The following is a 56,021-nucleotide window of genomic DNA, read 5'->3' as shown; positions in this document are numbered from 1 at the left end:
TTCATGGACATGATGGCCGTCCTGGTGCGGCAAAACGACGACCTGGCGCGTGCGCCCAGCACGCTGGCCGCGCGCCGCGCCGCAGCCGACTGAGGCGGCCTTGACCCATGGACTGGGACCACCTGAGATTCTTTGGCGAGCTGGCGCGCAGCGGCAGCATGGCCGCCGCCGCGCGGCAACTGGGCGTGGAGCACACCACGGTGTCGCGCCGCATCCAGGCCCTGGAAAAACAGCTGGGGGCCGTGCTCTTCGAACGCGAAGCGGGCCAATGGCGGCCCACGGAGGCCGGCCGACAGCTGCTCGGCGTGGCAGACGCCATGCAGCGCGCCGCCGCCGGGCTGGAGCGCATGCCGCTGGCGGCCGAATCCACCAGCCAGGGACCGTCCGGCCTGGTGCGCGTGGGCGCCACCGAGGGCTTCGGCACCCAGCTGCTGGCCCCGCAGCTGGCCGCGCTGACGCAGCGCCATCCGCTGCTGAGCATCGACCTGCTGGCCCTGCCGCGCCTGCTGCACCTGTCGCGGCGCGAGGCCGACATCGTCATCTCGCTGGAGCGCCCCACGCGCGGCTCGGCCGTGGTCACCAAGCTCACGGACTACCGGCTCTTCCTCTACGGCCAGCGCGAATACCTTGCGCGCCGCCCGCTGGTGGCGCGCACCGAGGACCTGCGCCACCACAGCTTCATCCACTATGTGGACGACCTGCTGTTCACGCGCGAGCTGCAACTGCTGTCCACCCTGTTCCAGCCCGAGCGCTTTGCCTTTCGCAGCACCAGCATCACCGCCCAGTACGAGGCCGTGCGCGCCGGCGCCGGCCTGGCCGTGCTGCCCGCCTTCATCGCCGACCGCGACCCCGTGCTCAGCCGCGTGCTGCCCGCCGAGGCCTGCTTCACCCGCACCTTCTGGATGAGCATGCCCTCGGATGCCCGGCAGGTTCAGCGCATCGAGGCGGTCTGGGGGTTTTTGCGGGAGGCTGTGCAGGGCATGGGCGGCTTGCTGAAGCCCAGAGCCTGAGGGCCTGCGGCGGTCAGGCCCCTGCCGCTATACTGCCCGCCCCGAATCTCGTCATCCGACAGCAGGATCCCTGGCATGCGCCTGAAAGCCCTTTTGCGTCCACTGGTGTACCTGAGCCTGGCGGGGCTGGCCGCTTGCGGCAGCAACCCGCCCAGCCCCTCGGCGGCCACGCCCGAGTCCACGCCCACCGCGCCGGGCACACCCGTGGCGCCCATCAGGATCGGTCTGGCCCTGGGCGGCGGGGCCGTGAAGGGCTTTGCCCATATCGGCGTCATCAAGATGCTGGAAGCCAATGGCCTTGCGCCTGCGGTGGTGTCCGGCACCAGCGCGGGCAGCGTGGTGGGGGCGCTGTATGCGAGCGGCATGAACGCCTTCGAGCTGCAGGAAAAGGCCGTTGCGCTGGATGAGACCAGGATCCGCGACCTCCAGCTGTCCTCGGGCGGCCTGCTGGTGGGCCAGAAGCTGGAAGACTATGTGAACGAACAGGTGGGCCGCAAGCCGCTGGAGCAGCTGGCCAAGCCCTTCGTGGCCGTGTCCACGCGGCTGGAAGACGGCGAGCGCACCGTGTTCGCGCGCGGCAATACGGGACAGGCGGTGCGTGCCTCCAGCAGCATTCCGGGTGTGTTCCAGCCCGTGGCCATCGGCAAGTTCCACTTCGTCGATGGCGGCATCACCAGCCCCGTGCCCGTGGACGCCGCGCGCCAGCTGGGCGCCGATCTGGTGATTGCCGTGGACATCTCCAACAAGGCCCGTGGCAAGGCGCCCGAGAACATGCTGGGCGCCCTGGGCCAGTCCATTGCCATCATGGGCCAGAAGCTGGGCCAAGCCGAGCTGGCCCGCGCCGACATCACCATCCGCCCCAAGGTGCTGGACATCGGCCCGGCCGACTTCACCCAGCGCGCCAGCGCCATTCTTGAAGGCGAAAAGGCCGCCGTGGCCGCCATGCCCCAGATCCGCGAGCGCATCGCCCAGCTGCAGGCCGAGCGCGCCAAGGCCGCGAAGCTGGCGCAGCAAAAGGCGGCCGAAGCCCAGCACCAGGCCTGCCTGGACCAGCGCTCGCGCATGCAGAAGCTGGCGGAGATGGCGGGGATGGACGGCGCCTGCGCCAACCCCAACCCCTGATCCACCACGACTGCGCGCGGGCTATCCGTACACCGGATAGCGGGCGCAAAGCCCCGTCACCTGCTCCCTGACCTGCGCCGCCACCTTGGCAAAGCGGGCGCCTTCCTGCGCGTCCAGCGCATCGAGCACATCGCATAGCCAGCCGGCCAGCTGTTCGCACTGCGCCTGGCCGAAGCCGCGCGTGGTGACGGCGGGCGTGCCTATGCGCAGGCCCGAGGTCACGAAGGGCGAGCGCGGGTCGTTGGGCACGGTGTTCTTGTTGGTGGTGATGTGCGCCTCGCTGAGCGCGGCGTCGGCATCCTTGCCGGTGTAGCTGCGGTCGGACAGGTCGATCAGCATCAGGTGGTTGTCCGTGCCGCCCGAGACGATGCGGTAGCCGCGCTGCTGGATCACGGCGGCCATGGCGCGGGCGTTGGCCAGCACCTGGCGCTGGTAGGCCTTGAACCCGGGCTGCAGCGCCTCCTTGAAGGCTACGGCCTTGGCGGCGATCACATGCATGAGCGGCCCGCCCTGCACGCCGGGGAACACGGCCGAGCTCAGGCGGCGGTTGAAGGTTTCGTCCTGTCCCTTGGACAGGATCAGGCCGCCGCGCGGGCCGCGCAGCGTCTTGTGCGTGGTGCTGGTGACCACATGCGCGTGGGGCAGGGGGCTGGGGTATTCGCCCGCGGCCACCAGGCCTGCCACATGGGCCATGTCCACCCAGAACACGGCGCCCACCTTGTCGGCAATGGCGCGCATGCGGGCCCAGTCCTTGTGGCGCGAGTAGGCAGAGAAGCCGCCGATGAGCATGCGGGGTCGGTGCTCCAGGGCGATGCGCTCCATCTCGTCGTAGTCGATCAGGCCCGTGGCGGGGTCCAGGCCGTAGGGGACGATGCGGTAGTGGCGGCCCGAGAAGTTGGACGGGTTGCCATGCGTCAGGTGGCCGCCCTGGGCCAGGTTCATGCCCATGACGGTGTCGCCGGGCTGGGCCAGCGCCAGGAACACGGCGGCATTGGCCTGGGCGCCGGCATGGGGCTGCACGTTGGCATAGTCGCAGTCGAACAGCGCCATGGCACGTTCCACGGCCAGGCGCTCGGCCACGTCCACGTTCTCGCAGCCGCTGTAGTAGCGCTTGTCGGGGTAGCCCTCGGCGTACTTGTTGGTGAAGACCGAGTTCTGCACCGCCATCACCAGCGGGCTGGCGTAGTTTTCGGAGGCGATGAGTTCCACATGGTCTTCCTGGCGGCGTTTCTCGTTCTGGATGGCCTTGGCCAGCTGCAGGTCGAAGTCGGCCAGGGTCAGGGATGCGTCGTACATGGGTGAATGGCTCCTGTGTCGGGGCAAGGGCTGGGGGAGTCGATGGTCATGCAGCTGCCAGCTGGCCTGCCGCGGGCGCGCCTGCCTGCGCGGCGCTGGCCGGCTCCAGCAGGCAGGCCAGGCGGGTGACGATGTCGTCGATCTGGCGCTCGTCGCAGATCAGCGGCGGCAGCAGGCGGATGGTGGATTCGCGCGTCACCGTGATCAGCAGGCGCTGCTGGGCCAGCGCGCGGCCCACCAGGTCCTGGCAGTTGCGGTTCAGCTCGATGCCCACCATCAGGCCCTGGCCGCGCACGGCCAGCACGTCGGGGTGGCCGTGCAGCGCCTGCTGCAGGCCGTTGAGCAGGCGCCGGCCCAGTTGCCTGGCGCGGCCGGGGATGTCCTCGCTCTCCATGATGTCCAGCACCGTGCAGCCCACGCGGCAGGCCAGCGGGTTGCCGCCGAAGGTGGAGCCATGCTGGCCGGGCGAGATCAGGTCGGCCGCAGGCCCGCGCGCCAGGCAGGCGCCGATAGGAATGCCGTTGCCCAGGGCCTTGGCCAGGGTCATCACATCGGGGGCGATGCCCGCATGCTGGTGGCCGAACCAGGCGCCGGTGCGTCCCAGGCCGGTCTGGATCTCGTCCAGCATCAGCAGCCAGCCGTGCCGGTCGCACAGGCTGCGCAGCTGGCGCAGGTAGTCGGGGCTTGCCAGGCGGATGCCGCCTTCGCCCTGCACGGGCTCGATCAGCACGGCCACGATGTCGCCATGCTGGGCGGCGGCGTGGTGCACGGCCGCGATGTCGTCATAGGGCACGCGCACGAAGCCCGGCATCAGCGGCTCGAAGCCGCGCTGCTTGGCCGGGTTGCCCGTGGCCGACAGCGTGGCCAGCGTGCGGCCGTGAAAGCCGTTGTCCATCACCAGGATCTGCGGCCGCGCCACCTGCCTGCGGTGGCCGTGCAGGCGCGCCAGCTTGAGCGCGGCCTCGTTGGCCTCGGCGCCGGAGTTGCAGAAAAAGGCCGTCTCCATGCCGGCCAGGGCGCACAGGCGCTGGCCCAGGCGTTCCTGCCAGTCGATGCGGAACACGTTGGAGGTGTGCAGCAGCAGGCCGGCCTGCTCGGCGATCACGGCGGCGATCTCCGGATGGGCGTGGCCCAGGGCGGTCACGGCCACGCCGGCAATGGCGTCCAGGTATTCGGTGCCGTGCTCGTCCCACAGCCGGGCCCCACGGCCACGGACGAAGGACACGGGCTGGCGGGCATAGGCCTTCATCAGGCGGGAATCAAGGGGTTGCATGGCTTTTTGCATGTCAAGGTCCTCAAGCGGGGTCAGGGTTGAATCGAAAAGGGTGGCGAGGGGGCGCGTTCAGGGCATTGCCAGGGCTGCGGGATCGGGGCCGCCTGCGGGCCAGTAGAAGCTGTCCGGCTGGGCGCGGGCGCCGAAGATGGCCTGGCCCACGCGCACCACGGTGGCGCCTTCCTCGATGGCGATCTCGAAGTCGCCGGACATGCCCATGGACAGCTCGTCCAGCGAGATGCCCGCCGGCGCGCTCTGGCGCAGCTGGTCGCGCAGGCTGCGCAGCAGCACGAAGCACTGGCGCACGCGCTCGGCCTCGCTGGAGAAGAGGGCCAGCGTCATCAGGCCGCGCACGCGCAGCGCACTGAAGGCGGGCAGGGCCTGGACAAATCCCTGCACCTCGTCGGGCGGCAGGCCGTACTTGCTGGCCTCGCCCGAGGTGTTGACCTGCACGAACACGTCCAGCGCCCGGCCTTCGGCCTGCAGGCGGCGGTCCAGCGCCTCGGCCACGCGCAGGTTGTCCAGCGCCTGGAACTCGCTGGCAAAGCGTGCCACCAGCCTGGCCTTGTTGGTCTGCAGGTGGCCGATGACGGACCACTGCAGATCGGTCAGGTCCTGCATGGCCTCCCATTTGCCGAAGGCTTCCTGCACCTTGTTCTCGCCCAGCATGCGGCAGCCCGCCGCGTGGGCCAGGCGCAGGCTGGATTCGGGCTTGGTCTTGCTCACGGGCAGAAGGCGCACGCTGGCCGGGTCGCGCCCCGCGCGGCGGCAGGCAGCGGCCGTGCGCGCCTGCACGGTGGCCAGGTTGTGCCGGAAATCGTCCACCGTCTCGGCCTGGGGGTAGCGGCCGTGCTGGTCGTGGCGGGTCAGGGTGTCGGCGGCTTGGGCGGTGCCGCCGGTGGTGTCGTGTGTCGCAAACATGGTTTCAGCTCCTTTTGATGGCGGCATCGGCGGCGGGCACGTTGCCGGTGCCCGCCTCGCTGCGGGCGGCCCGGCGCGGCCACTGGCCGTTGAGCACGGCATGGGCCACCAGGCCGATGACCAGGCCCCAGAAGGCGCCGCCTATGCCCAGCATGGAAATGTTGGCGGCGGCGGCCAGGAAGGTGATCAGCGATGCCTCGCGGGTTTTGGCGTCGGCCAGCGCATTGGCCAAGCTGCCGCCGATGGTGCCCAGCAGCGCCAGGCCCGCCAGCGTGGTGATGAAGGTGGCCGGGAACGCCATGAACACGGCCGCCAGCGTGACGCCGAACACGCCCACCAGGATGTAGAACACGCCCGCAGCGATGCCCGCGATCCAGCGCCTGGACGGCTCTTCATGCGCCTCCTTGCCCGTGCAGATGGCGGCCGTGATGGCGGCGATGTTGAAGGCGTGCGAGCCGAACGGCGCCATCAGCAGTGAGCCCAGGCCCGTCAGCGTGACGATGGGGTTGGCGCTGGTCCTGAAGCCATCGTTGCGCAGCACCAGCATGCCGGGCATGTACTGGCCGGTCAGCGTGATCAGGAACAGCGGCAGGGCCACGCTGAGCAGGGCGTTGAGCGTGAATTCCGGCCGCGTGAACACGGGCGCGGCAAAGCGCAGCTGCAGCCCGGACAGGTCCACACGGTCCTGCGTCAGCAGGAACGCCAGGCCCAGCGCCAGGATGCCGACCACCGCATAGCGCGCCGTGAGCCGCTTGAGCAGAACGTAGGCCACGATCAGCAGGCCGGCCAGCAGCGGGTCCACGCTCATGCCGCCAAAGGCCTTGATTCCGAACTGCAGCAGGATGCCCGCCAGCAGGCCCGAGGCCACGCCGGGCGGAATCAGCCGGATCACGCGCTCGAACCAGCCCGACAGTCCCAGCACCACGAAGGCCGCGGCCGACACCACATAGGCGCCCACGGCCTCGGCATACGGCGTGGTGGCCAGGGCCGTCACCAGGAAGGCGGCGGCCGGCGTGGACCAGGCCGTGATGATGGGCTCGCGCGAGAGCCAGCTCAGCACCAGCCCGGTGACGCCCACGCCAATCGAAATCGACCACACCCACGAAGCCGTGAGCTCCGGGCTCAGGCCGGCCACCTTGGCTGCCTGGAACACCAGGATGAAGGTGCCGCCGTAGTTGACGATGACCGAGATCAGCCCGGCCACCACGGGGTGGATGAGGTCGCTGAAGCGAAGGGGTGAGTGTGTGTCTGATGAAGGCATGGTCTTCTCGTTTTCCTTGGGGGTTGGATTCCTGGCTGTCTTGGGAAAGGGGTATTTGAGCGCCGAAGTGGACTGAATGATCCATACACTTCGCTCTCTTGTTTCAGACCACTTTGCAATGGATGCGCAGCATTTGCGTCAGTACAATGGCCTGCCCAAGAGGTGCAATGAGATGAAAGGCGGCAGACCGCATGAGCAAGACCTTCGAGCTTGAGACTCTGAAGATCCGCATGGGAGATGCCGACCTGCGACAGCTGGACCTGCACCAGCGGGTGCAGCGCGCCATGCGTGCGCTGATCCTGGATGGGGCGCTGCTGCCGGGCCTGAAGCTGCCGGCCACGCGATCCCTGGCCGACTCGCTGGGCATTGCCCGCGACACGGTGGAGAACGCCTACACCCAGCTGCACCGCGACGGCTTCATCGTGCGGCGCCAGGGATCGGGCAGCTATGTCTCCGAGACCATCGGCACCGAGCTGCGGGGCCGGGCGGCGCGGCGCGGCCGCTCGCCCGAGCACGAGCGCAGCGCCCAGGTGGCCGCGGCGGGCAGGGCCGGTGCCGGCCTGAGCCGGCGCGGCCAGGCCATTGTTGACGGCGGCGGCATCGCCGACCAGCAGACCATTCGGGCCTTTGCCACCGGCCTGCCCGAGACGCGAACCTTTCCCACCGATGTCTGGGAGCGGCTGCAGCGCCAGGCGCTCAAGGACTACCGGGCCAGCGTCCTGCTGCACGGCGACCCGCAGGGCGCCGAGCCGCTGCGCAAGGCCATAGCCACCTACCTCAACCTGGAGCGTGGCGCCAAGGTGGACGCCGGGCAGATCGTGGTGCTCAGCAGCACGCGGCAGGCGCTGTTCCTGTGCGCGCAGCTGCTGGTGGATGCAGGCCGGCCCATCCTGCTGGAGAACCCCGGCTACTTCGGCGCCCGCAAGGCCTTCGAGTCGGCCGAGGCCAAGGTCCTTCCCATCGATGTGGACGCGCAAGGCATACGCACGGACCTGCTGCATGCCGACCGCAGCGGCGCCACCTGCGTCTATGTCACGCCGTCGCACCAGTACCCCACGGGCGTCACCATGCAGCTGGAGCGGCGGCTGGACCTGATCCGCTGGGCCTTCGAGAGCGGGCGCTGGATCATCGAGGACGACTACGACAGCGAATTCCACTACGACGGCATGCCCACCGCCTGCGTGCAAGGCCTGGACAAGCACGCGCGCACCATCTACATCGGCACCTTCGGCAAGACCCTGTACCCGGGCCTGCGCATGGGCTACATGGCCTTGCCGCAGGAGCTGGTGCGCGCCTTTGTCCAGGCGCGCAGCATCATGGACGGGCACACGCCCCAGATCCAGCAGCTGACGCTGGCGCGCTTCATGGAAGACGGCCACTACAACTCCCACGTGCGGGCCATGCGCAAGCTGTACGCGGGGCGGCGCGAGGTCATCCTCGAATCCATAGGCAGGCACCTGGCCGGCATCGTCACCGCGCCACGGCCCCAGGGCGGCATGCAGGTGCCCTGTCTGCTGGAGCCCGGCTGGTCCGAGGAAGACACCATCCGCCGCGCCGCCGCGGCCGGCGTGCTGCTGCAGGGGCTCAGCCGCCTGTACGCGGGCGAGCAGCGGCAGCCGGGCTGGCTGCTGGGCTATGCCTCGCTCACGGCCTACGAGATCGAGGCCGCCGTGCTGCGCCTGGCCAACGCGCTGCGAAAACCCTGACAGGTTGGGAGAAGCCGGACGCTGCATGCCTCAATAGGGCAGGGGAAAGCGCCCGGTCAGGTCGGACACGCCTTCGTGGATGGACTTGAGCGTGCGCGCGTTCATGGTGCCGCTGCGTATGCCGCCCAGCGTGGCAAGAATCATGTCGCCGATCTCGCGGAACTCGTCGGCGCCCATGCCGCGCGTGGTGCAGGCCGCGCTGCCCACGCGGATGCCCGAGGTCACCAGTGGCCGCGCGCCATCGCCGGGCACGGCGTTCTTGTTGACCGTGATGCCGATCTGCTCCAGCGCCGTTTCGGCGGCCTTGCCTGTCAGCTCCCAGGGGCGCAGGTCGATCACGCCCAGATGGCAGTCCGTGCCTGCGGAGACCACGGACAGTCCGCCCTGCGAAAGCCGGTCGCACAGCACGCGGGCGTTGTCCACCACGGCCCGCGCATAGGTGCGAAAGGCGGGCTTGAGCGCCTCGCCCAGCGCCACCGCTTTGGCCGCCACCACATGCATCAGCGGCCCGGACTGCAGGCCGGGAAACACGGCGGCGTCTATGCGCCTGGCGATCTCGGCGTCGGCCGAGAGGATCATGCCGCCGCGCGGCCCGCGCAGCGTCTTGTGCGTGGTGGTCGTGGTCACATGGGCGTGCTCCACGGGCGAGGGGAACACTCCCGCGGCCACCAGCCCAGCCACGTGCGCGATGTCGGCCATGAAGATGGCGCCCACCCGGTCGGCAATGCGCCGGAACTCGGCCCAGTCCATCTGCCGTGAATAGGCCGAGCCACCGGCAATGATGAGCCTGGGCCGCTCCTTCAGCGCAATGCGCCGCACCTGGTCCATGTCGATGAGTTGGGAGCGGGCGTCCACCTCGTAGCTGATGGACTGGAACCATTTGCCCGACACGCTCACGCTGGAGCCATGCGTCAGGTGCCCGCCCGAGCGCAGGTCCAGCCCCATGATCTTGTCGCCGGGCTCCAGGAACGCCAGGTACACGCCCTGGTTGGCCTGGCTGCCCGAGTGCGGCTGCACGTTGGCGTGCGCGCAGCCGAACAGCGCCTTGGCACGCGCAATGGCAAGGTTCTCCACGGCATCGGCATTGGCGCAGCCGCCGTAGTAGCGCACGCCCGGGTAGCCCTCGGCGTATTTGTTGGTCAGCACCGAGCCCTGCGCCTCCATCACCGCGCGGCTCACGAAGTTTTCAGAGGCAATCAATTCAATCGAGCGCGACTGGCGAATCCGCTCGGCCGCGATGGCATCCCAGGCCTCGCTGTCTGCCTGTTGAAGATCCAGTGAATTGATTTTGGGGAGCGATAAATCGTCCATGTCGCATTGGCTGTCTTGGAGGCGCTGAAGCACGGGAATCGGCAGCGTCCGGTTTATGGAAGGATTTGGAAACCAGGGCGCATCGGTAATGGGCAGTCTACAAAGTGCAGCGGCCTTGATTCCGACCATGTTTCAGCGGGTGAGCAGACCAATTAAGGTGGCATGCCAATGTAAACCGTGGAAAAAAGCGGTCTGGTTCATTGTCGAAAATAGGTCTGTTTGAATCCATGCTCTCTCCATAGAATTCGCCGCCAGACGTTGAAAGTCATGAGATCCAATACCGCCACGAATCATCCGCAATCTGCAGTCGGGCAGATTGATTCAAGGTGGAATATGACAGAGTGAAGAAATCCATGACAACGTATCTGCCATCTGCAGCGACATTTGAAGCGCTATTTGCGGCGCCATTGGTGATTGCGGCAGATGGAGAAAGCGGGGGAGGGAATAGGCGATTTGACTCAGATCAATCAAGTTCAATCACACGGAGTTGAAAAATGAATCTCGATATCTCTCGGACAGATGACGCCGTGCGCGATGCGCTCAAAAAGCTGTCCCTGCTGTGGAAGTCAAGAGCGGCCGTGAATCAGGACCTGCCTGATTACTGCGGCTTGGCGTTCGACCCCGCCCGGCAGGACTTCACCGCCTCGCTGCTGCCGTTTCGCGACCACCAGGCATGGGTGGAGGCGCCACAGCACCTGCGCGACCAATGCCTGTCCTACGCCTGGGGCATCTACAACCTCAAGACCATCTACATCGAGTGCAACGTGGTCACGCCGGCCTGCGAGGACATCATCAAGACCCCGCCGCCCAGCGCCAACCGGGCGCTGCTGCAGGACGTCATGTCCCAGGCCCTGCTGGACGAGGCCCTGCACACCCGCATGTCCATCATGGCCTGCAACTACATCTACGAGATGCGCGGCCTGGCGCCGCTGGACTACGCGGACTTCAACCTCGTCGGCTGGCGCAACGGCGTGCTGGCGCAGTGCGGCGCGGAATGGGAGCGCCGCCTGGCCCGCTTCGCCATTGCCTGCGCCAGCGAGACCCTGATCACCGACTACCTCAAGACCATGGCTGAGGACCGCTCCATCCAGCCCATCTGCCATGAAGTCACCCGCACCCACGCCGTGGACGAATGGAGCCACTCCAGCGTCTTCAGCTCGGTGGCCACCGACATCGTCCAGGGCCTGAGCAACCGCGAGCGCAGCTACCTGCGCTCCATCATCCTCAAGACCGTGCAGATGTTCGCCAACAACGAACTGGGCGCCTGGTCCACCGTCTTCACCATGGTTGGCATGCCGCATGCGCGCGACATCCTGCACGACGTGGGCGACAGCAACGAGATCGGCGTCTACACCGACTCGGTGCAAAGCCTGATCGACCGCATCGGCCTGGCGGGCCGCAACTTGGGCGGCAGCGTGGCGCTGGTGTCCTCGGTCCTCGAGGAGATGCAGGCATGAGCGCCGCCCTCCAGGCAGGCAGCACGCTGGCGCGCTGCGCGGCGGCACGGGCAGAGGCGGGCGGCGTCATGGTCTACACCCTGCGCGTGCAGGGCGCCTCGGCGCAATTCCTCGGCGGCCTGCGGCCCGGCCGGCATGTGGCCGTCGAGCATGCCGACGCCAGTGGCGCCGTGCAGCAGCGGCTGTACTCCATCACCCGCTACGAGCCCTGCAGCGAGCACGACGGCGCCGGCCAGTTCGACATTGCCGTCAAAAGCTCGGGCCGGGGCAGCGTCTCCGACCACATGCATGCAGTGCTGCGCGCAGGCTCCACGCTGCCGCTCGGCCACGTGGCCGGTGACATCACGGCCGACCTGGTGCTGGGCCTGGACTCCCTGGTCATGCTGGCCGGCGGCATCGGCCTGACCCTGCCGCTGGCGCTGCTGCGCGAACTGGACCGGCTGCAACAGCAGGGCCAGCGCGTGCCGCGCACCACGCTGCTGCTGTGCTTTGCACGCATGGCCGACATTCCGTTCCTGCAGGAGCTGCAGCAGCTGTGCGAAACGGCCCCCTGGTTCGACCTGCGTATCCACATCACGCGCGAAGACATCGCCGCCCACGGGCCCTTCGTGCCGGGCCGCCCCTCGCAGCAGTCCCTGCTGGCGCTGGACCAGCCCCAGGCGGTGGTCATCTGCGGCGGCCACGCCTTTGCGCAGACCTTTCGCGAGCATGCGCGGGCCTGCTTTCCCGGTGCCATACAGCACATCGAGGCCTTCACGCCGCCTGCCGCATCCACTGCCCAGCCAGGCGAGACCGCGCAGGCATGCCAGCTGCAGATCGCGCACAGCGGGCAGATTGTCGAAGCCGCGTCCGGCAAAAGCCTGCTGGAAATCCTGGAAGGCGTGGGCATTGCCATCCGCAGCCAGTGCCGGGCCGGCATCTGCGGCAGTTGCCGCATCCGCATCACGGGAGGCAGTTCACGGCTGGAGGCGGACTTTTGCCTCAGCGACAGGGAAAAGGAAGCCGGCTATGCCTTGGCCTGTTGCACCTTCCCCTCGGCAGGCCATATCCACGTCGATCTCAAGCCCGGCGCCTGACGGGCTCCGCACGTTCCAAGCCACCCTCCTGTATCCACCTGAGTTCCTCCCATGAAAAAAGCCATCGCGCTGCGCCACATCCACTTCGAAGACCTGGGCACCCTGCATGCCGAGTTCGCCAGCCGCGGCTACGAAGTGCAGTACGTCGATCCCAGCATCGGCGAGCTTGACACCCTGGACCTGGGCCGTGCCGACCTGCTCGTCGTGCTGGGCGGCCCCATAGGTGCCTATGACGAGGCGCTTTATCCCTTCGTCGCCCAGGAGCTGGCGGCCGTGCGCCGCTGGCTGGACAGCGGCAAGCCGCTGCTGGGCATCTGCTTGGGCGCCCAGCTCATTGCGCGCGCGCTGGGCGCCAGGGTCTATCCGCTGGGCGTCAAGGAAATCGGCTTTTCGCCGCTCACGCTTACCGACGCGGGCCTGGCCTCGCCCCTGGCCAAACTGGACGGCGTGCCCGTGCTCCATTGGCATGGCGACCAGTTCGATATTCCCGAAGGCGCCGTGCACCTGGCCGGCACCGCCATCGGCGCCAACCAGGCCTTTGCCGTGGGCCCGCAGGTGCTGGGCCTGCAATTCCATCTGGAGGCCGATGCGGCCCGGCTGGAGCGCTGGCTGGTCGGCCATGCCTGCGAACTGGGCGTCGCCCAGGTGGACCCGCGCACCCTGCGCGCCGATGCCCAGAAATACGGCGGCCTGCTGGCGCTGGCCGCTCGCGATGTGCTGGCCGCCTGGCTGGCCAACCTGGAGCGCAGCCGCTGAACCTGCGGCGCCGCCCATTCACCCATTTCCCCCCACGCCGGAGCCGCCGCTGTGCGGCGCCGGAATCTCTGTTCCCGAAAAAAAGGAGAGTTGAAGATGGTTGTCGTACTGTTCGAACTGCAGGCCTTGCCCGGCCAGAACCAGACCTATGTGGACCTGGTCAACAAGCTCACCCCCATGCTCAAGCCCATGGAGGGGTTCATCTCCGTGGAGTGCTTCCAGAGCACGCTCAACCCCGAGAAAGTCATGTCCGTCACCACCTGGCGCGACGAGGAAGCCGTCGTCCAGTGGCGCAACGTGGAAGCCCACCTCAGCGCCCAGCGCGCCGGCCGCGACAAGATCTTCAAGGACTACCGCGTGCGCGTCACCCAGGTACTGCGCGACTACGGCCTGAATGACCGCGCGCAGGCGCCTGCGGACAGCATCATGGGCAAGGCAGGCAGCTGCCCCATCAGCCACGCCTGAGGGCTGGCGGTGCCGCAAAGGCCCGGCTGATCCCCCTGCCGGAGCGCGATGCACGCCCTCGAAGGATGCTGGCAGTGACTACGCTGCCGGCGCCAGGCCGGAAAAAAAGCCCGCTGAATGCTCAGAGGGCTTTCTTTCGGAAGGCACAGATTCCTTCGCATCGGAACCCCACCGCACCGCACGGCATCCTGCGCGCCGCCTTGTGCAGCGCTTTCAGTTGCGAGCTGCCGCTGCCGCCATTTCGGCGAGAAACGGGCCTTGGGCCGCTTCGGGTTTGCTTTCGATGAGGAAGTCGTCGCGATCCTGGTCCTTGATCCAGTTCGGAGGCTTGCCTCGACCTGTCCACGTCGCTCCCGTGGCCGGATCGCGATACTTCGCCGGCGCACTGGTTTTTTCAGGGATGTAGGGGAACACTTGCTGCTGGGTGAATCCGAAATCGGTCACCAGCTTCTGGACCTTGGACAGGGCAGCGTCGGCCGCCGAGGTGCGGGCCTTGGCAATTTCCATGTCCAGCGCGGCCTTGGCCGCAAGGAGTTCTTTGAGGGACTGTGTCATAGGGGTGCGAAATTTTTGAAGCCAGATTATGGGGCTGTTCGGGCAGCCGCGTGGTGTCCGGATCATGCAGGCCGATGAAAGGAAGGCCGCCCGCCTGAGCCTGCTGCCGAGCCGGGTGACCACAGGCCCGGGCAGGAAAGCCGGTCTTGCCCTCATCCGTGATCGCGCGCACTACCCCGCATGGCCGCAGCGATCACGTCAGGCGGAACGTCCCGCGTCACCACACGGCCCGATCCGATGATGAATTCTTTTGATGTCAGGGCACATCATGAGAAATGGCGGGATTGTAGGATTTCTTGAAATCTTCTTCGAACTCTACGTTCCTCCAAAGGCATGATTACATCCAGATCATCTTCCTCTTCGCCTTTTTTGAGACGATCAATGCTCCAATCCACGTAGCTGGTCCAGGACGACGCCCCTCAGCGCAACAGAAAACTTAGCTTCTGTAAGGCCTTAAATCCATTCATGAGTCAATCTATTTTGAATATGGAGTGACTTTGAATTCGATTGCAATTGCGCGGCCGCTGTCCAATTTCACATCGGATCACTCGTCATCGGGTGAGTCGGGTTGGAGGTTGGTAGTTAGAGGCGACTGATTTATATATTTTGATTCCGCAGATTTCGACGTGTGAACCATGTGAGGTGCTTGCAAAATCGAAGCAGAAACCCAAGCGATGCCATCAGTATTGCTGCCATAAATACAGGCAGGGCCATGAGACTGAGTCCACTGTGCCCGCTGCCATCTTCAAAAAATAGCTTTAGCGCAAGTAGAAAAAGGGTTCCTGCGATCCAAAAGAGCAAGCGGTAGAAAAACCGCAGGATCTTAAGCCTTTTCATGTATTCCCCTTGCTCGTCTGCTTGTGGCTGGCAACGGCATTGTGGTCAGAGGCCAGAAAAGCGGCTCCGTGCATCGCCCCGTTGCGGTTCATCCCGAACCGGCGACTGCCTAACGCGACCTTCCAATAGTTCTCCCGGGCTTCGGCCTCCGACTTTTCTATGCCAAGAGGCAGCGCCTCCAGCAAGGTGAACCGGAATTCGCTGTCACAACCCGGTGCTTCATGCAGTCGCCGGCTCAACTCCAGGTTGTCGCCATGCCCGGTGTTGGCATAGTCGCGCCAACGCTGCCAAACGCCACAAGCGCCGCTGGCAGAGCCGACATATTGGTGGCCTGTGAATTCATCCGTTATCAGATAGATGCCGCAGACATTGCCAAGTGCCTGCTGCCAAGCCACATCCTGCATTGCAAGCCTCAGTTCCGCCATGATCAGGCTGGTGCTGCTCAGGGCCCTGAAGGGCACCGGAGGCACGGGGGATAGCGCAATGGGATAGTTGTTTTCCTGGCGAAGGACCCGGCGCCAACTCACGGCGGGCTCGCCCCAACGGATCTCCAGTTTGAGCCGCAGATCCGACATCACATCGATTTCGTCCAGCTCGTGATACCAGTGGCCTGCTCGCTCGTCATGCAGATCGAAACTTCCCTGCAAGCGTCCTGCATCAATGGCTTGCATTGCAGGCATGACCTCCTTCACCCGCCAGATACCGAGCAGCAACGCATGGCCTGGCCGGTGCCCAAAGAAGCCAATCACCAACGAGCCGACTGGATGCTTGTGGTCTTGCCGAGACTGATAGAGCGTCAAAGCACGTGTCCCCACATAGCGTTGTACCGGATAGTCTCCTGCCGTGTGGCGCATGAGCGTGACCTGTTGGGCGGCGGGGTCAAGCGAATGAAAAGCAAGCAGTTGGTAAAGCTGAGTGGCTGGGAGGTTCATGGGGGGAATTGATCTGCAGCGATGCCGAGCAAAATAGCACGGCTGGCCTCTCAGGGCGAAGCCATGTGGACGGGCTGAAGCACGTTCTTTGGGCTGTGGCGGAAAGCGAGGACCTTTGGAAGTTGGTGGGCACGGTATTTGCAGGCGTTGCCACTGAAAGCTGCGGGTGGCGCGCAGTGCGGAGGGTCGCATTCATAGCTTCACATCTGGCGCGATGGGATCGCCGTTGGGCGCAAGAGCTTATCGTGTCGCGAAGGCCAATTCGGTTCCGGCTTGCCGCAGAAAAATGATCAACGCAGAGCCGCGTGCCTGATCAAAGACCGATACATGCTTGGCTCACAAAGCGTGTCCTGTTCTTCTCCGTGATCGCGCGCGCTGCTCGGCATGGATATCCCGTGTTGCATCGGCCTGGCGAAGCAGTCCTAAGCTTCCAAGTTGCGAACGAATTCGCTCCCCACTTCGACTCCTAGAAGAGAGTCCACGGCCGCCACCCGCTTCAGCGCTTCGTCGGCGCTGAAGCCATTTCCCTCCAGCACGGCCAATGCATCGTTGTGCAGGGCATAGGCCAGGTGCGCTGCGATCCGTACCCTCGGATCCGCATCCACGTTGCTTCCCAGATATCCGCTCAGGAGAAGACGGATCTCGTATACGGCTTTCGCCAGGATTTTTGACTCATTGGTGCGCATGGGATGGTCCTGCCATGAATACTGGCGACTGTGTGCCGGAACCATGAATGTACGTACTTGGGCCATCTACGGCCCGGCGTGATGGCGGGCATCAAGGCAAATTGCGCCGTACTTTGCGACACAATCCGCCTCTTGAATACCTCTGAAGGAGATGGCCTGTGCCAGCGCCCCGCCATTGGATCGAATTCGTTGAGGACTGGCGTTCCGAACCCATGGCCTACTGGGTGCATGCCGAGCAAGAGGTTGGGCTCTGGTGCCGCGCCAGCCGTTACCTGCCCTCGGCACCTGCTCACATTCCCCACAAGGGCTTTGCCGTTCTCTGTGTGGAGTTCGGGGCGCATGTACTGCGTTTTTCCTCTGCGGCTCAGCTCGATGAGTGCATTCGTGTACTTTCCATGAAACCCTTGCCCACATCGCGCCAGTTGTCCAACCTGCGCGTCACGTCGCTGGGGCCAAACGGGCATTGGTTGAGCCGGCTGCCGGTGGCGATCAAATCCGGAAAGGCAAGAGGGCGGGTGGTGATGGGGCTTGAACAGACGCGGGCAGCGATAGTAGGCAAGTCCGCTGGGTGGACGTGCCAGAACTCGGCTGAGCGGACCAATGCCCTGGCGAGCTGACAGCATCATTACAACTGGCACAGACTGCACCGCAGCAGCGGCCAAGTCGCTCCGTGTCTAGGATCAAATCTCCAAACAATCGCTTGACGGTTCACAGCTGGTCCGGCCGAGTGGCGAAAGCTCGGCACTCCCATCACCAACACCCAGGAGCTTCAATGATTATCACCACCACCCCCCAGATCGAAGGCCGCCGAATCACCCGCTACTGCGGCGTGGTCGCGGGCGAGGCAATTTTGGGCGCCAATGTGTTCAAGGACTTGTTTGCCGGGCTGCGCGACATCGTGGGCGGGCGGTCGGCCACCTATGAGCGCGAGTTGCAGCGGGCGCGCGAGATTGCGCTCAAGGAGCTGGAGGAACGCGCCCAGGAATTGGGCGCGAATGCCGTGGTGGGGGTGGACCTGGATTACGAAGTGCTGGGCCAGGGCAACGGCATGTTGATGGTGTCTGCCAGCGGCACGGCCGTGGTGCTGGAGTAGGCAGGGCCATCGGCCAAGCAGACCAAGCAGGTCAATCAGGCAAGGGAAGTCAACGCGGCGCTGCGCCCCGTATCTCCAGGCATCGGGCCAGCGCCCGCGCCGCCTCGCCCAGGCGCGGGCCGGGGCGGGAGACCACGTCCGTTTCGGCCAGGTCCAGCGCGCAGATGCGGCCCGAGCGCACGGCGGGCATGCGGCTCCAGCCGGGGCGGGTGGCAAAGCTGGCCGATGGCGTCTGCGGCGTGTGGATGATGAGTTCCGGCTGCTGGCGCAGCACGTATTCGGGCGTGATGCGGGGGAAGGGACCCAGGTTCTGCGGCAGCACATTGCGCGCGCCCAGGCGCTGCAGCAGCTGGCCTATGAAGGAGTCCGGCCCCGCCGCATAGGGCGTGGCGTCCACCTCGAAATACACCTTCTGCCCGGCGGGCGTGAGCGCTGCCAGCGCCTTGGCCTGCTGGTCCACCTCGGCCTGCATGCGAGCCAGCAGGGCGTTGGCGCGCTGCACCTGCAGCAGCTGGTCGAGCTTGTGCAGTACCTGCTCCAGCTGCGCCATGTCGTTGGCGTCCAGTGCCAGCACGGGAATGCCGAAGCGCTCCAGCTGCGCGATGACGGGTGCGGAATACGCCATCAGCACCACGTCGGGCCTGAGCCGCACGGTGGCCTCGACCAGCGGGGCAAAGGTGTGGCCCAGCTTGGGCAGGGCGGCCACGCGGGCCGGGTGGTTGGAGAATTCGTCCACGCCCACGATGCGCTCGCAGGCGTCCAGCGCGCACAGTGATTCGGTCAGCGAGGGCAGCAGCGAGACGATGCGCTGCGGCACGCGCTCCAGGCGCACCTGCCGCCCGCGCATGTCGGTGACGGTGTAGGCGGTGGTTGCCCCGCCCGTTCCCGCATCCGCCGCCTTTTGCGCAAAGGCGTTGCCCGCGCCGCCTGCGCAGGCCAGGGCGGCGGTCAGCAGCAGGATGCGGGGCAGGCGCGAAAGCAGGCGCAGAAGCAGGTGCAGAAGCAGATGCATGGGGTCAGGGCAGAGGTGTCCAGCGCACGCTGACGAACACGGTGCGGCCTGCGTTGGCATAGCCGCGCGTGGGGGCGTAGTCGCGGTCGGCGATGTTGTTGACACGGGCCAGCAGCGTCCATTGCCTGGTCAGCTGGCGCTGGGCGTAGAGGTTGACCACGCCGTAGCCGCCCAGCTTGAAGGTATTCGCCTCGTCTGCGTAGCGGCCGCTGTACAGCTGCGCTTCGCCGCCCAGCGTCCAGCCGGCAGCCTGGGTGTCGGCATTGAGCTTGAGCATGCGCTTGGAGCGGTAGGGCAGCAGCTTGCCGGTCTCCAGGTTCTCGGGGTTCATGAAGTCCAGCGAAGCGCCCAGGTTGGCGCTGCCCAGGCGCGTGCTGCCCGCCAGCGTCAGGCCGGTGATCTCGACGCTCTGCCAGTTGCGGTAGCAGTTGCAGGGAACGGCGCTGTTCCAGTCGTAGGTGATCAGGTTCTTGAACCTGTTGCGGTAGACCACGGCCGAGAGGCGGTTGGCACCGGCCGCATAGTGCAGGCCGGTTTCCACGTTGGTGCTGCTTTCGGGCTTGAGGTCGGCCGCCGCCTGGCCCGTGAAGCGTTCGTACAGCGTGGGGGTGCGGAAGGCCGTGCCGGCCGATGCCACCCAGCGCCAGCGCTCGTCGATCTGCAGGCCGTAGCCCAGGCCGCCCGTGGTCTTGTTCTGCTGGTCGCGCACCTGGTCGTGGCGCAGGTTGGCGTCGAACTGGTGGCGGCCCTCGGTCAGGCGCCAGCCGGCCGACAGGGAGTTCTGCACGCGCCGGCTGTCGGTGTTCTGCGTCCAGGCGTATTGCGTGTCCAGCTTGTCCTCGCGGCGCTCCAGGTCGATGTTGAAACGGTGCTGGCCCAGCGTGAACAGGTTCTGCAGCAGGTAGTTGGTGGAGCGGCCCTTGGCGCTTTCGGGCGACTGGGTGTGGCGGTCGCTTTGGCTGTCGGTATGGGAGATCTGGACCACGCTTTTGTACATGGCGTTCCAGCCGGCCTGCCAGCGCAGGCTGCCGGTGGTGTTCTTGACCACGTCGTAGTCGTCGAACGGCGGCGGGCTCTGGTCGTAGTGGGCGCGCAGGCGGCTGTGCAGCAGGCTGGCATCGATCTGGTGGATGCCCGTTTTGTAGCCCGCGTTCAGGCCCAGCGAGGTGTTGCTGTAACCATCCTTGTCCGGGTTGGGCGAGAAGGTGTTGCCGGGATAGACGTCGAAGCCGTCGCTGCGCTCGTCAGCCAGGTTCAGCCCGTAGGTGAAGCCGTTGGCACCGCCCTGAAATCCCGTGGCCAGCTTGCTGGTGCCCTGGTTGCCTATGCCGGCCTCGGCATAGGCGCGGGACTGGCCGTCCGCCCGCTTGGTGAAGATCTGGATCACGCCGCCCATGGCGTCTGAGCCATAGATGGCGGCGGCCGGGCCGCGCAGCACCTCGATGCGGTCAATCTGCGCCAGCGGCAGGGTGGACCAGACCGCGCCGCCCTGCAGCTCCTGCGAGCTGTAGCGCACGCCGTCGATGAACACGGCAGTGTGCTGGTTGCTGGTGCCGCGCAGGTAGACCGAGGTGACCTGGCCCGGCCCGCCGTTGCGGTTGATCTGCACGCCCGGCACCTGTACCAGCAGGTCCGCCACGCCCGTGGCGCCGCTGCGGGCAATGGTCTCGGCGTCGATCACGGTCATGTCGGCCGTGACGGTGCGCAGGGGCTGCTCGCTGCGCGAGGCGGTGACGACCACCGTATCGAGCTGGGAGGTCTGTGCGCGCTGCGCCTGTTGTGTCTGTGCTTGGGCCTGGCAGGCCAGCAGCGAGGCCGCAGCCAGGGCGGACAACGTGCGCAGTACGGGGAACGCCGAGGGCGAGCGAAGAGCGGCGCCGGGGGCGCGCGCGAGGGCGAGGGTGTGCATGGATGCGAGCCAGTTGCGCGCCAGCGACCCCGCCGGCACGGAAACCAAAAAGACCGGCTGCGCTGCAAGCGCGGCCGGCCGCCTGTTGGCCGGTATCCAGACTGGTGACGCACTCGCCAAGGCCTTCCCGGGCTGTACGCCCAGTGGCACGGGTTTGGCGGGGGCCGGTGCCATGCACGCGGCGTTTCACTCACTGTTGCGGGGGCAGTACATGCGGGCGGCTTTATCTGGCCGCCCCATGTTTCCCGTTTAACCGCAGCCCCTGGGGCTGCTGGCACCAACGGCGGCGATTGTACGGCGGGGCGTTCAGTACCGATGTAAAGCTTGCTTGACATGCCCGCGGGTGGCATCGCACAATGTCAAGCATCCTTTACACATTGCGAGAGACTTCCATGAATCAAACAACGGTCACCAACCGCCGCTACCAGAAGGAACTTGGATTTGCGCTGCTGCTCTACATGGCGCTGCTTGTGGGGGCGCTTTTGCTCAGCGCCGACATGCAGGCCGGGGCCCTGCGCACAGCGCTGCTGCTCAGCCCCATGCTGGCGTTTGCGCTGGCCGTGCGGGCCATCGTGCGCCTGGTGCGCGATACCGACGAGTTCCTGCGCAAGTCCATGCTGGAGCAACTGGCGATTGCGGCGGCGGGCACGGCCGGCATCACCTTCACCTACGGATTCCTGGAAATGGCAGGTTTTCCCAAGCTCAGCATGTTCATGGTGTGGCCCTTGATGGGTGCGCTCTGGGTGGCTGCCTCGGTGGCCCACTGGCTGCGCAGCCGATGAGCTGTTCCGCCAAAGTGCCCCTCCCATGAAAAATGACCCCCGCGCTCCCCTTGCTGTGCAAGGTCCGCTGCCCCCCGAGGGGGTGCCTTTTCATCTTGGGGCGGCCCTGCGATGAAAAACACCATCCGTGAACTGCGCGCCCAGCGCGGCTGGAGCCAAGCCGCGCTGGCGGACCTGCTGGGCGTGTCACGCCAGACCGTCAATGCGATCGAGACGGGTCGCTACGACCCCAGCCTGCCGCTGGCATTCGCCATTGCCCGGGTGTTCGAGACCCGGATCGAGGCGATCTTCCAGGAGGGTTGAGCGCAGCGCTCAGGCCACGATCATGACCAGCAGCACCAGGCCCAGCAGGGCCAGGTAGGCCTTGGCATGCAGGGCATCGGGAATGCGGCCGATCAGCGGGGCCGCCAGCCTGATGCCGGTCCACGATCCGGCCGTCAGCAGCGCAAAGGCCTGCAGGTCCACATAGCCCACATGCCAGGGGCCCAGCCCCGCGCCCTGCGATGCCAGCATGTAGGCAGCGGTGCCCGCCACGGCCATGGGCAGGGACAGCGGGCTGGCCATGGCCGTGGCGGCCGCCATGCTGGCGCCGCGCCGGCGCATGAGCGGCACGGTCATCACGCTGCCGCCCACGCCCAGGAAGGCCGCGATCGCACCAATGGCCAGGCCCGCCGTGGCCGCCGCCCGCCGGCCCATTGGTTGCATGCCGGCGGCGGTGCCGTGCACGAAGCCCGGGCGCAGCAGCGCGTCGGCGATGGTCAGGGCCAGGTAGGCGATGAAGGCCCAGCGCACCCATTCCCCGCTGATCCAGGTGGCGGCCGCCGCGCCCGCCACGGCACCGGCCGCGATGAAGCCAGCCAGCGGTCGCACCTGATCCCAGGGCAGGGCGCCCGCGCGGTGCTGGCGCAGCGTGGCCATGGAGGCGCCGAAAATCATCACGCAGGTGGAGGTGGCCACGGCAATGTGCATGGCAGCCTGGCCCACGGCGGAGTCCGCGCCGTGGATGGAGGTCAGCAGCGCATAAAGCAGCGGAACGGCCACGAAGCCGCCGCCAAAGCCGAAGAGCACGGTGGTCACGCCGGCAAGCACACCGAAAGCCAGCAGCAGGAGAGGGAACACAGACAGTCCTTTGGAAAAAACGAGCAAGGACTGAACCTTAGGATGCCGCGGTTTGGCCTGCTTTCGCGGATAGGTCAATAATCCTCGAATTCCTGCCAAAGCCTGTTGGCTGTTTTCCGGACATTCCCATGCTCAACATTCCGCTGCATTCCGTGGACGCCGTGGCGCGCGATGTGCTGGCCATCGGCACCGATTACACGCCTGGCACGCTGCTGCCCACGCACAGCCACCGGCGTGCCCAGTTTCTCTACGGGATGAGCGGGCTGATGGAAGTGGAAACCGACGACGGCGCCTGGACCATCCCGCCCTACAGCGGCGTGTGGATTCCGGCCAGCAAGCCGCACAGCGTGCGCATGCAGGGCGTGAGCACGCGCAGCCTGTACATCGAACCGGCTGCTGCGCCCCGCCCGGGTGTGCACTGCGAGGCCCTGGTCGTCACCCCGCTGCTGCACCAGCTGCTGCTGTCCTGCGCCGACCTGCCGGCGCTGTACGACGAAGCGGGCCGCGACGGCGCCCTGGTCACGCTGGTGCTGCACGAACTGGCCTCGGCCCGCAGCCTGCCGCTGTTCGCGCCCATCCCCCGCGACGAAAAGCTGGCCGCCCTGTGCAAGCAGTTCCTGGCCGAGCCCAGCATCCGCGCCACGCCCCAGGACTGGGCGCAGGCGCTGAACAAGAGCCTGCGCACCTTCAGCCGGTTTTTCCAGCAGCACACAGGCATGGCCTTTGGCGCCTGGCGCCAGCAGGCCTGCCTGCTGGCGGCGGTGTCACGTCTGTCTGCGGGCGCCTCGGTCACGCAGGTGGCGCTGGACCTGGGCTATGACAGCCCCAGCGCGTTTTCCACCATGTTCCGCAAGGCGCTGGGCCGGGTGCCTTCGGAGCTGGTGAGCCGGGTCTAGGCGGGAACGCTGGCCTGGGCAGCCGTCTCCCGCGTCATGGCCCAGAACACCAGGGCTGCCAGGCTGAACGCCGCCCCCGCCAAGCAGACCCCGTGCCAGCCAAACCGCGCGTAGGCATTGGTGGCAATCAGCGCCCCCAGCCCGCTGCCCACGGCATAGAACAGCATGTACAGGCCCACCAGCCGGCTGTGCGCCTGCGGGTTGCTGCGAAAGATCAGGCTCTGGTTGGTCACATGCAGGGCCTGGCCGCCCAGGTCCAGCAGCACGATGCCGGCAACCAGCGCCCACAGCGACTGCTCCAGCAGCGCAATCGGCGCCCAGGCCAGCAGCAGGATCACCAGCGCGCCCAGGCTGGTGCGCTGCGCGAAACCCTGGTCGGCCCAGTGCCCGGCACGGGCTGCTGCCAGTGCGCCCACCACGCCGGCCAGGCCAAAGGCGCCGATGGCCGTGAGCGACAGGCTGTAGGGCGGTGCGCTCAGCGGCAGGACCAGGGCGCTCCAGAAGATGTTGAAGGTGGCAAACATCAGCAGGGCCAGCATGCCGCGTGTGCGCAGCATGCGGTCCTGGCGCAGCAACTGGAGCATGGAGGCGAGCAGCTGCGTGTAGCTGGGTGCATGCAAGGGCACCGCCAGCCGGGGCAGTTGCCGCCACAGGGGCCAGGCCAGGGCCAGCATCAGCAGGGCCGAGCAGGCATAGACGCCACGCCAGCCAGCCAGGTCACCCACGGCACCGGCAAACACGCGCGCCAAAAGCAGGCCGATGAAAACCCCGCCCTGGGCCGCGCCCACCACGCGCCCGCGCTCATGTGCCTGGCTGGCGCTGGCCGCATAGGCGATCAGCCCCTGCGTCATGGCCGTGCCCAGCAGGCCCACGGCCAGCATGCCCGCCAGCAGCAGAACGGCCGAACGCGCGGTGCTGACGGCCGCCAGGGCCAGCACCAGGCCCAGCAACTGCAAAAGCATGAGCCGCCGCCGCTCCAGCCGGTCGCCCAGCGGCACCAGCAGCACCAGCGCCAGCGCGCAGCCGGCCTGCGTGGCGGTGACCACGCCGCCCACGGCCGCATGGCTGATGCCGAAGTCGGCCGCCAGCGCCTCCAGCAGCGGCTGGGCGTAATAGACATTGGCCACGCTCAGGCCGCTGGCAGCGGCGAACAGCAGCACCAGGCTGCGCGGCATGCGGACCGTGTCCGGGGCAGGGAAGGCGTTCATGGGTTGAATCCAGTTGCAAAACAAAACTGGTTGGATGCTAGTTGAACCAGTTTTGAAATGCAACCACAATGACGTCATGAAAGAAGACATCCGTCCTGACACACCGCAGCCCTGTCCGGTGGCCCGCTCCTTGGATGTGATCGGCGACCGCTGGTCGCTGCTCATCGTGCGCGATGCCTTCGATGGCATCAGCCGCTTTGGCGATTTCCAGCGCAGCCTGGGTGCGGCCCGCAATATCCTGGCCGACCGGCTGCGCCGGCTGGTGGAGGCCGGCATCCTCGAAACCCGCCCCGCCGCAGAAGGCTCGGCCTACCTGGAATACGTACTCACGGCCCAGGGCCTTGAGCTGTTCCCGGTGATCGTGGCCTTGCGGCAATGGGGCGAAGGCCATCTGTTCGCGCCGGGTGAGGCGCATTCGCTGCTGCTGGATCGCCAGACCGGCCAGCCTGTCGCGCCCATGCTGCCGCGCGACGGGGATGGCCGGGCCTTGCTGCCGGGCCAGACCGTGGTTCAGAAAATCGATTGATGGATATCCATGCTCTCTGCCTTCATATCAGTCATCTACGTACAGATTTCTCCCGAGCGCCTGACGCTGAAGGATCCGAAGACCGGGCAGACCCTCTCGGAGGTTCCCGAGCTGGCCCTGAGTCCGCCGCCCCGGCGCCGGATTCTCGCGGCCGGCCCGCAGGCCAGGCTCGCGGCTGCATCGGAGCCTGCCGAAGTCGTCAATCCCTTCGCCCACCCGCGTTCGCTGATATCGGACTTCATCCTGGCCGAGCAGCTTCTGAAGTACCAGCTCAGGCGCATGCATCGGCGTGCCTGGCTGGCGGCCTCCCCGCACATCGTCATCCATCCGCTGGGCGACCCCGAGGGCGGATTCACCCAGGTGGAACTGAGGGCCTTGCGCGAGCTGGCCAATGCAGCCGGCGCCTCGAAGGTGAATGTCTGGACAGGCCGGCCCTTGACAGACGAGGAATTGCTGACGCGCAAGCCCCCTGCGCAGGGCGGTGTCTGGGAGTGAGGCTTTGCTCCTCGCCATGAAAAAAGCGCCCGTCACAACGGGCGCTTTGTCTGGGTCAGCGCAAGGGCCGGCAACGGGCCATCAGAACCGCGCCGTCATCCCCACGAAGTAGGTACGGCCGCCGTTGTCATAGTTGGCGCCGATGGTGCGGGTTTCCTTGTCGGCCAGGTTGATGATGCCGGCGCGCAGGGTCAGGGTGTCGGTCACGTTGTAGTTCATGGACACGTCAAAGGTCGTATAGGCCTTGGCGAAGGTGGTGGCCGTGCCCGTGGTCACGACTTCCTTGCCCACGTGGCGGGCGCTGAACATGGCGGACCAGCCCTGGCGGATCTGCCACTGCAGCGACGAGTAGATGGACAGCTCGGGCACGGCCAGCAGCGAGGCGCCCGTGCTCAGGTTCTTGGACTCGAACATCTTGGTGATGTTGGTGTTCCAGGTCAGGCCCTTGGCCAGGGGAACGTTCACGAAGCCTTCGAGGCCGCGCGTGCGGGCACGCTGGGCGTTGGCCATGCGGGTCCACCAGAAGCCGTTGTAGAAGCCCAGCGGCTGGTAGTCGATCTTGTTCTTGAAGTTGGTGTGGAAGTAGGTGGCGCCCAGCGCCCAGCCATTGCGGTCCCAGCTGGTGCCCAGCTCGAAGTTGGTGCTGGTCTCGGGCTGCAGGTCGGGGTTGCCGGCCATGTAGCAGCCGCGCGTGCCGTCGGCATTCACGCTGGTGTTGGTCCAGCCCATGCCGGCCAGGCTGCGGCAGCCGTTGCCCCCGGATTGCGTGGCGGCGCTGGCCGAGTTTTCCTTCAGGTTGGGCGCACGGAAGCCGCGCGAGACGCCGCCGCGAACCGTCCACTCCGAGGCCGGGTGGTAGACCAGGTAGGCGCGCGGGCTCCAGTTGTTGCCGTATTTCTGGTGATGGTCCATGCGCAGGCCCAGCGTCAGCGCCAGGTTGTCGCGCAGGAAGATCTGGTCCTCGCCGAACAGCGCCCAGGTGGTGGCGCTCAGGCCCGAGCCCGAGACCGGGCGCCCCGCGTAGTCGATGGGCGCCAGGCCGATGGTGTCGCGGTTGTCCAGCGACTCGCGGCGCCACTGCATGCCCAGCGTCATGGCCTGGTCCAGGCCCCACAGCTTCAACGGCTTGTCGATGCGGCCGTCCAGCGTGGTTTCCTTGGAGTTGTTGCCGATGGTGTCGCCCTTGTCCTCGTACTTGTTGTGCACGAGGTTGAGCTTGGAGGTCAGGTCGCCCCAGCGCCCGTCATGGCTGATGCCGAACTTGGTCTGCTCCAGCTTGCTCAGGCCCCAGGGATAGACCACCTGGTCGCCCGACGCCGTGCGCGCGTCGGAGCCCGTGGCGCGCTGGATGCCTTGCGCGGCCTCGATGCCGATCACCTGGTCGGGCGTGAGCTGCCAGTTGAGCAGGGCGTTGAGGTTTTGCTTGCGCGAGCCGGCCGTGGACTGGTACGTGCCCGGGAAGCCGCCCGTGCTCTCGTCGGCAGCGCGGTCCGTGTAGTTGCCGCCCAGGCGCAGGCCGAACTTGTCGGACAGCGGGCCGCTGATGTTGAAGCCCAGCTGGCGCGTGTCGCCGCGGTCGCTGTCGGAGGGCTTGCTGTAGTTCAGCGTGGTCGAGCCGCTCCAGCGCTTGCCGATCTTGCGCGTGATGATGTTGATCACGCCGCCCATGGCGTCGGAGCCGTACAGCGAGGACATGGGGCCGCGCACCACCTCGATGCGCTCGATCATCTCGGGCGAGATCCAGTCCAGATCCTGCGAGCCCAGGTCGTCGCGGTAGTTGATGCCGGCCGAGCTGCCCTGGCGCTTGCCGTCCACCAGGATCAGCGTGTACTTCTCGGGCAGGCCGCGCAGCTTGATCTTGGACTGGGCGCCCGTGCCGGACAGGCCGCCGGTCACGCCGGGAATGGTGGACAGCAGCTCGCCGATGCTGGTGACGGGCTTGCGCTCGATGTCCTCGCGGGTGATCACGCTGATGCTGGCCGGCGCTTCCTTGATGTCCACGGCCGTGCCCGAGGCGGTCACCACCACGGTGGACAGGGACGTGTCGGCCTTGTTGTCGGCTGACTGGGCATGGGCCATGGCTGTGCATGCCAGGGCGGCGCAAAGAGGAAGCGGGCGGAGCACCGAGATTCTGACCATCTTTGTAAAGTTCCGGTTTGGTTAAAAATCAAGGTGCGAATGATAACGATTTGTATCCACGTCTTTTTGTTGGCGTAAAGACAGTTGTATTTTTGTTTACTCGTTATCTAACTGCTGGACAGGCCAAAGATGCTGTGCACAAGTTTGGTGCGTGGCAAGAGGGGCCGCGGAGGCGCAGAAGGGGAGCGCAGAAGGGGGGGCGCAGAAGGGGACGCAGAGGGAGCGCGGGCGCCAAAGGCACCCTGCAATGGCCGCCCCCATGCGCAGGGGGGGCGGCCGGAAGAGGGTCAGCGCGGTTCGGCTGCCGTGCCCGCAAGGGCGGTGGAGCGCTCCGCCGACTGGCGCGATGCCTGGCGGCGCACGAACTGGTAGGCGATGGCCAGCAGGGCAAACCAGGCCGGCGTCACCACCAGCGCCTGGCGCGTGTCGGCCTGCAGGGTCAGCAGGCCCAGGATGGAGGCAAAGAACACCAGGCAGGCCCAGCACATGGCCACGCCGCCGGGCATCTTGTAGCGCGAAGCCTCATGCAGGGCCGCGCGCTGGCGCCGGTAGGCCATGTATGACAGCAGGATCAGCGACCACACGAACATGAACAGAATGGCCGATACCGTGGTCACCAGCGTGAAGGCTTCCACCAGATCGGGCACCACCCACATCAGAAACGCGCCGGCCAGCAGGCAGGTGCAGGAAAACAGCAGCCCGCGCGAAGGCACGCTGCTGCGCGACAGCCGGTGGAAGGTCTTGGGCGCATCGCCCTTGAGCGCCAGGCCGTAGAGCATGCGGCTGGTGGAGAACACGCCGCTGTTGGCCGACGAGGCGGCCGAGGTCAGCACCACGAAATTGATCACGCCTGCGGCGGCCGGCAGGCCCGCCAGCACGAACAGCTCCACGAACGGGCTCTTGCCGGGCACCACGTCGCGCCAGGGGGTGACGGCCATGATGGCGATCAGGGCCAGCACATAGAACACGATGATGCGCACGGGAATCGAATTGATGGCGCGCGGCAGCGTGCGCTCGGGGTCCTTGGCCTCGGCCGCGGTGGTGCCCACCAGCTCGATGCCCACGAAGGCGAACACCGCGATCTGGAAGCCCGCGAAGAAGCCCATCATCCCGTTGGGGAACATGCCGCCGTCATTCCAGAGGTTGGACAGGCTGGCCGCACGCCCCGCAGGCGAGACGAAGGCGGCACCCACCATGTACAGCCCCGTGCCCACAAGGGCCACGATGGCCACGATCTTGATCATGGCGAACCAGAACTCGATCTCGCCGAACAGCTTCACCGTCAGCAGGTTCAGGCCCAGCAGCAGGCCCACGCAGGCGATGGCCGGTGCCCACTGCGGCAGGTCCGGAAACCAGAACTGGGAGTAGGCCGATATGGCAATCACATCGGCAATGCCCGTGACGATCCAGCAGAACCAGTACGTCCAGCCCGTGAAGAAGCCGGCCCAGGGGCCGAGCAGGTCGGACGAGAAGTCGATGAAGGAGCGGTACTGCAGGTTGGACAGCAGCAGCTCGCCCATGGCCCGCATCACGAAGAACAGCATCACGCCGATGATGGTGTAGACAAAGATGATGGACGGGCCGGCCAGGCTGATGGTCTTGCCCGAGCCCATGAACAGGCCCGTGCCGATGGCCCCGCCGATGGCGATGAGCTGGATATGGCGGTTGGTGAGATTGCGCTGCAGGTCGTCTTGACCGTGCAGGCCCTGGCCGGCTGGCGGGGCCTTGTGTGTCATCAGAGAACTCCGGGAAAGACTGGCAAAGCGATGGCAGAAAGGGGGAATCCGCCTGCCGCGGCCGTGTTTTCAGTCTCTGCATGGAGTCCATGCCTGGAAATGCGGCAGCGCAGCAAAACGGAACGAAGGCCGCGAGGATACCCGAACCTCGCCCTCGCATTGGCCCTGCCGCGCGGCCGCGCTCCGGTGAATGGAGCGGGCTTGATATGGGTGGATCAGCCGCGTTGAGCAGCGATCAGTCGCACTTAACCGTGCTTGGCCGTGCTCAGGCCGCGCTCAGCCGCGCGCCAGGCGCTTGGCATTGGCCACCGCCGTGCGGTGCACGGGGGCCAGGCCCTTGCCCACCACGCCCCACATGGCGTTTTGCCATTGCGAGGCCTGCGATGCCAGGGCACCGCCGTTCCAGGTGGAGGTGCTCCAGGGGGTCCACCACATGCGCATCCAGGCCTGCATCAGGGCCTGGCTGGCAACCATGGACTGCATGCCCATCGCCGCCCACGATTGCTGGAAGGCCGTCTGTTTCTCGGACACCATGCGCGTGAATTCACGCCGGTCCCGCGCGGAGGGATTGGCGCCTGCCATGGCCATGCGGGTGAGGCGATGGGCCACGACCTGGGGCGCTGCGACGGCCAGGTCGGTGGCTTGGCGGGCGACCAGGGCGGCCCGGGGATTTTTGCGATTTGCCATGTGCACTCCTGAAGCTGGGTTCACTTTATCCAGATGGATGCCGGCCCGCGTAGGCCGATGACGCAATGCAGCAAAAACGGATTTATCGCGGCTGGGCCTGTGGCGCTGACGCGGCTGCGTCCTGCACGGCAGGGGATACCAGGGCACGCCACCAGCGCTCGCCTGCATGGGGGGCATCCAGGTCCACGCGCTCGCCCATCATGGGGGTGGCCACGGCAATGCCGTGCTCGGCACCCAGGGCCAGCACGCGCTCGAAGGGGTCCCACCAGGCATGCATGGCCAGGCTGAAGGTGCCGTTGTGAATGGGCAGCAGCCAGCGTCCGCCCAGGTCGCGGTGGGCCTGCACGGTCTGGGACGGATGCATGTGCACATAGGGCCAGTGCGGGTCGTAGGCGCCGGTTTCCATCAGCGTGAGGTCGAAGGGGCCGAAGCGCCGGCCGATTTGCGCAAAGCCGTCGAAATAGCCGCCGTCGCCGCTGAAGAAGACACGCAGCGTGTCGGCGCTTGCCAGGTCCTCGATGACCCAGGACGCCCACAGCGTGCGGTTGCCGTCGCGCAGGCCCCGGCCCGAGAAATGCTGGGCCGGCGTGGCCGTGAAGCGCAGGCCGTCCACCTGCACGTCCTGCCACCAGTCGAACTGGTGCACCTTCTCGGGGGCCACGCCCCAGTCCATGAGCCGGTCGCCCACGCCCAGCGTGCACAGGAAGAAGTCGACCCGGGGCGCCAGGGCGCGGATGGTGGCACGGTCCAGATGGTCGTAGTGGTCGTGCGAGAGCACCACGCCGCGCAGCGCGGGCAGTTCATGCAGGGCGATGGGCGGCGCATGAAAGCGCTTGGGGCCGATGAAGGAGAAGGGCGAGGCGCGCTCGGCAAACACCGGGTCGGTGATCCACCAGCCGCCGCGCAGCTTCATCAGCAGCGTGGAGTGGCCCAGGCGGTACAGGCTGCGCTCGGGCGCGGCGGCCAGGTCGGCCGGGGTGAGCCGCTGCACGGGCAGGGGCGCGGCAGGCTCGGTGTCCTTGGGCTTGTTGAAGAAGAAGTCCCACATCACCTTGGCGTCGGGCTGGGGCGCGTTGGCGGGGCGGGGATGGACGTTGCGAAAGCGCCCGCCCACCGACTGGGGTGATTGGGCGTAGTCGGCAATCGGGGCGCGGAAGATGCGGGGTGTTTTCACGGTGCTCCGTCGGTGTTCAGGCCACTGCCATCATGGAACCGGTGGCGCAGCCCTGTCGAGATGGTGGTCTTGGCGGCCCGATTCAAGGCGCCTTGCGTGTCGTCATGTAAACAAAAAAGGAGCTGCCCGTGCAGGCAGCTCCTTGTCGTGATGGCCGCAAGCTGGGCCTCAATGGGCGCCGGCCGCCTCGGCACCGCCGGCATGGCCTGCGGGCCGCCGCGTCATCCAGATCAGGACGATCAGCACCAGGAACAGCACGGACGACGCCAGGAAGATGTCGTCCGCCGCCCGCGTATAGGCCTGCTGGTCGATGAGGCGGTTGATCTGGGCCAGCGCCTGCGCCTGACTCAGGCCTGCGGCCTGCAGCCCCTGCAGGGTGACGCCGAACACGCCCTGGCCCTGGATCAGCCCTTCTGTCAGGTGGGCGTGGTGCAGCGCGGCGCGGTTTTCCCAGAGCGTGGTGGCGATGGAGGTGCCCATGGCACCCGCCGTGATGCGCACGAAGTTGCTCAGGCCGGCGGCGGCCGGGATACGGTCCGGCGAGATGCCAGACAGCGTGATCGTCGTCAGCGGGATGAAGAAGAACGCCATGGCCCCGCCCTGGATCAGCGTGGGCACCAGGATGTGCATGAAGTCCGTCTCCACCGTGAAGCGCGAGCGCATCCACAGCACCAGGGCGAACACCACGAAGGCGCCCGTGGCCATCTTGCGCGGGTCCCACTGCGTGACCTTGCGGCCCACCAGCGGCGTCAGGATGATGGCGAAGATGCCCACCGGCGCCAGCGCCATGCCGGCCGTGGTGGAGGTATAGCCCATCCACTGCTGCAGCCACAGCGGCAGCAGCACCACGTTGCCGAAGAACAGGCCGTAGGCAATCGACAGCGCCACCGAGCCCGCCGCGAAATTGCGGCGCATGAACAGGCGCAGATCCACCACCGGGTGCGCATCCGTCAGCTCCCAGACCAGGAAGACCACGAAGCTCACGATGGCCAGCACGCACAGCGTGACGATCTCGCCCGAGGCGAACCAGTCCAGCTCCTTGCCCTTGTCCAGCATCAGCTGCAGCGCGCCCACCCACAGCACCAGCAGGGCCAGGCCCACGGAGTCGATGGGCAGCTTGCGCGTGGGGGTCTCGCGGCTGCGGTAGATGCTCCAGGTCATCAGGGCCGACAGCAGGCCCACGGGCACGTTGATGTAGAAGATCCACGGCCAGGAGATGTTGTCCGTGATCCAGCCCCCCAGCAGCGGCCCGACCACGGGCGCCACCAGGGTGGTCATCCCCCACAGCGCCAGGGCCACCCCGGCCTTGGCCGGCGGGTAGCTGGACAGCAGCAGCGTCTGCGACAGCGGGATCATGGGGCCGGCGACCAGCCCCTGGAGCACGCGGAACAGCACCAGCATCTCCAGCGACGAGGCAAAGCCGCACAGCCAGGAGGTCAGCACGAACAGCAGCACGCTCATGGTGAACAGGCGCACGGCGCCGAAGCGCTGCGTGAGCCAGCCCGTGAGCGGCACCGAGATGGCGTTGGCCACGCCAAAGCTGGTGATCACCCAGGTGCCCTGGCTGGGGCTGACGCCCACGTCGCCCGAAATCGCCGGAATGGCGACGTTGGCAATGGACGAGTCCAGCACGTTCATGAAGGTGGCCAGCGACAGGGCCAGCGTGCCCAGGGCCAGCTGGGCGCCCTTGAGCGGTGCGGGCCGTGCGGGCATGGCAGGCGGTGCCGAGGGTGGCGCGGCAGGCGGCACGGTCGGCCCACCCGGCTGCGCCGGCTCCGGCACGGCGGTGGTAGAGGAAGTCATAGGCAGTCCGCGTAGGTTCTGGGAAGGCGGGGAAGCGATGCCTGCTTACTTGGACTGCGTGGCCTGCGCGTCAACCGGCGCGGAGGCCACGGCGGCTGGCGCCTTGCCCTGTGCCCTGTCTTGCGCATCGGCCATGGCAACGGGCGGCAGCTCGGGCAACTGCTTGAGCGGCGCCACGTTCTGGCCTGCCACGATGTGGGCGATGCGCTCCTCGGCCTGGGGCAATGCCATGTCGTAGATGGAGGTCTGGGCCACGGGGGCATTGCGCGTGGCGGTTGCCAGCACTTCACCCTGCTGGTCGCGCACGTCCACCTTGACTTCCATGGACAGGCCCACGCGCAGCGGGTGCTGGGCCAGGTCTTCCGGCGACAGCGCAATGCGCACAGGCACGCGCTGCACCACCTTGATCCAGTTGCCGGTGGCGTTCTGCGCGGGCAGCAGCGAGAAGGCCGCGCCCGTGCCGGCACCCATGCCGACCACGGTGCCGTGGTAGCTGATCTTGTCGCCGTAGACATCGGCCGTCAGCTCGGTCTTCTGGCCTATGCGCAGCTGGGCCAGCTGGCTTTCCTTGAAGTTGGCATCCACCCAGAGGTTGTGCAGGCCCACCACGGTCATCAGCGGCGCGCCCGAGGCCACGCGCTGGCCCAGTTGCACGCCGCGCTTGGCCACATAGCCTTCCACGGGCGAGACCAGGCGCGTGCGCTGCAGCGCCAGATAGGCCTCGCGCACCTTGGCGGAAGCGGCGATCACGCTGGGGTGCTCTTCGGCGCTGCTGCCCTTGGTCTGGGCTTCGGCCGCGGTCAGCTGTGCCTTGGCGGCGCGCACGGCGGCTTCTGCTGCCGAGGCGGCATTGCCTGCCGTGCGGGCCAGGGACTGGGCGTGGTCGAACTCTTCCTTGCCCACGGCGCCCGTGGCCAGCAGCGGGCGGCGGCGGTCCACGTCCTCGCGGGCGCGGGCGGCATCGGCCTGCAGCCGGGCCAGGTCGGCCTCGCGCTGGGCCACCTGGGCCACCAGGGGCGCATTGTTGGCGTACAGCGTGCGCACCTGGCGCACGGTCTGGGCCAGTTGCGACTCGGCCTGGGACAGGGCAACCAGGGCATCGGCCGAGTCCAGCTGCACCAGCAGCTGGCCGGGCTTGACGTAGTCGGTGTCGTCGGCGCCGATGCTGATGACCGTGCCGCCGATCTGCGGCGTGATCTGCACCACGTTGCCCGCCACATAGGCGTTGTCCGTGGTCTGGTAGTTGCGGGCCACCATCCAGTGCCAGCCGCCCCAGGCGACGGCGGCGACCGCAACGGCGGCGCCGACGAGGGTCAGGCCCTTGCGGCGGCCCTGCGGATTGGCCACGGGCGAGGCTGCGGCCGGTGCGGCGGCAGGGCTGGGTGCTTGCTTGTTGGTGTCGGTCATGGTGTACGGCGCTTTGTTATCTGTGAATGTGGTTGTGCGGCCGGGGCAGGAAGCTGGCGGTCTGTCACGCTGGCTGGCGGTCTGCCCGGTGGAGGGTCAAGAGTGCGGTGGATTCCTGTGCGGGTTGCGATCTCAGTGCTGGCTGACCTGCACGGCAGCCGTGCCATCGGTCCAGCCGCCGCCCAGCGCCTTCATCAGCGACACGCGCGTGTCCAGCGCACGGGCGCGCAGGTCCACGTCCAGGCGGCGCTGGGTGATCACCTGGGTTTCGGTGTTCAGCACCGTCACCTGGCTGGCCAGGCCGGCCTTGTAGCGCTGCACGGCAAAGTCGTAGGCCCGTTCGGCCTTCTCCAGCGATTCGGCCTGCAGCTGCTGTTGGCGCACCAGCGATTGCACGGAAGTGATGGCGTCGCCCGCTTCCTTGACCGCATCGAGTACCACGCCGTTGTACTGGGCAATGGCGGTATCCAGGTCGGCCTGCGTGCCGCGCAACTGGGCGCGCAGGCGCTTGCCGTCGAACAGGGGCAGGCGCAGCGCGGGCGTGATGCCCATCTGGCGCGAGCTGCCCTTGAACAGGTTGTCCAGGCCGATGGCATTGAGGCCGATGAAGGCTGTGAGATTGATATCGGGGTAGAAATCCGCCCGCGCGCTCTCTATGCCCTGCGTTGCGGACTCCACGCGCCAGCGCGCGGCCACCACATCGGGGCGGCGGCCCAGCAGATCGGCACCCAACTGGCCAGGCACGGCCTGGATCTGCAGCGCGGCCAGACGGGGCGACAGCTGCAGCTGCGCCTCGGGCGCCTGCCCGCAGAGCACGGCGATGGTGCGGCGCGCCAGCGTGATCTGCTCGTCCAGCATTTCGATCTGGGTGCCGGCATCGGGCAGGCCGGCCTGGGCCTGGGTCAGCTCCACCTGGCTGTCCAGCCCGGCGCGCGTGCGCTGCTGGCTCAGGTCCAGCAGAGACTGGCGCTGGGTCAGCGTGCGGCCAGCCACATCCTTTTGGGCAATCAGGCGAGCCAGCGCCACATAGCTGCGCGCCACCTGGGCCGCGAGCTGGTTGGCGGCGGCGGCACTGTCGGCCTGGGCGGCACGGGCCTGGCCCAGGGCGGCCTGCAGGTCGGCGGCATGGCGGCCAAAGAAATCCGGTGTCCAGCTCAGGCCGGCCTGCAGGTTGCCGGTGTTGTAGGTATGGCCGGCAATGGGTGCGGGCACCAGGCCGTTGGCGCTGTAGTGCTGGCGCGTGGCGTCGACGCCGAGCGTGCCGCGCACATCGGTGGCCGTGCTGGTGGCCGTGGCCAGGGCGGCAGCCTTGTCGAAGCGGGCGCGGCTCATGGCCAGGCTGGGGCTGCCCTGCAGCGCCTGGGCGATCAGCGCATCCAGCTGGGCATCGCCCAGCGACTTCCACCAATCGGCGGCGGGCAGGCTGGTATTGGAGCCTGTCTCGGACTGGGCCGTCAGACCCAGGTCGGAGGCGCCCAGCCGGGCCAGCGGCTCATGGGCCGGGCCCTGGGAAGCACAACCGGCCAGGGCCAGCGCGGCGCACAGGGTGGCCGCTGCGGCGGCCACGCGGCGGGGCGCGGCGGACACGGAAACAAAGGATTTGGGCATGGTGGTCTGCCTGTTGGGGGTCAAGAATCAGGAAATCGGAAACCGGGGCGGGAAAAGGGCGCTGGCGCTGTCAGCCGACAGGCGTGGCAGGCGCAGGGGCCGGCGGCGCAGCCTCCGGCGCGCGCATCGCATCGCCATTGGTCAGCAGGCGGCGAAGCATGTCCAGCAGCTGGCGCGACTCGTCATGGCTGAAGCCGGCCATGTGGGCATTCATCACGCTGGACAGCACCTGCGGCACCTTGGCCGCCATGGCACGGCCTTCATCGGTCAGCACCAGCTTGACCACGCGCCGGTCCACCGTGGAGCGCTCGCGCCGCAGCATGCCCTTGGATTCGAGCCGATCAAGCGCCCGCGTGATGGAGGCCGGGTCCAGCCCCAGGTCACGCGCCATGCCGGCATTCGTGGCGTCGCTGCACAGCAGCAGCTTGTACAGCGGCAGCCACTGCACATAGGTCAGCTCATGCTCGGCCAACTGCGCATCGGCCTGCTGGAGGATGGAGCTGAGCACCTTGCGCATGAGGAACCCCACGCTCTCGAAGGGCGTGTAGCTGCCTGGGCTGTAGAAGTCCGAGGGCTGCAGGCCGTTGGGCAGGGGAGGCTGGGTCATGGTGTCTGCGGGTGAAATAATTGACTGCGCAATGATTGTTGCGGCAATTATTGCAGAAACACCGGTTGACCGTGTGACGCGAGGGTGCCGGGGACGGTATCAGGGTTATCCAGATCCGCCGGTGGCTTTCAGCTCCCCAGATCCGCCACGGGCCGCCTTCAAGCTCACTTGTCCTGGGCCACCGCATGTCCCTTCTCCAGCCTTGCTACGGCCTCACGGTAGGCGGGGCTGGCGCGCAGTTGCTGGTAGCGCTCCAGGCCGCGCTGGTATTCGGTGGAGCGGACATCGATCTCGCGGTCCGAGACATAGGTGAGTCCGGCGCGGTGCCACATTTCCAGGTCGGCCAGCACCTGGGCTCGGCTGAGGTCGGTAGGGGCAGCAGTGGAGGAGGGCGTGGCGTCCTGGGCGAGGGCGGTGCCTGCCAGGCCCAGGCTGAGGGCGGTCAGGGCGATGAAGCGGTTGAAGTGGGAAGTGCGCATGGGGAACCTTTCAGGTGAAGCGAAGTGATGAGGGCTTCATGGTCCCGCCGCCGCCCTGGACGGCACAGCCGTTTGCGACGCACTGCAGCATGGCGGGAGCCAATGGCTGTTGGGTTTCGTGAAATGTCAGGAGGGAAGTCGCGGCCGTCCGAGGAGCGCCACCAGCCATGGAAATGGGTTGAGCGGCGCTTGTGCAGCGCTTGTGCGGCAGATTATTTCCAGTTGCTCGAATAGATCGGCATAAACGGCCGTTATATGGCTGGTGGAAGCATGAATCGGCAGCAAATTCCAGCGGCGCAGGCCGACAATCGCCGCTCTCCATGTCTTCATCCATTCCACTTTCCCCCGCTGCCGTTTCGGCAGATTCCGTCTCCCGCAGTTCCGAGGCCTTTCGCGGCTTCAGGGATGCGATTCCCGTGATGCTGGGTTTCGTGCCCTTTGCCCTGGTGCTGGGCGCCCAGGCCGTGCAAAAGGGGCTGGCACCGCTGGAGGTTCCTCTCATGACCGGGATGAACTTCGGCGGCGGCTCGGAGTTCACGGCCATACGGCTGTGGACCTCGCCGCCGCATGCGCTGCTGATCGTCGCCATGTCCTTCCTGGTCAATTGCCGGCACATCCTGATGGGGGCGGCACTGGCGCCCTATCTGCGCCATCTGCCCAGGCGCCGTGCGCTGCCGGCCCTGTTCTTCATGTGCGACGAAAGCTGGGCGCTGGCCCTGGCAGACGCGCAGCGCAGTGCCGCCCGGCGCCTGAGCCTGCCTTACTACATGGGCGTGTCGGCAGGCTTGTACATGGCATGGGTGTCGTGCACGGCGGCCGGTGCGTTTCTGGGGCCGCGCATTGGCGACCTGGAGCAGTACGGCTTCGACATGGCGTTCACCGCCGTGTTTCTGGTGCTGCTGCGCGGCATGTGGAAGGGCGTCAGGCCTTGCCGGCCCTGGCTGGTGAGCCTGCTGACGGCGGCCCTGGTCTACAAGCTGGTGCCTGGCGCCTGGTACGTGGCGGCCGGCGCCGTTTCGGGCCTGGTCTGCGCGGCCTTGCTGGCGCCCAGGAGCTGAGCGATGGAAGCCACAACCTTGCTGACGCTGGTGCTCATGGCGTGCAGCACGTATTTCACGCGGGTGATCGGCTACCTGCTGCTGCGCGGGCGCACGCTGAGCCCGCGCATGCAGTACGTGATGGAAAGCCTGCCGGGCTGCGTGCTGATCTCGGTGATTGCCCCGGCGTTTGTGTCCGAGCGGCCGGCCGATCTGCTGGCCCTGGTGGTGACGCTGGTGGCCGCGAGCCGGCTGCCCATTCTGCCGACGGTGCTGATCGGCATTGCATCGGCGGGAGCGCTGCGGCATTGGCTGGGGTGACTACTGGCGGGGCAGGCGTGTTTTCGGCCTTCAGTTTGTGCGGCGGTGGACGATGTATGAGGCATGCAAGTCTCATCCTCCACATCGGCTTCCGCCTCGGGAGCCGCTTCATCCTCCGGCGGCAATGACATCGTTGCGTTGCAGCGCAAGCTCAAGGAGCTGCAGCAGGCGCTCAAGGAAGTGTCTTCCGAGAACATCGACGCCAAGGCCAAGCAGACGAAGGCCAAGCTGCTGCAGTCGCAGATCATGATGGTGCAAAGCCAGATCGAGGCGCTCATGCGCGCCAGGCAGCAGGCCCAGATCGACAAGCAGCGCGAGCAGCAGCAGGCGGCCGAAGCCAAGTCGCCTTCCCAGCCGAAGAGCAACAAGGCGCCCGGACTGGGTGGCGTGGTCGACGTCTACGTGTGAATGGAAATGGCTCGTGCTTTCACGGGCCATTTTTTTGACGATATCAATGTAACTTACATGAATGGATTGGCCGTGCCTTGGATGGGTTGGCCTGGCAACGGGGTTGAGGGCAGGGGCTGGGCATCCGCACTGTGGCGTGTGTCTTTACACATCCCGCGGAACTTATTGAGTTTTGTCTCTCAAGAAACCGGCCACCGCTACCGATAAGGCAGCTAATGTGACTGCCTGGATGCGATAGCGATGGCCTATACCGACGGCAGCACTGGGCCAGAGGTTCTGCGATGAAAAAACTCAGCGATGTGCGTATCGGTACCCGGCTTACAGCCGTCTTTCTTGTCCTGCTGGTCTGCCTGATGGCCGTAGGTGGCGTCGGCGCAAGGGCGCTGGGCCATGTGTTTTCGGGCACGGAGACCCTGTACCAGGACCGTGTGGTTCCACTCAAGCAGCTCAAGCAGATTGCGGATGCCTATGCCGTCAACGTCATAGACACGGTCAATAAAGCCAATGCGGGCCTGATCACGGCACAGGAGGCATCGGCCAGCATCTCGGGCACGCTGCCCGCGATCGAGGCCGCCTGGCGCAGCTACTCGTCCACCCAGCTCACAGCGCAGGAGGCCGTGCTGGCCAAGCAGGCCCAGGCACTGTTCGCGCCTGCCAACCAGAGCATCGACAAACTGCTGCAGCGCCTCAAGCAGCTGGACGGCAAGAAGGCCGGCAGCCTGGATGAGTTCGACGGCGCGCTGTATGCCAGCATCGACCCCATCAGCGCCAAGATCGGCGAGTTGGTCGAGCTGCAGCTCAAGACGTCGGAGGATGTCTATGGGGACTCCAGGGAGGTTTTTGCGCGGTCGCAGATGCTGATCTACGGTTTTGTGGCGGCTGCCGTCATCCTGGCCGTGGCCCTGGGCTACATGGTCACGCGCTCCATCACGGTGCCCTTGAAGTCGGCCGTGGAAGTGGCCCGGCACATCGAGCAGGGCGACCTGGCTTCGGAAATCCAGGCCACTGGGCGTGACGAGGTCGGCGACTTGCTGCGCTCCATGAGCGCCATGCGCGAGTCGCTGGCAAACATCGTTGGCGATGTGCGGCGCGGCGTGGAGTCGGTGACCACGGCGTCCAGCCAGATCGCTGCCGGCAACCAGGATTTGAGCAGCCGCACCGAGCACCAGGCCTCCAGCCTGCAGGAGACGGCGGCGTCGATGGAGCAGCTGGCCGGCAACGTGGGCCAGAGTTCCGAGAACGCGCGGCAGGCCAGCGCCCTGGCCGTGCGTGCCAAGGAGGTGGCCGGCGTGGGCGGCGGCGCAGTCGCCAGGGTCATCGGCACCATGGACGAAATCTCGGCCAGCAGCGGAAAGATTGCCGAGATCACGGGCGTGATCGACTCCATTGCCTTCCAGACCAATATCCTGGCGCTCAATGCAGCGGTGGAGGCCGCGCGGGCTGGCGAGCAGGGCAGGGGCTTTGCCGTGGTGGCTGGGGAAGTGCGCTCCCTGGCCCAGCGCAGCGCCGCAGCGGCGCGGGAGATCAAGGCACTGATCACGGCATCCACCGACAAGGTGCGAACGGGCGGCAACCAGGTCCGGGAAGCAGGCAAGGCCATGGATGCCATTGAAGCCCAGGTGAGCGAGGTAGCGTCGCTGATCGAGGCCATCTCTGCCTCCAGCGTGGAGCAAAGCGGTGGCCTGGGGCAGATCACCCAGGCCGTCTCCCAGATGGACCAGGTCACGCAACAGAATGCCGCCTTGGTGGAAGAGTCGGCAGCCGCTGCAGCCAGCCTGGAACGGCAGGCGCGGGTGCTTGCACAGGCGGTGGCCACGTTCCAGATCAGCTCGGCGAAGGAGATCGGCATGGCGAGCCCTGGCCTGACATTGGCAGCTGCTTGACGCAGACCCGGGAAGAGCGTGCGCAGTGCGCTCTTCCTTTCTTTTGATCAATTCAATGTAACTTACATAAATTGAATCGATATCAAAAATAAAAAAAGCCGCCGTTTTGAGCGGCGGCTGCTTATCAGGAACAGGGGGTCAGCCCGCGCTGCTGCGGCCTTGCCAGCGCTCGGCAGGCTTGCTGTACATGGCGGCGATCTGCGACTCGAACCGCGTCATGAGGTTGTTGCGCTTGAGCTTCAGCGTAGGCGTCATCAGCCCGTTTTCTATGGTCCAGGGCTCCAGCTCCAGATGCACGGCGCGTGGCACGGCATAGCGGGCAAAGCTGGCCACCTGTTTTTCGATGCGTGCCAGTGCCTCGCGTTCGGCGGCGGAGTGGTTCAGGCTCTTGGGGTCTTCGGGATCCAGGCCCAGGCGCCGGGCCATGGTCTGCCATTCGCCGCGCTCGATGACGGCCACGGCGGCGATGAAAGGGCGGTCTTCGCCCACGACAAAGACCTGGGTGAAGAACGGGTCGCCGGTAATGGCCAGCTCCAGGTCGGCCGGTGGAATCTTCTCGCCGGTGGAGGTGACGATGATTTCCTTGATGCGTCCCTGTATGCGCACGCGCCCGTCCTCGATCACCGCCTGGTCGCCCGTGCGCAGCCAGCCGTCGTCGGTGAAGGTCTTGGCGGTGTCTTCGGGGCGCTCCCAATAGCCGCGCATCACGCAGGGGCCACGCACCTGCAGCTCCCGGTTCTCGCCAATCCGCACCTCCACGCCGGGCAAGGCGTGGCCCACGGTGGCGGGGTGGTTGTCCTCCAGCGTGTTGGCACAGACCACGGGCGAGGTTTCCGTCATTCCATAGCCCTGGATCAGCGGCAGGCCCAAGCCCAGAAAACAGCGCGCAATCGTCGGCGACAGCGGCGCGCCGCCACTGACGGCCACGCGCACGCGGCCACCGAACTGGGCCAGCAGCGGCTTGGCCACTAGGTGGTTGAGCACCGGCCAGGGCAGCCATTGCATCCAGCCCGGCACTTCGGGCTGGGGCGCTTGCGCATCGGCAATGCCTTGTGTTTCACAAAAGCGCTGCCAGCCCCTGGCCTGGGCCAGCTCGAACAGCTGGGCCTTGAGCGGTGCACGGGCCAGCGTCTCCATGACCTTGGCGTGCACGCGCTCGTAAATGCGTGGTACGGACACCAGCACCGTGGGGCGCTGGGTCTTGAGATCCTCGGCCAGCTGGGCCACCGAGCGCGCATAGGCCACGCAGGCGCCCACGGCCAGCGCCAGGTAGTAGCCAGCCGTGCGCTCGAAGGTGTGCGACAGCGGCAGGAAGGAGAGGAAAACATCGTCGCTGCGAGGCTGCAGCCGCTGCATCACGGCCTGCACGTTGGAGACCACGTTGCGGTGCGTGAGCATCACGCCCTTGGGCTTGCCCGTGGTGCCCGAGGTGTAGACCACGGCGGCCAGGTCCTCGGCAGAAGGAGGCGGGGGCAGGGGGACTGCGCCGCCTTCAGCGAGCCATTGGGCCAGCGGCTGCACGGGGATCTGGCGAAGTGCCTCCAGGACGGCGGCATCGCCTTCGGTTTCAGGCTCTGCGGCGCGGGAAGCCGGCTTGGCCGACGCCACGACCACCTTGCGCAGCGCGGGCAGGGCCTGGCCTGTGGCGCAGATCTTGTCCCAAGTGGATTGCTGTGCCACGAACAGCATGGACACCTGGGCGTTGGCCAGGATGTAGGCAATGCTGCCCGCGTTGTCTATGGCGTGCAGCGGCACGGGCACATGGCCGCAGCGCAGGCTGGCCAGGTCGATGGACATGGCGTCCAGTCCGTTGGGCAGCAGGATGGCGATGCGCGATCCTGCCGGCAGCTGCTGCGCGGCGAGCGCCTGCGCCCAGAGGGCCACGCGCTCGCCGGCCTGTGCCCAGTTCAGGGTCTTCCAGCTGCGCACATCCTCGTCATAGGCCCGGTAGGCCTCGCCTGCGGGCGTCTGCTGCACGCGCAGGGCCAGCATTTCCACCAGGGTGGAGGCCGTGGCCATGCTGGCATCGGCTGGCAGGCTCATGGCCAGGGAAGGGGCGCGGGCTGGGTCTTGGATGCTCATGCGAGGAGGGTGCAGGCCGAAGTGGATGTAGCCGCCGATGATAGCCGGGGCTTTCCGCAGGCCCTGGCGTCAGCTTCGGACATGAGAGGGCGCGGCGCACGCGTTTATGCTGCACTGCAGCGTTTTCGGGTGTCCACTCTGAAACCAACCAGGAGCCGCATGTCTGCCTACGTCGCCACCGTTGCACACCGGGCCCGATTCCAGACGGGGCGGCCGCCTGCGCGTCATGGCCGCGCCAGAGGGTGCCGGCTGTGCAAGAGCGCCGAACGGCAGGCTTCAGGACGCCGCAGCCAGGCCGTTCTGAAAATGCTGACGCATGGCCTGGGCCGCTGCAGCGCCATCGCGGCGCAGCAGGGCCTGCATGACGGTCTCGTGCTCGGCCAGCGAATCCTCGATGCGGCCCTGCTTGAACAGCGACTTGTGGCGGTTGAGCTTCATCACCTTGCGCAGGTCGGCCACCAGCTGGTTGCGCCAGCGGTTGTCGGCAATCTGCAGCAGCTGCATGTGAAAGCTTTCGTTGAGTTCGAAGAAGCGGTCTGCATCGCGCGTCTGCGCCTTGAGTTCCTCGTGGGTCTGCTGCAGGGCGGCAAGCTCTTCGTCGCTGCCCGATTCGGCCACCACCTGAACGGCATCGGATTCCAGCAGGCTCAGCAGGTGATAGACATCGGCAATGTCCTTGGACGACACCTCGGTCACATAGGCGCCACGGCGCACCTTCATGGTGACCAGGCCCTCGGCGGCCAGCACCTTCAGGGCCTCGCGCAGCGGGGTGCGGCTGATGCCGTATTCCTCGGCAATCTTCAGTTCGTCGATCCAGTCACCGGGCGCCAGCTCGTGCTCGAAGATGCGCAGGCGCAGCTTCTCTGCAACCTGTTCGTAGAGAGCGCGGGGAGTGAGGGTGTTTGTCGACATGTGGCCCGGATTGTATCGGCAAAGATATTTTGAATGAATAATTATGAATGATGTAAACTGCGGCAGCTCTGGGGCATGCCCTCAAGGGCACCTGTCATTCACGAGCCTGAGAACATGAGACAAGACCATCCGACAGCGCAGAACGGCCAGGAATTCGCAACTGCCGACCTGCAGAAATGGGCCCAGGCGGCCGCCAAGGCCGCTCCCGGGGGCGACATCCAGGCACTGCACTGGACCACGCCCGACGGCATCGACGTCAAGCCGCTGTACACGGCGGCAGACACGGCCAACCTGCCCCATACGGATAGCCTGCCAGGCTTCGAGCCCTACATCCGCGGCCCGCAGGCCACCATGTACGCGGGCCGGCCCTGGACCATTCGCCAGTACGCGGGCTTTTCCACGGCCGAGGAGTCCAACGCCTTCTACCGCAAGGCGCTGGCCGCCGGCGGGCAGGGCGTGTCTGTGGCCTTCGACCTGGCTACGCACCGGGGCTACGACAGCGACCATCCGCGTGTGACGGGCGACGTGGGCAAGGCCGGCGTGGCCATCGATTCGGTCGAGGACATGAAGGTGCTGTTCGACCAGATCCCGCTGGACAAGATCAGCGTGTCCATGACCATGAACGGCGCCGTGCTGCCCGTGCTGGCCGGCTACGTGGTGGCGGCCGAGGAGCAGGGCGTGGCCCAGGACCAGCTGTCGGGGACCATACAGAACGACATCCTCAAGGAGTTCATGGTCCGCAACACCTATATCTACCCGCCCCAGCCGTCGATGCGCATCATCGGCGACATCATCGAGTACACGAGCAGGAACATGCCCAAGTTCAACTCGATCTCGATCTCGGGTTACCACATGCAGGAGGCGGGCGCCAACCAGGCGCTGGAACTGGCCTTCACGCTGGCCGACGGCAAGGAGTACGTCAAGACCGCCACGGCCAAGGGAATGGATGTGGACGATTTCGCGGGCCGGCTGTCCTTCTTCTGGGCCATCGGCATGAATTTCTACCTGGAGATCGCCAAGATGCGCGCGGCCCGCCTGCTGTGGTGCCGCATCATGAAGGGCTTCGGCGCCAAGAAGGCCAAGAGCCTGATGCTGCGCACGCACTGCCAGACTTCGGGCTGGTCGCTGACCGAGCAGGACCCCTACAACAACGTGGTGCGCACCACCATCGAGGCCATGGCCGCCGTCTTCGGCGGCACGCAGAGCCTGCACACCAACAGTTTCGACGAAGCCATTGCGTTGCCCACCGAGTTCTCGGCTCGCATTGCGCGCAACACGCAGCTGATCATCCAGGAAGAGACCCACATCACCAATGTGATCGACCCCTGGGCCGGCAGCTACATGATGGAAAAGCTGACCCAGGACATGGCCGACGCCGCCTGGAAGATCATCGAGGAGGTCGAGGCCATGGGCGGCATGACCGCCGCCGTGGATTCGGGATGGGCCAAGCTCAAGATCGAGGCCGCCGCCGCCGAGAAGCAGGCGCGCATCGACTCGGGCAAGGATGTCATCGTCGGCGTCAACAAGTACAAGCTGGCCAAGGAAGACGCCATCGACATCCTCGAGGTGGACAACGTCAAGGTGCGCGACAGCCAGATCGCACGCCTGAACCAGATCAAGGCCAGCCGCGATGCGGCCAAGGTCGAGGCCGCCCTGCAGGCGCTGACCCAGGCCGCCGAAAGCGGCGAGGGCAACCTGCTGGACCTGGCCATCCAGGCCGTGCGCCTGCGCGCCACGGTGGGCGAGGTCTCGGACGCTCTGGAGAAGGTTTTCGGGCGCCACCGCGCCGATACGCAGAAGGTGACCGGCGTGTATGCAGCAGCCTACGACTCGGCCGAGGGCTGGGAAAAGCTCAAGGGCGAGATAGATGCATCGTCCGAGCAGTTGGGCCGACGCCCGCGCGTGATGATCGCCAAGCTCGGCCAGGACGGCCATGACCGCGGCGCCAAGGTGGTGGCCACGGCCTTTGCCGACCTGGGCTTCGACGTGGACATGGGCCCGCTGTTCCAGACGCCCGAGGAATGCGCGCGCCAGGCCATCGAGAACGACGTGCACGCCGTGGGCGTGTCCACGCTGGCGGCCGGCCACAAGACCCTGGTGCCGGCCATCATCGAGGAGCTGCGCCGCCAGGGCGCGGACGACATCATCGTCTTCGTGGGCGGCGTGATTCCCGCGCAGGACTACGACTTCCTCTACAACGCCGGCGTCAAGGGCGTCTATGGTCCGGGCACCCCCATTCCGGCCAGCGCCAAGGATGTGCTCGAACAGATCCGCCAGGCCAACAGCCTCTGAGCCCGCCGCAGTGACTCCCGAGCAAATGCAAGACGGCATCCTGAACGGCAACCCCGCCGTTCAGCGCCGGGCCATGGCCAAGGCCATCACCCTGCTGGAATCCACGCGCGCCGACCACCGTGCGGCGGCCGATGTGCTGCTCACGGCCCTGCTGCCGCATACGGGCGGGTCTTTCCGCCTGGGCATCAGCGGCGTGCCGGGCGTGGGCAAGAGCACCTTCATCGAAACGCTGGGCCTGTTCCTCATCGCACGCGGCCTGCGGGTGGCGGTGCTGGCCATCGACCCCTCATCCACCGTGTCGGGCGGCTCCATCCTTGGCGACAAGACGCGCATGGAGCAGTTGTCCGTCCACCTGGACGCCTACATCCGCCCCAGCCCCAGCAGCGGCACCCTGGGCGGCGTGGCCGAGAAAACCCGCGAGGCCATGCTGGTCTGCGAGGCGGCTGGCTACGATGTGGTCATCGTCGAGACCGTGGGCGTGGGCCAGAGCGAGATCGCCGTGCAGGGCATGTGCGACATGTTCTGCCTGCTGCAACTGCCCAATGCGGGCGATGACCTGCAGGCCATCAAGAAGGGCGTGATGGAGCTGGCCGACCTGGTCGTCATCAACAAGGCCGACATCGATCCCCATGCCGCCACGCGCGCGCAGGCCCAGATCACCTCCAGCCTGCGCCTGCTGGGCATGCACGGCAATCCCGAGCACGCCCACCACGACGAGCGCCTGTGGCAGCCCAGGGTCATCACCATCAGCGCGCTCAAGCAAGAGGGCGTTGACGGCTTCTGGAGCGCGGTGGAGGAGTTCCGCCGCCTGCAGCAGGCCAACGGCCGCCTGGCGCTGCGCCGCGAACGCCAGGCCCTGTCCTGGATGTGGGAGCGCATCGACTCCGGCCTCAAGCAGGCCTTCCGGCAGCATCCGCAGGTGCGGGCGCTGCTGCCCCAACTGCAGGCCGACGTGGCAGCAGGGCGGATCGCGGCCAGCACGGCCGCCAGAAACCTGCTGCAGGCGCAGGCCGGGCCCGCAATGGCGCCGGCTTCAGCGCCAGCGGCAGCACCCGCCGCAGCGCCGCAGTGACCGCAGACAAGACAACACCAGCAACCCGTACCGTTAGACGTTAGAGGAATCGCAGCATGCAAGACATCCTGGATCAACTGGAGACAAAGCGCGAACAGGCCCGCCTGGGTGGCGGCCAAAAGCGCATAGACGCACAGCACAAGAAGGGCAAGCTCACGGCGCGAGAGCGCATCGAGCTGCTGCTGGACGACGGCACCTTCGAGGAATGGGACATGTTCGTCGAGCACCGCTGCACCGACTTCGGCATGGAAAACAGCAAGATCCCCGGCGACGGCGTGGTCACCGGCTACGGCATGATCAACGGTCGCCTGGTCTTCGTCTTCAGCCAGGACTTCACCGTCTTCGGCGGCGCGCTGTCCGAGACCCATGCCGAGAAGATCTGCAAGATCATGGACCAGGCCATGAAGGTCGGCGCCCCCGTGATCGGCCTCAACGACTCGGGCGGCGCCCGCATCCAGGAAGGCGTGGCCTCCCTGGGCGGCTATGCCGACGTGTTCCAGAAGAACGTGCTGGCCAGCGGCGTGGTGCCGCAGATCTCCATGATCATGGGCCCCTGCGCGGGCGGCGCCGTGTATTCGCCCGCCATGACGGACTTCATCTTCATGGTCAAGGACAGCAGCTACATGTTCGTCACCGGCCCCGAGGTCGTGAAGACCGTGACGCACGAGGAGGTCACGGCCGAGGAGCTGGGCGGCGCCATCACCCACACCACGCGCAGCGGCGTGGCCGACATGGCCTTCGACAACGATGTGGAGGCGCTGATGATGCTGCGCCGCCTCTACAACTACCTGCCGCTGAACAACCGCGAGAAGGCGCCCGTGCGCTACACCTCGGACCCCGTGGACCGCGCCGACAAGTCGCTGGACACCCTGGTGCCCGACAACGCCAACAAGCCCTACGACATGAAGGAGCTGATCCTCAAGACCGTGGACGACGGCGACTTCTTCGAGCTGCAGCCCGACTACGCCAGGAACATCATCACCGGCTTCGCGCGCATGGACGGGCAGACCGTGGGCATCGTCGCCAACCAGCCCCTGGTGCTGGCCGGCTGCCTGGACATCAAGAGCTCCATCAAGGCCGCGCGCTTCGTGCGTTTCTGCGATGCCTTCAACATCCCCGTGGTCACCTTCGTGGACGTGCCCGGCTTCATGCCCGGCACCAGCCAGGAGTACGGCGGCATCATCAAGCACGGCGCCAAGCTGCTGTACGCCTATGCCGAGGCCACGGTGCCGAAAATCACCGTCATCACGCGCAAGGCCTACGGCGGCGCCTATGACGTGATGGCCTCCAAGCACCTGCGCGGCGACGTCAACTTGGCCTGGCCCCATGCCGAGATCGCCGTGATGGGCGCCAAGGGCGCCGTGGAGATCATCTTCCGCGAGGACAAGAACGACCCAGCCAAGCTGGCAGCGCGCGAGGCCGAGTACAAGGCCCGTTTCGCCAACCCCTTCGTGGCAGGCGCGCGCGGCTTCATCGACGATGTGATCCAGCCGCATGAGACGCGCAAGCGCATCTGCCGCTCGCTGCAGATGCTCAAGAACAAGCAGCTGGAAAATCCGTGGCGCAAGCATGGAAACATTCCTCTGTGACCAGGCCCTGATATCAAAGATCGAATCCAGAAAAAACAGGCTGCGAAGATGTTCAAGAAGATCCTGATTGCCAACCGCGGCGAGATTGCCTGCCGCGTCATCGCCACCGCCCGCAAGATGGGCATACAGACCGTGGCGGTGTACTCCGATGCGGACCGCGAGGCACGCCACGTCAAGCTGGCCGACGAGGCCGTGCACATCGGCGCCGCGCCGAGCCGCGAGTCCTACCTGCAGGCCGACCGCATCATTGCCGCCTGCAAGCAGACCGGCGCCCAGGCCGTGCACCCGGGCTACGGCTTCCTGTCCGAGAACGAGGCCTTCGCCCGGCGCGTGGAGGAAGAGGGCATCACCTTCATCGGCCCCAAGCACGCGGCCATTGCGGCCATGGGCGACAAGATCGCCTCCAAGAAGCTGGCCGACAAGGCCGGCGTGAGCACCATCCCAGGCTACAACGACCCCATTGCCGGCCCCGAGGCCGCCGTGGAAATCGCCAAGGGCATTGGCTACCCCGTGATGATCAAGGCCAGCGCCGGCGGCGGCGGCAAGGGCCTGCGCGTGGCCTACAACGACAAGGAAGCCTTCGAGGGCTTTGCCAGCTGCCAGAACGAGGCACGCAACAGCTTTGGCGACGACCGCATCTTTATCGAGAAGTTCGTGCAGGAGCCGCGCCACATCGAGATCCAGGTGCTGGGCGACGGCCACGGCAACGTGATCTACCTGAACGAGCGCGAATGCTCCATCCAGCGCCGGCACCAGAAGGTGATCGAAGAGGCGCCGTCCCCCTTCATCAGCGACGCCACGCGCCGCGCCATGGGCGAGCAGGCCGTGGCCCTGGCCAAGGCCGTGGGCTACCAGAGCGCGGGCACGGTGGAATTCGTGGTCGGCAAGGACCAGGATTTCTACTTCCTGGAAATGAACACCCGCCTGCAGGTGGAGCATCCGGTGACCGAGTGCATCACCGGCCTGGACCTGGTCGAGCAGATGATCCGCGTGGCCGCTGGCGAGAAGCTGGCCATCGCGCAGGAAGACGTCAAGCGCAATGGCTGGGCCATCGAGTGCCGCATCAACGCCGAGGACCCGTTCCGCAACTTCCTGCCCTCCACGGGCCGCCTGGTGCGCTTTGCGCCGCCCGAGCAGACCATGTGGCAGGCCGACACCGGCCACCTGCACGGCGTGCGCGTGGATACGGGCGTCTATGAGGGCGGCGAAATTCCGATGTTCTACGACTCGATGATCGCCAAGCTCATCGTGCACGGCAGCGACCGCAACGACGCCATCGCCAAGATGCGCGAGGCGCTCAATGCCTTCGTGATCCGGGGCATCAGCTCCAACATCCCGTTCCAGGCCGCGCTGCTGGCTCATCCCAAGTTCAAGAGCGGCGACTTCAACACCGGCTTCATCGCCGAGCACTACTCCCACGGCTTCCACGCCGAGGACGTGCCTCACAGCGACCCGGACTTCCTGGTCGCCCTGGCCGGCCACATGAACCGCCGCTACCGCGCGCGCGCCGCCACCATCAGCGGCCAGATGCGGGGGCACGAGCTCAAGGTCTCGGCCGACTACTGCGTGGTCGTGCTGGGCGCCGAAGGCCAGCACCAGTACCGCGCCGTGCAGGTCTCGGACTTCGACGCCGAAAGCCGCGCCAGCACCGTCACGGTGGATGGCAAGCCCTACACCTTCCGCAGCGAGACCCCCATGCGTGCCATGTGCGTGCAGGGCAGCTGCAACGGCAAGCCCTTCACGGCCCAGGTCGAGCGCGGCACGGCCCGAAACCCGCTGGCCCTGCGCGTCATCCACAACGGCACGCAGATCGACGCCCTGGTGCTCTCGCCGCGCGGCGGCGAACTGCACCGCCTCATGCCCTACAAGGCGCCGCCGGATCTGTCCAGGTTCCTGCTGTCGCCCATGCCGGGCCTGCTGGTGGACGTGGCCGTGCAGCCGGGCCAGAAGGTGCAGGCGGGCGAGAAGCTGGCGGTGATCGAGGCCATGAAGATGGAGAACATCCTGTTCGCCTCGCAGGACGGCGTGGTCGGCAAGATCAGCGCCAGCAAGGGCGATTCGCTGGCCGTGGACGATGTGATCCTGGAATTCGAGTGATTCCTGCGCCGCGGGGCGGGGCGGTGGCATGCATGAGGCATGTCGCCGGCCGCCCGGCGTTGCTGTTCCGACTCAGGTGCAATAAATTCTTACTAAATCCGAGGCGCTCGCTTTAGAATTTGTAAAAAGATGTGTCACTCTCCAGGACCGGCATGAACCTCAATTCCAAGGCAGCTCAAAGAGAGATCGACGAGCGCACCAACCTCACCAGCAACAACAAGTTCGAGCTGCTGCTGTTCCGGCTGGGCAGCGACTCCGGCCTGGGCCAGTCCGAGCTGTTCGGGATCAATGTGTTCAAGGTTCGCGAAATCGTGGCCATGCCGCACATCACGCCCATCGCGGGGGGCACGGCCCATTCGCTGGGTGTGGCAAACCTGCGCGGGCAGGTGATCCCGGTGCTGAATCTTCCCGCCATCATGGGCTGCAAGCCCCAGACCGGCCTGAACATCATGCTGGTCACCGAATATGCGCGCACCACCCAGGCATTCGCGGTGGAGTCCGTCGAGGACATCGTGCGCCTGGACTGGAAGCAGGTGCTGTCGGCCGAGGCCAGCGGCACCGGCGGCAAGCTGGTCACCAGCATCGCCCGCCTGGATGGCGACACCGACAACTCGCGCCTGGCCCAGGTGCTGGATGTGGAGGCCATCCTGCAATTGGTGTCTCCCACCGACGCCCAGGAAATCACGCCGGAAAAAGTGGGCGCCAGGCTCAAGCTCAAGCCCGGCGCCATCGTGCTGGCCGCCGATGATTCCTTCGTGGCGCGCTCGCTGATCGAGAAGGAGCTCAAGGTCCTGCAGGCACCGTATGAAATGCTCAAGTCCGGCAAGGAGGCCTGGGACCGCCTCAACGCCATTGCCGACAGTGCTCAGGCAGAGGGCCTGACGGTGGCCGACAAGGTCGCCCTGGTGCTGACCGACCTGGAGATGCCCGAGATGGACGGCTTCACGCTTACCCGCCACATCAAGCAGGACGCGCGCTTCCATTCCATTCCCGTGCTCATCCATTCCTCGCTGTCCGGATCGGCCAACGAAGACCATGTGCGCAGCGTTGGCGCGGACGGCTACGTGGCCAAGTTCGCGGCAGAGGATCTGGCCGAGACCCTGCGCCGCCTGCTGCCGGGCTGATGGCCACGGAGGAGGGCGCACAAAGCCCTCTTCGCTTCAACTGCTCTGCCGCACCACCAGTTCGTAGCCCAGATCCACGCTGGGCGGCTCCACGGCCTCCCCACGCATCAGCTGCAGCAGCATGCGCGCACCTTCGGTGCCGATATGGCCGCGCGGCGTGCGGATGGTGGTCAGCGGCGGCACCATCTGGTCGCTGCCGGGCAGGTCGTTGAAGCCTGCGATGGCGATCTGCTCGGGCACGCGTATCCCCCGGCGCAGAGCCTCCAGCAGCGCACCCTGGGCGATGTCGTCGTTGCAGAAGAACAGGGCATCGACGGCAGGGTCCAGGCGCAGGGCCGCGTCGAGCAGCTCGGCGCCCAGCGCCATTGACGTGGGGCGGGGCCAGAGCAGTTCCAGGGCGGGGTCATGCAGGCCCGCCGCCTGCAGGGCATGGCGGTAGCCCGCGGCGCGCTGCATCACGCGGGCATCGAGCTGGCCTGCGCAAAAGGCAATGCGCCTGTGCCCGCGCTCCATCAAGTGCCGCGTGATGGCGGATCCGGCCTCGGCCTGCGAAAAGCCCACGCTGGGCGCACCAGGCTCGCCGCCCAGTTCCATCAGGTGCACGCAGGGAACCTTGCTGGCCTGCACCAGTTCACGCGCAGCGGGGCTGCGGTCGAAACCCGTGAGCAGCAGGCCGGCCGGGCGCATGGGCAGGTAGGTGCGCAGCAGCTGTTCTTCTTCGGCCCGGTCGTAGTGGGTCACGCCGATCAGCGCGTGGTAGCCCGCGCAGAACAGCACCTTGTGGACCGCCTCGATCAGGTCCACGAACAGGGTGTTGGACAGCATGGGCACCAGCACCAGCACCTGGGCGCTTTTCTGCGAGGCCAGGGCGCGAGCGGCGGGGTCGGGCACGTAGCCCATCTGTGCGGCGGCCGTGCGGATTTTCTCGACCAGGGCCGGGTCCACGCGGCGCTCGCCGCGCAGGGCGCGCGAGACCGTCATGGGGCTGACGCCAGCGGCCTGTGCCACATCGCTGAGCGTGATGCGCCCGCTGGCCCGCGAGGAGCGTGCGCGGCCCGTGGCGGGCAGGACCGGGCCGGAAACATCGGCGGAGGGCGATTCTGGGGAGGCAGGCGGAATCTGACGGGCCAAGGGATTGTCCTAGGTCTGGGGCGGGAGTGTTGAAGATTATGATAGCGCTATCCCAATCATTCGAAGGCCCTTGCTCCTGCGTGTAAACCCGGACTAAGGCCTCTGAAGCACACCGAAATCCAAGGCAGACCCTGGTCTGCCAATTTTTGCAAGAATATGGATAGCGCTATCCCAACAACCACCGAGGCCGCCCCCGCAGACACCCGCCCACGGGCGCTGGTCGTCATGGGCGTTTCCGGCTGCGGCAAGTCCAGCGTGGGGCAGGCCCTGGCCGATGCCCTGGGCTGGACCCTGCACGAGGGCGATGCCCACCATGCCGAGGAAAGCATCCGCAAGATGCAGGCCGGCATCCCCCTGACCGACGACGACCGCAGCGGCTGGCTGGACCGGCTGGCCCAGCTGCTGGCCCAGGCCATGCCGGGGCAGGGCGTGGTGCTGACCTGCTCGGCCCTCAAGCGCAAGTACCGCGACCGGCTGCGTGCCGCCGGCCCGGCCGGTGCCGTGGGCTTCGTGTTCCTGGACCTGAACTACGACACGGCGCTGCAGCGCGTGCAGGAGCGCGCCGGCCACTTCTTCTCGCCCGAGCTGGTGGCCAACCAGTTCGCCACGCTGGAACGCCCTGATGGCGAATGCGCCGTGCTGTCCGTGGACGCCACGCTGCCGCTGACCGACATCGTGCACCGCGCCCAAAGCTGGCAGATCCTGCCCGCGGCGCGGGCCGACACCTTCTCCCAAAACCCATAACGCCAGGAGACAAGCCCCATGCAATCCGATTCCCCCGCAGTCCGGCCCAAGCCGCGCCTGCAGCACTTTGCCGAGGTGCTGATGGTGCTGGCCCTGGCCGGCATGGTCATTGCCGTGTTCATCAACGTGGTGCTGCGCTATGTGTTCCACACCAGCATCGTTTCCTATGAGGAAATCTCGCGCCTGCTCTTCGTCTGGCTGGTGGCCATTGGCGCCATCGTGGCCGCTTTCGAGGGCAGCCACCTGGGCTTCGACCTCGTGACCTCCCGCGTGGGGCCTGGCGCGCGCAAGGCGCTGTTCTGGGTGTCGCAGGCACTGGTCCTGGTCTGCATGGGCCTGCTGCTGTGGGGCTCCTGGGCCCAGGTGGAGGCCGGACTGAACAGCTACAGCACGGTGCTGGGCTACCCGCTGGCCCTGGGCGCCGCGGCCACCCTGGTGCTGGCCGTGGGCCTGCTGGTGGTGACGCTGCGCGACCTGCGCCGCGGCGCGCCGGCAGAAAACCATGCCGAAACGACGGTCGAGTAAGGAGTACGCACCATGGTTGTGACCCTGATCTTTCTGGCCGTGCTAATTGGCGGCATGGTGATCGGCATGCCCATCGCCCAGGCGCTGGTGCTGACCGGCGTGGCGCTGATGTGGCATCTGGACTTCTTCGACTCGCAGCTGCTTGCGCAGAACCTGCAGGCCGGCTTCGACAACTTCCCGCTGCTGGCCGTGCCCTTCTTCATCCTGGCCGGCGAGCTGATGAATGCAGGCGGCCTGTCGCGCCGCATCATCGACCTGGCGCGGGCCTATGTGGGCCATATCCGTGGCGGCCTGGGCTATGTGGCCATTGGCGCGGCGGTGCTGCTGGCGTCCATGAGCGGCTCGGCCATTGCCGATACCGCCGCCCTGGCCACCATCCTGCTGCCCATGATGCGCGACCAGAAGTATCCCGACAGCTACAGCGCAGGCCTGCTCGCCTCGGGCGGCATCATCGCGCCCATCATTCCGCCGTCCATGCCCTTCGTGATCTACGGCGTGACGACCAACACCTCGATCAGCAAGCTGTTCCTGTCGGGCGTGGTGCCGGGCCTGATCATGGGCGTGTTCCTGATCTTTGCCTGGTGGTCCATCGCCCGCAAATACGACCTGTCGCGCGGCGAGCGCATGGCCTGGGGCCCGCGTCTGAAGGCACTGGCCAAGAGCTTCTGGGCCATGATGATGCCCGTCATCATCCTGGGCGGCCTCAAGGGCGGCGTGTTCACGCCCACCGAGGCGGCCGTGGTCGCAGCCGTCTACGCGCTGTTCGTGTCCATGGTGATCTACCGCGAGATGACATGGAGCCGTCTGTACGCCGTGTTCCTGGCCGCCGCCAAGACCACGGCCGTGGTCATGTTCCTGTGCGGCGCCGCCACGGTGACGGCCTACATGATCACCCTGGCGGACCTGCCCAACATGCTGGCCGACAGCTTCTCGGGCCTGCTGGGCAGTCCCGTGCTGTTCATGGCCACGATGATGCTGTTCCTGCTGGTGGTGGGCACGGCCATGGACCTGACGCCAACCATCCTGATCTTCGGCCCTGTGTGCGCGCCGCTGGCCGTCAAGGCCGGCATCGATCCCATCTACTTCGGCTTCATGTTCATCTATGTGGGCTGCATCGGCCTGATCACGCCGCCCGTGGGAACGGTGCAGAACGTGGTGGCCGGCGTGGGCCGGCTGCGCATGGAGACCGTGATCAAGGGCACGAACCCGTTCCTGATGGTCTATGTGCTGCTTGCCGTGCTTTTCGTGATTTTTCCGCAAATCATCCTGGCCCCCCTGCGCTGGATGCATTGATCCCTCACTACAACCCAAGGAGATGAACATGCGTATTCCCTTTGCACTCGCCGGCCTGATGGCCGCCGTCACCACGCTGGCCGCCACGGGCCAGGCCATGGCCCAGGACTTCAAGCCGCGCATCGTGCGCTTCGGCTATGGCCTGGTCGATGAGTCCAACCAGGGCC

51 protein-coding genes, 1 pseudogene and 1 riboswitch (1 of these 53 running past the window's edge) are annotated in these 56,021 nt (G+C 66.6%); of the genes and pseudogenes, 28 read left to right on the top strand and 24 right to left on the bottom strand.

Annotated elements, in window-relative coordinates:
* The 3 genes from JHD82_RS14845 to JHD82_RS14835 all read left to right on the top strand — a co-directional run.
* Window positions 1-93: the 3' end of a MarR family winged helix-turn-helix transcriptional regulator gene (locus JHD82_RS14845; RefSeq protein WP_034393434.1), read on the top strand. It extends 444 nt beyond the left edge of the window; the window shows 93 of its 537 coding nt (coding positions 445-537); its start codon lies beyond the left edge, outside the window; its stop codon occupies window positions 91-93.
* A 14-nt stretch (window positions 94-107) separates the two neighbouring features.
* Window positions 108-1,010, top strand: a complete 903-nt coding sequence (locus JHD82_RS14840; protein WP_016446014.1) for a LysR family transcriptional regulator — start codon at window positions 108-110, stop codon at window positions 1,008-1,010.
* Window positions 1,011-1,085: 75 nt separating this feature from the next.
* The gene (locus JHD82_RS14835) at window positions 1,086-2,132 is read left to right on the top strand and encodes a patatin-like phospholipase family protein (protein ID WP_199137161.1); all 1,047 of its coding nucleotides are present in this window, start codon (window positions 1,086-1,088) and stop codon (window positions 2,130-2,132) included.
* Window positions 2,133-2,153: 21 nt separating this feature from the next.
* Here the strand turns inward: JHD82_RS14835 and glyA are convergent, their stop codons facing one another.
* The 4 genes from glyA to JHD82_RS14815 form a co-directional block, all read right to left on the bottom strand.
* A complete protein-coding gene (glyA, locus tag JHD82_RS14830; protein WP_199137160.1) occupies window positions 2,154-3,428 on the bottom strand; it encodes a serine hydroxymethyltransferase in 1,275 nt (424 codons plus the stop codon).
* Window positions 3,429-3,474: 46 nt separating this feature from the next.
* A complete protein-coding gene (locus JHD82_RS14825) occupies window positions 3,475-4,701 on the bottom strand; it encodes an aspartate aminotransferase family protein (RefSeq protein ID WP_374191649.1) in 1,227 nt (408 codons plus the stop codon).
* A 69-nt stretch (window positions 4,702-4,770) separates the two neighbouring features.
* On the bottom strand, window positions 4,771-5,622 hold the full coding sequence (locus tag JHD82_RS14820) for a YggS family pyridoxal phosphate-dependent enzyme (protein WP_199137158.1): 852 nt from the start codon (window positions 5,620-5,622) through the stop codon (window positions 4,771-4,773).
* Between the two features lie 4 nt (window positions 5,623-5,626).
* Window positions 5,627-6,883, bottom strand: a complete 1,257-nt coding sequence (locus JHD82_RS14815) for a benzoate/H(+) symporter BenE family transporter (RefSeq protein ID WP_199137157.1) — start codon at window positions 6,881-6,883, stop codon at window positions 5,627-5,629.
* Between the two features lie 191 nt (window positions 6,884-7,074).
* On the opposite strand from JHD82_RS14815, the gene JHD82_RS14810 reads away from it, so the two are divergent.
* The gene (locus JHD82_RS14810) at window positions 7,075-8,589 is read left to right on the top strand and encodes a PLP-dependent aminotransferase family protein (protein ID WP_013802466.1); all 1,515 of its coding nucleotides are present in this window, start codon (window positions 7,075-7,077) and stop codon (window positions 8,587-8,589) included.
* Between the two features lie 30 nt (window positions 8,590-8,619).
* Here the strand turns inward: JHD82_RS14810 and JHD82_RS14805 are convergent, their stop codons facing one another.
* On the bottom strand, window positions 8,620-9,900 hold the full coding sequence (locus JHD82_RS14805) for a serine hydroxymethyltransferase (protein ID WP_012205540.1): 1,281 nt from the start codon (window positions 9,898-9,900) through the stop codon (window positions 8,620-8,622).
* Window positions 9,901-10,394: 494 nt separating this feature from the next.
* Here JHD82_RS14805 and JHD82_RS14800 point away from each other — a divergent pair, with 494 nt between their 5' ends.
* The 4 genes from JHD82_RS14800 to JHD82_RS14785 all read left to right on the top strand — a co-directional run bounded on the left by JHD82_RS14800 (window position 10,395) and on the right by JHD82_RS14785 (window position 13,654).
* On the top strand, window positions 10,395-11,357 hold the full coding sequence (locus JHD82_RS14800) for a diiron oxygenase (protein ID WP_012205541.1): 963 nt from the start codon (window positions 10,395-10,397) through the stop codon (window positions 11,355-11,357).
* On the top strand, window positions 11,354-12,433 hold the full coding sequence (locus tag JHD82_RS14795; RefSeq protein WP_199137156.1) for a 2Fe-2S iron-sulfur cluster-binding protein: 1,080 nt from the start codon (window positions 11,354-11,356) through the stop codon (window positions 12,431-12,433). The genes JHD82_RS14800 and JHD82_RS14795 overlap by 4 nt, the downstream gene beginning before the upstream one ends.
* A 51-nt stretch (window positions 12,434-12,484) precedes the next feature.
* A complete protein-coding gene (locus JHD82_RS14790) occupies window positions 12,485-13,189 on the top strand; it encodes a glutamine amidotransferase (RefSeq protein ID WP_199137155.1) in 705 nt (234 codons plus the stop codon).
* Between the two features lie 96 nt (window positions 13,190-13,285).
* Window positions 13,286-13,654 (top strand): antibiotic biosynthesis monooxygenase, encoded by a 369-nt coding sequence (locus JHD82_RS14785; RefSeq protein ID WP_199137153.1) that lies wholly within the window; start codon window positions 13,286-13,288, stop codon window positions 13,652-13,654.
* Window positions 13,655-13,867: 213 nt separating this feature from the next.
* Here JHD82_RS14785 and JHD82_RS14780 read toward each other — a convergent pair whose 3' ends face one another.
* From JHD82_RS14780 to JHD82_RS14770, 3 genes are all read right to left on the bottom strand, one after another.
* The gene (locus JHD82_RS14780) at window positions 13,868-14,209 is read right to left on the bottom strand and encodes an H-NS family nucleoid-associated regulatory protein (protein WP_034393459.1); all 342 of its coding nucleotides are present in this window, start codon (window positions 14,207-14,209) and stop codon (window positions 13,868-13,870) included.
* 833 nt (window positions 14,210-15,042) lie between these two features.
* Window positions 15,043-15,978, bottom strand: a complete 936-nt coding sequence (locus JHD82_RS14775; RefSeq protein ID WP_071955848.1) for a GIY-YIG nuclease family protein — start codon at window positions 15,976-15,978, stop codon at window positions 15,043-15,045.
* A gap of 422 nt (window positions 15,979-16,400) precedes the next feature.
* Window positions 16,401-16,664 (bottom strand): hypothetical protein, encoded by a 264-nt coding sequence (locus tag JHD82_RS14770; RefSeq protein WP_199137151.1) that lies wholly within the window; start codon window positions 16,662-16,664, stop codon window positions 16,401-16,403.
* Window positions 16,665-16,876: 212 nt separating this feature from the next.
* On the opposite strand from JHD82_RS14770, the gene JHD82_RS14765 reads away from it, so the two are divergent.
* Both JHD82_RS14765 and JHD82_RS14760 read left to right on the top strand, forming a co-directional pair.
* Window positions 16,877-17,281 carry a hypothetical protein gene (locus JHD82_RS14765; RefSeq protein ID WP_199137149.1) on the top strand — a complete coding sequence of 135 codons (405 nt, stop codon included), beginning with the start codon at window positions 16,877-16,879 and terminating at the stop codon, window positions 17,279-17,281.
* Between the two features lie 155 nt (window positions 17,282-17,436).
* The gene (locus JHD82_RS14760) at window positions 17,437-17,757 is read left to right on the top strand and encodes a heavy metal-binding domain-containing protein (RefSeq protein WP_012205554.1); all 321 of its coding nucleotides are present in this window, start codon (window positions 17,437-17,439) and stop codon (window positions 17,755-17,757) included.
* A 49-nt stretch (window positions 17,758-17,806) separates the two neighbouring features.
* Here the strand turns inward: JHD82_RS14760 and JHD82_RS14755 are convergent, their stop codons facing one another.
* Together JHD82_RS14755 and JHD82_RS14750 are read right to left on the bottom strand one after the other, a co-directional pair.
* Window positions 17,807-18,757, bottom strand: coding sequence for a helical backbone metal receptor (locus JHD82_RS14755; protein ID WP_199137166.1), 951 nt, complete (start codon window positions 18,755-18,757; stop codon window positions 17,807-17,809).
* Between the two features lie 16 nt (window positions 18,758-18,773).
* The gene (locus JHD82_RS14750) at window positions 18,774-20,678 is read right to left on the bottom strand and encodes a TonB-dependent receptor domain-containing protein (protein ID WP_199137147.1); all 1,905 of its coding nucleotides are present in this window, start codon (window positions 20,676-20,678) and stop codon (window positions 18,774-18,776) included.
* 69 nt (window positions 20,679-20,747) lie between these two features.
* A riboswitch (cobalamin riboswitch) is annotated at window positions 20,748-20,975 on the bottom strand.
* Between the two features lie 95 nt (window positions 20,976-21,070).
* On the opposite strand from JHD82_RS14750, the gene JHD82_RS14745 reads away from it, so the two are divergent.
* Both JHD82_RS14745 and JHD82_RS14740 read left to right on the top strand, forming a co-directional pair.
* Window positions 21,071-21,460, top strand: a complete 390-nt coding sequence (locus JHD82_RS14745; RefSeq protein WP_012205557.1) for a hypothetical protein — start codon at window positions 21,071-21,073, stop codon at window positions 21,458-21,460.
* A 111-nt stretch (window positions 21,461-21,571) separates the two neighbouring features.
* A complete protein-coding gene (locus JHD82_RS14740; RefSeq protein WP_012205558.1) occupies window positions 21,572-21,763 on the top strand; it encodes a helix-turn-helix transcriptional regulator in 192 nt (63 codons plus the stop codon).
* Between the two features lie 9 nt (window positions 21,764-21,772).
* Here JHD82_RS14740 and JHD82_RS14735 read toward each other — a convergent pair whose 3' ends face one another.
* Entirely contained in the window at window positions 21,773-22,579 is an 807-nt protein-coding gene (locus JHD82_RS14735) for a sulfite exporter TauE/SafE family protein (protein WP_043781948.1), read from the bottom strand.
* 128 nt (window positions 22,580-22,707) lie between these two features.
* On the opposite strand from JHD82_RS14735, the gene JHD82_RS14730 reads away from it, so the two are divergent.
* Window positions 22,708-23,475 carry a helix-turn-helix domain-containing protein gene (locus JHD82_RS14730; protein WP_199137145.1) on the top strand — a complete coding sequence of 256 codons (768 nt, stop codon included), beginning with the start codon at window positions 22,708-22,710 and terminating at the stop codon, window positions 23,473-23,475.
* Here JHD82_RS14730 and JHD82_RS14725 read toward each other — a convergent pair.
* The gene (locus tag JHD82_RS14725; protein WP_199137143.1) at window positions 23,472-24,683 is read right to left on the bottom strand and encodes an MFS transporter; all 1,212 of its coding nucleotides are present in this window, start codon (window positions 24,681-24,683) and stop codon (window positions 23,472-23,474) included. The genes JHD82_RS14730 and JHD82_RS14725 overlap by 4 nt on opposite strands.
* Window positions 24,684-24,759: 76 nt before the next feature.
* Here JHD82_RS14725 and JHD82_RS14720 point away from each other — a divergent pair, with 76 nt between their 5' ends.
* Both JHD82_RS14720 and JHD82_RS14715 read left to right on the top strand, forming a co-directional pair.
* Window positions 24,760-25,209 carry a helix-turn-helix domain-containing protein gene (locus JHD82_RS14720; RefSeq protein ID WP_063327906.1) on the top strand — a complete coding sequence of 150 codons (450 nt, stop codon included), beginning with the start codon at window positions 24,760-24,762 and terminating at the stop codon, window positions 25,207-25,209.
* 9 nt (window positions 25,210-25,218) lie between these two features.
* Window positions 25,219-25,704: a rod shape-determining protein gene (locus JHD82_RS14715; protein ID WP_199137141.1), complete on the top strand. Its 486-nt coding sequence runs from the start codon at window positions 25,219-25,221 to the stop codon at window positions 25,702-25,704.
* Window positions 25,705-25,785: 81 nt separating this feature from the next.
* On the opposite strand, the gene JHD82_RS14710 is transcribed toward JHD82_RS14715, so the two are convergent.
* From JHD82_RS14710 to JHD82_RS14670, 9 genes are all read right to left on the bottom strand, one after another.
* A complete protein-coding gene (locus tag JHD82_RS14710) occupies window positions 25,786-27,783 on the bottom strand; it encodes a TonB-dependent receptor domain-containing protein (RefSeq protein WP_199137139.1) in 1,998 nt (665 codons plus the stop codon).
* 347 nt (window positions 27,784-28,130) lie between these two features.
* Entirely contained in the window at window positions 28,131-29,579 is a 1,449-nt protein-coding gene (gene cycA, locus JHD82_RS14705) for a D-serine/D-alanine/glycine transporter (protein WP_199137137.1), read from the bottom strand.
* Between the two features lie 276 nt (window positions 29,580-29,855).
* Window positions 29,856-30,266, bottom strand: coding sequence for a polyhydroxyalkanoate granule-associated phasin (locus JHD82_RS14700; protein ID WP_012205566.1), 411 nt, complete (start codon window positions 30,264-30,266; stop codon window positions 29,856-29,858).
* A gap of 82 nt (window positions 30,267-30,348) precedes the next feature.
* Window positions 30,349-31,440: an MBL fold metallo-hydrolase gene (locus tag JHD82_RS14695; protein WP_199137135.1), complete on the bottom strand. Its 1,092-nt coding sequence runs from the start codon at window positions 31,438-31,440 to the stop codon at window positions 30,349-30,351.
* 168 nt (window positions 31,441-31,608) lie between these two features.
* On the bottom strand, window positions 31,609-33,243 hold the full coding sequence (locus JHD82_RS14690) for a DHA2 family efflux MFS transporter permease subunit (protein WP_013802448.1): 1,635 nt from the start codon (window positions 33,241-33,243) through the stop codon (window positions 31,609-31,611).
* 45 nt (window positions 33,244-33,288) lie between these two features.
* Entirely contained in the window at window positions 33,289-34,650 is a 1,362-nt protein-coding gene (locus JHD82_RS14685) for an efflux RND transporter periplasmic adaptor subunit (RefSeq protein WP_199137133.1), read from the bottom strand.
* Window positions 34,651-34,782: 132 nt separating this feature from the next.
* Window positions 34,783-36,258 (bottom strand): efflux transporter outer membrane subunit, encoded by a 1,476-nt coding sequence (locus tag JHD82_RS14680; RefSeq protein WP_012205570.1) that lies wholly within the window; start codon window positions 36,256-36,258, stop codon window positions 34,783-34,785.
* A 70-nt stretch (window positions 36,259-36,328) separates the two neighbouring features.
* On the bottom strand, window positions 36,329-36,865 hold the full coding sequence (locus JHD82_RS14675) for a MarR family winged helix-turn-helix transcriptional regulator (RefSeq protein WP_012205571.1): 537 nt from the start codon (window positions 36,863-36,865) through the stop codon (window positions 36,329-36,331).
* Between the two features lie 164 nt (window positions 36,866-37,029).
* On the bottom strand, window positions 37,030-37,344 hold the full coding sequence (locus tag JHD82_RS14670; protein ID WP_199137131.1) for a DUF4148 domain-containing protein: 315 nt from the start codon (window positions 37,342-37,344) through the stop codon (window positions 37,030-37,032).
* 320 nt (window positions 37,345-37,664) lie between these two features.
* Between JHD82_RS14670 and JHD82_RS14665 the strand changes: the two genes are divergently transcribed.
* The 4 genes from JHD82_RS14665 to JHD82_RS14650 all read left to right on the top strand — a co-directional run bounded on the left by JHD82_RS14665 (window position 37,665) and on the right by JHD82_RS14650 (window position 40,993).
* Window positions 37,665-38,402, top strand: a complete 738-nt coding sequence (locus tag JHD82_RS14665; RefSeq protein WP_199137130.1) for an AzlC family ABC transporter permease — start codon at window positions 37,665-37,667, stop codon at window positions 38,400-38,402.
* Between the two features lie 3 nt (window positions 38,403-38,405).
* Window positions 38,406-38,702 (top strand): AzlD family protein, encoded by a 297-nt coding sequence (locus JHD82_RS14660; protein WP_012205574.1) that lies wholly within the window; start codon window positions 38,406-38,408, stop codon window positions 38,700-38,702.
* Between the two features lie 63 nt (window positions 38,703-38,765).
* The gene (locus tag JHD82_RS14655; protein WP_012205575.1) at window positions 38,766-39,110 is read left to right on the top strand and encodes a FlxA-like family protein; all 345 of its coding nucleotides are present in this window, start codon (window positions 38,766-38,768) and stop codon (window positions 39,108-39,110) included.
* A gap of 281 nt (window positions 39,111-39,391) precedes the next feature.
* Window positions 39,392-40,993, top strand: coding sequence for a methyl-accepting chemotaxis protein (locus tag JHD82_RS14650; RefSeq protein ID WP_012205576.1), 1,602 nt, complete (start codon window positions 39,392-39,394; stop codon window positions 40,991-40,993).
* Window positions 40,994-41,131: 138 nt separating this feature from the next.
* Here JHD82_RS14650 and JHD82_RS14645 read toward each other — a convergent pair whose 3' ends face one another.
* A complete protein-coding gene (locus tag JHD82_RS14645; RefSeq protein ID WP_199137129.1) occupies window positions 41,132-43,075 on the bottom strand; it encodes a long-chain fatty acid--CoA ligase in 1,944 nt (647 codons plus the stop codon).
* 276 nt (window positions 43,076-43,351) lie between these two features.
* On the bottom strand, window positions 43,352-43,987 hold the full coding sequence (locus tag JHD82_RS14640; protein WP_012205578.1) for a GntR family transcriptional regulator: 636 nt from the start codon (window positions 43,985-43,987) through the stop codon (window positions 43,352-43,354).
* A 114-nt stretch (window positions 43,988-44,101) separates the two neighbouring features.
* Here JHD82_RS14640 and scpA point away from each other — a divergent pair, with 114 nt between their 5' ends.
* From scpA to JHD82_RS14615, 5 genes are all read left to right on the top strand, one after another.
* The gene (gene scpA / locus JHD82_RS14635; protein ID WP_043781953.1) at window positions 44,102-46,279 is read left to right on the top strand and encodes a methylmalonyl-CoA mutase; all 2,178 of its coding nucleotides are present in this window, start codon (window positions 44,102-44,104) and stop codon (window positions 46,277-46,279) included.
* A 25-nt stretch (window positions 46,280-46,304) separates the two neighbouring features.
* Window positions 46,305-47,351, top strand: a complete 1,047-nt coding sequence (gene meaB / locus JHD82_RS14630; protein ID WP_100566316.1) for a methylmalonyl Co-A mutase-associated GTPase MeaB — start codon at window positions 46,305-46,307, stop codon at window positions 47,349-47,351.
* A gap of 56 nt (window positions 47,352-47,407) precedes the next feature.
* Window positions 47,408-48,940 carry an acyl-CoA carboxylase subunit beta gene (locus JHD82_RS14625; RefSeq protein WP_012205581.1) on the top strand — a complete coding sequence of 511 codons (1,533 nt, stop codon included), beginning with the start codon at window positions 47,408-47,410 and terminating at the stop codon, window positions 48,938-48,940.
* A 48-nt stretch (window positions 48,941-48,988) separates the two neighbouring features.
* Window positions 48,989-51,037, top strand: coding sequence for an acetyl-CoA carboxylase biotin carboxylase subunit (accC, locus tag JHD82_RS14620; protein WP_199137128.1), 2,049 nt, complete (start codon window positions 48,989-48,991; stop codon window positions 51,035-51,037).
* Between the two features lie 152 nt (window positions 51,038-51,189).
* A complete protein-coding gene (locus JHD82_RS14615; protein WP_012205585.1) occupies window positions 51,190-52,161 on the top strand; it encodes a chemotaxis protein in 972 nt (323 codons plus the stop codon).
* A gap of 36 nt (window positions 52,162-52,197) precedes the next feature.
* On the opposite strand, the gene JHD82_RS14610 is transcribed toward JHD82_RS14615, so the two are convergent.
* Window positions 52,198-53,292 carry a LacI family DNA-binding transcriptional regulator gene (locus JHD82_RS14610; RefSeq protein ID WP_269848144.1) on the bottom strand — a complete coding sequence of 365 codons (1,095 nt, stop codon included), beginning with the start codon at window positions 53,290-53,292 and terminating at the stop codon, window positions 52,198-52,200.
* A 156-nt stretch (window positions 53,293-53,448) separates the two neighbouring features.
* On the opposite strand from JHD82_RS14610, the gene JHD82_RS14605 reads away from it, so the two are divergent.
* The 4 genes and pseudogenes from JHD82_RS14605 to JHD82_RS14590 form a co-directional block, all read left to right on the top strand.
* Window positions 53,449-54,036 (top strand): gluconokinase, encoded by a 588-nt coding sequence (locus JHD82_RS14605; protein ID WP_233174744.1) that lies wholly within the window; start codon window positions 53,449-53,451, stop codon window positions 54,034-54,036.
* 18 nt (window positions 54,037-54,054) lie between these two features.
* Entirely contained in the window at window positions 54,055-54,561 is a 507-nt protein-coding gene (locus JHD82_RS14600; RefSeq protein WP_012205588.1) for a TRAP transporter small permease, read from the top strand.
* 12 nt (window positions 54,562-54,573) lie between these two features.
* A complete protein-coding gene (locus JHD82_RS14595; RefSeq protein ID WP_012205589.1) occupies window positions 54,574-55,854 on the top strand; it encodes a TRAP transporter large permease in 1,281 nt (426 codons plus the stop codon).
* Window positions 55,855-55,882: 28 nt separating this feature from the next.
* Window positions 55,883-56,021: pseudogene (locus JHD82_RS14590) on the top strand (TRAP transporter substrate-binding protein); the annotation flags it as partial.

Source organism: Delftia sp. ASV31, from assembly GCF_016428765.1.
GTDB lineage: Bacteria > Pseudomonadota > Gammaproteobacteria > Burkholderiales > Burkholderiaceae_C > Comamonas > Comamonas acidovorans.
This window is presented reverse-complemented; position numbering and strand designations above follow the sequence as displayed.

Bases quoted from the DNA above. Each gene is read 5' to 3' on its own strand.
- JHD82_RS14840 (WP_016446014.1), top strand. From the start codon at position 108: ATGGACTGGGACCACCTGAGATTCTTTGGCGAGCTGGCGCGCAGCGGC.
- JHD82_RS14835 (WP_199137161.1), top strand. From the start codon at position 1,086: ATGCGCCTGAAAGCCCTTTTGCGTCCACTGGTGTACCTGAGCCTGGCG.
- glyA (WP_199137160.1), bottom strand. From the start codon at position 3,428: ATGTACGACGCATCCCTGACCCTGGCCGACTTCGACCTGCAGCTGGCC.
- JHD82_RS14825 (WP_374191649.1), bottom strand. From the start codon at position 4,701: ATGCAACCCCTTGATTCCCGCCTGATGAAGGCCTATGCCCGCCAGCCC.
- JHD82_RS14820 (WP_199137158.1), bottom strand. From the start codon at position 5,622: ATGTTTGCGACACACGACACCACCGGCGGCACCGCCCAAGCCGCCGAC.
- JHD82_RS14815 (WP_199137157.1), bottom strand. From the start codon at position 6,883: ATGCCTTCATCAGACACACACTCACCCCTTCGCTTCAGCGACCTCATC.
- JHD82_RS14810 (WP_013802466.1), top strand. From the start codon at position 7,075: ATGAGCAAGACCTTCGAGCTTGAGACTCTGAAGATCCGCATGGGAGAT.
- JHD82_RS14805 (WP_012205540.1), bottom strand. From the start codon at position 9,900: ATGGACGATTTATCGCTCCCCAAAATCAATTCACTGGATCTTCAACAG.
- JHD82_RS14800 (WP_012205541.1), top strand. From the start codon at position 10,395: ATGAATCTCGATATCTCTCGGACAGATGACGCCGTGCGCGATGCGCTC.
- JHD82_RS14795 (WP_199137156.1), top strand. From the start codon at position 11,354: ATGAGCGCCGCCCTCCAGGCAGGCAGCACGCTGGCGCGCTGCGCGGCG.
- JHD82_RS14790 (WP_199137155.1), top strand. From the start codon at position 12,485: ATGAAAAAAGCCATCGCGCTGCGCCACATCCACTTCGAAGACCTGGGC.
- JHD82_RS14785 (WP_199137153.1), top strand. From the start codon at position 13,286: ATGGTTGTCGTACTGTTCGAACTGCAGGCCTTGCCCGGCCAGAACCAG.
- JHD82_RS14780 (WP_034393459.1), bottom strand. From the start codon at position 14,209: ATGACACAGTCCCTCAAAGAACTCCTTGCGGCCAAGGCCGCGCTGGAC.
- JHD82_RS14775 (WP_071955848.1), bottom strand. From the start codon at position 15,978: ATGAACCTCCCAGCCACTCAGCTTTACCAACTGCTTGCTTTTCATTCG.
- JHD82_RS14770 (WP_199137151.1), bottom strand. From the start codon at position 16,664: ATGCGCACCAATGAGTCAAAAATCCTGGCGAAAGCCGTATACGAGATC.
- JHD82_RS14765 (WP_199137149.1), top strand. From the start codon at position 16,877: ATGGCCTACTGGGTGCATGCCGAGCAAGAGGTTGGGCTCTGGTGCCGC.
- JHD82_RS14760 (WP_012205554.1), top strand. From the start codon at position 17,437: ATGATTATCACCACCACCCCCCAGATCGAAGGCCGCCGAATCACCCGC.
- JHD82_RS14750 (WP_199137147.1), bottom strand. From the start codon at position 20,678: ATGCACACCCTCGCCCTCGCGCGCGCCCCCGGCGCCGCTCTTCGCTCG.
- JHD82_RS14745 (WP_012205557.1), top strand. From the start codon at position 21,071: ATGAATCAAACAACGGTCACCAACCGCCGCTACCAGAAGGAACTTGGA.
- JHD82_RS14740 (WP_012205558.1), top strand. From the start codon at position 21,572: ATGAAAAACACCATCCGTGAACTGCGCGCCCAGCGCGGCTGGAGCCAA.
- JHD82_RS14730 (WP_199137145.1), top strand. From the start codon at position 22,708: ATGCTCAACATTCCGCTGCATTCCGTGGACGCCGTGGCGCGCGATGTG.
- JHD82_RS14725 (WP_199137143.1), bottom strand. From the start codon at position 24,683: ATGAACGCCTTCCCTGCCCCGGACACGGTCCGCATGCCGCGCAGCCTG.
- JHD82_RS14720 (WP_063327906.1), top strand. From the start codon at position 24,760: ATGAAAGAAGACATCCGTCCTGACACACCGCAGCCCTGTCCGGTGGCC.
- JHD82_RS14715 (WP_199137141.1), top strand. From the start codon at position 25,219: ATGCTCTCTGCCTTCATATCAGTCATCTACGTACAGATTTCTCCCGAG.
- JHD82_RS14710 (WP_199137139.1), bottom strand. From the start codon at position 27,783: ATGGCCCATGCCCAGTCAGCCGACAACAAGGCCGACACGTCCCTGTCC.
- cycA (WP_199137137.1), bottom strand. From the start codon at position 29,579: ATGACACACAAGGCCCCGCCAGCCGGCCAGGGCCTGCACGGTCAAGAC.
- JHD82_RS14700 (WP_012205566.1), bottom strand. From the start codon at position 30,266: ATGGCAAATCGCAAAAATCCCCGGGCCGCCCTGGTCGCCCGCCAAGCC.
- JHD82_RS14690 (WP_013802448.1), bottom strand. From the start codon at position 33,243: ATGACTTCCTCTACCACCGCCGTGCCGGAGCCGGCGCAGCCGGGTGGG.
- JHD82_RS14685 (WP_199137133.1), bottom strand. From the start codon at position 34,650: ATGACCGACACCAACAAGCAAGCACCCAGCCCTGCCGCCGCACCGGCC.
- JHD82_RS14680 (WP_012205570.1), bottom strand. From the start codon at position 36,258: ATGCCCAAATCCTTTGTTTCCGTGTCCGCCGCGCCCCGCCGCGTGGCC.
- JHD82_RS14675 (WP_012205571.1), bottom strand. From the start codon at position 36,865: ATGACCCAGCCTCCCCTGCCCAACGGCCTGCAGCCCTCGGACTTCTAC.
- JHD82_RS14670 (WP_199137131.1), bottom strand. From the start codon at position 37,344: ATGCGCACTTCCCACTTCAACCGCTTCATCGCCCTGACCGCCCTCAGC.
- JHD82_RS14665 (WP_199137130.1), top strand. From the start codon at position 37,665: ATGTCTTCATCCATTCCACTTTCCCCCGCTGCCGTTTCGGCAGATTCC.
- JHD82_RS14660 (WP_012205574.1), top strand. From the start codon at position 38,406: ATGGAAGCCACAACCTTGCTGACGCTGGTGCTCATGGCGTGCAGCACG.
- JHD82_RS14655 (WP_012205575.1), top strand. From the start codon at position 38,766: ATGCAAGTCTCATCCTCCACATCGGCTTCCGCCTCGGGAGCCGCTTCA.
- JHD82_RS14650 (WP_012205576.1), top strand. From the start codon at position 39,392: ATGAAAAAACTCAGCGATGTGCGTATCGGTACCCGGCTTACAGCCGTC.
- JHD82_RS14645 (WP_199137129.1), bottom strand. From the start codon at position 43,075: ATGAGCATCCAAGACCCAGCCCGCGCCCCTTCCCTGGCCATGAGCCTG.
- JHD82_RS14640 (WP_012205578.1), bottom strand. From the start codon at position 43,987: ATGTCGACAAACACCCTCACTCCCCGCGCTCTCTACGAACAGGTTGCA.
- scpA (WP_043781953.1), top strand. From the start codon at position 44,102: ATGAGACAAGACCATCCGACAGCGCAGAACGGCCAGGAATTCGCAACT.
- meaB (WP_100566316.1), top strand. From the start codon at position 46,305: ATGCAAGACGGCATCCTGAACGGCAACCCCGCCGTTCAGCGCCGGGCC.
- JHD82_RS14625 (WP_012205581.1), top strand. From the start codon at position 47,408: ATGCAAGACATCCTGGATCAACTGGAGACAAAGCGCGAACAGGCCCGC.
- accC (WP_199137128.1), top strand. From the start codon at position 48,989: ATGTTCAAGAAGATCCTGATTGCCAACCGCGGCGAGATTGCCTGCCGC.
- JHD82_RS14615 (WP_012205585.1), top strand. From the start codon at position 51,190: ATGAACCTCAATTCCAAGGCAGCTCAAAGAGAGATCGACGAGCGCACC.
- JHD82_RS14605 (WP_233174744.1), top strand. From the start codon at position 53,449: ATGGATAGCGCTATCCCAACAACCACCGAGGCCGCCCCCGCAGACACC.
- JHD82_RS14600 (WP_012205588.1), top strand. From the start codon at position 54,055: ATGCAATCCGATTCCCCCGCAGTCCGGCCCAAGCCGCGCCTGCAGCAC.
- JHD82_RS14595 (WP_012205589.1), top strand. From the start codon at position 54,574: ATGGTTGTGACCCTGATCTTTCTGGCCGTGCTAATTGGCGGCATGGTG.